Annotated in this window: 50 protein-coding genes and 2 tRNA genes (2 of these 52 only partly in view); 26 read left to right on the top strand and 26 right to left on the bottom strand. The window is 30.6% G+C overall.

The features are described from left to right. Together L0U72_RS05395 and glmS are read left to right on the top strand one after the other, a co-directional pair. Positions 1-503: the 3' end of a DUF4270 family protein gene (locus L0U72_RS05395; RefSeq protein WP_233898604.1), read on the top strand. 1,069 nt of this gene lie to the left of the window's left edge; 503 of the gene's 1,572 nt are visible here — the last part of the coding sequence; its start codon lies beyond the left edge, outside the window; it ends in the stop codon at positions 501-503. 33 nt (positions 504-536) lie between these two features. After that, entirely contained in the window at positions 537-2,393 is a 1,857-nt protein-coding gene (gene glmS, locus L0U72_RS05400) for a glutamine--fructose-6-phosphate transaminase (isomerizing) (protein ID WP_193700220.1), read from the top strand. A 63-nt stretch (positions 2,394-2,456) separates the two neighbouring features. On the opposite strand, the gene L0U72_RS05405 is transcribed toward glmS, so the two are convergent. From L0U72_RS05405 to gdhA, 3 genes are all read right to left on the bottom strand, one after another. Continuing rightward, a complete protein-coding gene (locus L0U72_RS05405; protein WP_233898605.1) occupies positions 2,457-3,443 on the bottom strand; it encodes an endonuclease/exonuclease/phosphatase family protein in 987 nt (328 codons plus the stop codon). Between the two features lie 172 nt (positions 3,444-3,615). Beyond that, on the bottom strand, positions 3,616-4,152 hold the full coding sequence (locus L0U72_RS05410) for an XAC2610-related protein (protein WP_233898606.1): 537 nt from the start codon (positions 4,150-4,152) through the stop codon (positions 3,616-3,618). A gap of 144 nt (positions 4,153-4,296) precedes the next feature. Then, positions 4,297-5,640 carry an NADP-specific glutamate dehydrogenase gene (gene gdhA, locus L0U72_RS05415; RefSeq protein WP_193706407.1) on the bottom strand — a complete coding sequence of 448 codons (1,344 nt, stop codon included), beginning with the start codon at positions 5,638-5,640 and terminating at the stop codon, positions 4,297-4,299. Positions 5,641-5,926: 286 nt separating this feature from the next. Between gdhA and pheS the strand changes: the two genes are divergently transcribed. The 4 genes from pheS to L0U72_RS05435 all read left to right on the top strand — a co-directional run bounded on the left by pheS (position 5,927) and on the right by L0U72_RS05435 (position 10,084). Next, entirely contained in the window at positions 5,927-6,946 is a 1,020-nt protein-coding gene (pheS, locus tag L0U72_RS05420; RefSeq protein WP_233883017.1) for a phenylalanine--tRNA ligase subunit alpha, read from the top strand. A gap of 82 nt (positions 6,947-7,028) precedes the next feature. Further along, on the top strand, positions 7,029-7,424 hold the full coding sequence (locus L0U72_RS05425; protein WP_193700221.1) for a hypothetical protein: 396 nt from the start codon (positions 7,029-7,031) through the stop codon (positions 7,422-7,424). 84 nt (positions 7,425-7,508) lie between these two features. After that, positions 7,509-8,627, top strand: a complete 1,119-nt coding sequence (locus L0U72_RS05430) for an SDR family oxidoreductase (protein WP_233898607.1) — start codon at positions 7,509-7,511, stop codon at positions 8,625-8,627. Between the two features lie 89 nt (positions 8,628-8,716). Further along, positions 8,717-10,084, top strand: a complete 1,368-nt coding sequence (locus tag L0U72_RS05435) for an alanine/glycine:cation symporter family protein (RefSeq protein ID WP_233883021.1) — start codon at positions 8,717-8,719, stop codon at positions 10,082-10,084. A 356-nt stretch (positions 10,085-10,440) separates the two neighbouring features. Here L0U72_RS05435 and L0U72_RS05440 read toward each other — a convergent pair whose 3' ends face one another. After that, entirely contained in the window at positions 10,441-10,785 is a 345-nt protein-coding gene (locus L0U72_RS05440) for a HopJ type III effector protein (protein ID WP_233898608.1), read from the bottom strand. A gap of 134 nt (positions 10,786-10,919) precedes the next feature. Here L0U72_RS05440 and aspS point away from each other — a divergent pair, with 134 nt between their 5' ends. Further along, positions 10,920-12,674 (top strand): aspartate--tRNA ligase, encoded by a 1,755-nt coding sequence (gene aspS, locus L0U72_RS05445; RefSeq protein ID WP_101954865.1) that lies wholly within the window; start codon positions 10,920-10,922, stop codon positions 12,672-12,674. A gap of 95 nt (positions 12,675-12,769) precedes the next feature. On the opposite strand, the gene L0U72_RS05450 is transcribed toward aspS, so the two are convergent. Next, complete coding sequence (locus L0U72_RS05450) at positions 12,770-13,534, bottom strand: hypothetical protein (protein WP_233898609.1); 765 nt, start codon at positions 13,532-13,534, stop codon at positions 12,770-12,772. A gap of 109 nt (positions 13,535-13,643) precedes the next feature. On the opposite strand from L0U72_RS05450, the gene L0U72_RS05455 reads away from it, so the two are divergent. Continuing rightward, positions 13,644-14,528, top strand: coding sequence for an SAM-dependent methyltransferase (locus L0U72_RS05455; protein ID WP_233898610.1), 885 nt, complete (start codon positions 13,644-13,646; stop codon positions 14,526-14,528). A gap of 21 nt (positions 14,529-14,549) precedes the next feature. Here the strand turns inward: L0U72_RS05455 and L0U72_RS05460 are convergent, their stop codons facing one another. The 8 genes from L0U72_RS05460 to L0U72_RS05495 all read right to left on the bottom strand — a co-directional run bounded on the left by L0U72_RS05460 (position 14,550) and on the right by L0U72_RS05495 (position 23,012). Continuing rightward, a complete protein-coding gene (locus L0U72_RS05460; RefSeq protein WP_233897511.1) occupies positions 14,550-15,494 on the bottom strand; it encodes a 2OG-Fe dioxygenase family protein in 945 nt (314 codons plus the stop codon). Position 15,495: 1 nt separating this feature from the next. Next, positions 15,496-17,400, bottom strand: coding sequence for an AAA family ATPase (locus L0U72_RS05465; protein WP_233898611.1), 1,905 nt, complete (start codon positions 17,398-17,400; stop codon positions 15,496-15,498). Positions 17,401-17,413: 13 nt separating this feature from the next. Beyond that, positions 17,414-18,223: an ABC transporter ATP-binding protein gene (locus tag L0U72_RS05470; RefSeq protein WP_233898612.1), complete on the bottom strand. Its 810-nt coding sequence runs from the start codon at positions 18,221-18,223 to the stop codon at positions 17,414-17,416. 2 nt (positions 18,224-18,225) lie between these two features. Next, complete coding sequence (locus L0U72_RS05475) at positions 18,226-19,188, bottom strand: ABC transporter permease (protein WP_233898613.1); 963 nt, start codon at positions 19,186-19,188, stop codon at positions 18,226-18,228. Next, on the bottom strand, positions 19,188-20,735 hold the full coding sequence (locus L0U72_RS05480) for a phosphate ABC transporter substrate-binding/OmpA family protein (RefSeq protein WP_233898614.1): 1,548 nt from the start codon (positions 20,733-20,735) through the stop codon (positions 19,188-19,190). The genes L0U72_RS05475 and L0U72_RS05480 overlap by 1 nt, the downstream gene beginning before the upstream one ends. A 37-nt stretch (positions 20,736-20,772) precedes the next feature. Further along, a complete protein-coding gene (locus L0U72_RS05485; protein ID WP_233898615.1) occupies positions 20,773-21,777 on the bottom strand; it encodes a PspA/IM30 family protein in 1,005 nt (334 codons plus the stop codon). Continuing rightward, complete coding sequence (locus L0U72_RS05490; protein WP_233898616.1) at positions 21,777-22,445, bottom strand: hypothetical protein; 669 nt, start codon at positions 22,443-22,445, stop codon at positions 21,777-21,779. The genes L0U72_RS05485 and L0U72_RS05490 overlap by 1 nt, the downstream gene beginning before the upstream one ends. Before the next feature lie 63 nt (positions 22,446-22,508). Further along, positions 22,509-23,012 (bottom strand): hypothetical protein, encoded by a 504-nt coding sequence (locus L0U72_RS05495; RefSeq protein WP_145993240.1) that lies wholly within the window; start codon positions 23,010-23,012, stop codon positions 22,509-22,511. Between the two features lie 189 nt (positions 23,013-23,201). On the opposite strand from L0U72_RS05495, the gene L0U72_RS05500 reads away from it, so the two are divergent. From L0U72_RS05500 to L0U72_RS05510, 3 genes are all read left to right on the top strand, one after another. Next, complete coding sequence (locus L0U72_RS05500) at positions 23,202-25,661, top strand: DUF2339 domain-containing protein (protein WP_233898617.1); 2,460 nt, start codon at positions 23,202-23,204, stop codon at positions 25,659-25,661. Then, entirely contained in the window at positions 25,648-26,889 is a 1,242-nt protein-coding gene (locus tag L0U72_RS05505) for a hypothetical protein (RefSeq protein WP_233898618.1), read from the top strand. Before L0U72_RS05500 ends, L0U72_RS05505 begins: the two co-directional genes overlap by 14 nt. A 119-nt stretch (positions 26,890-27,008) precedes the next feature. Beyond that, complete coding sequence (locus tag L0U72_RS05510) at positions 27,009-28,805, top strand: chloride channel protein (protein WP_233883053.1); 1,797 nt, start codon at positions 27,009-27,011, stop codon at positions 28,803-28,805. Between the two features lie 99 nt (positions 28,806-28,904). Here L0U72_RS05510 and L0U72_RS05515 read toward each other — a convergent pair whose 3' ends face one another. Then, positions 28,905-30,398: a YfcC family protein gene (locus tag L0U72_RS05515; protein WP_233898619.1), complete on the bottom strand. Its 1,494-nt coding sequence runs from the start codon at positions 30,396-30,398 to the stop codon at positions 28,905-28,907. Positions 30,399-30,570: 172 nt separating this feature from the next. On the opposite strand from L0U72_RS05515, the gene L0U72_RS05520 reads away from it, so the two are divergent. After that, positions 30,571-31,272: a Bax inhibitor-1/YccA family protein gene (locus tag L0U72_RS05520; RefSeq protein ID WP_233898620.1), complete on the top strand. Its 702-nt coding sequence runs from the start codon at positions 30,571-30,573 to the stop codon at positions 31,270-31,272. Between the two features lie 206 nt (positions 31,273-31,478). On the opposite strand, the gene L0U72_RS05525 is transcribed toward L0U72_RS05520, so the two are convergent. Further along, positions 31,479-32,690, bottom strand: a complete 1,212-nt coding sequence (locus L0U72_RS05525; RefSeq protein WP_233898621.1) for an aminotransferase class V-fold PLP-dependent enzyme — start codon at positions 32,688-32,690, stop codon at positions 31,479-31,481. A 90-nt stretch (positions 32,691-32,780) separates the two neighbouring features. Between L0U72_RS05525 and L0U72_RS05530 the strand changes: the two genes are divergently transcribed. The 4 genes from L0U72_RS05530 (at position 32,781) to L0U72_RS05545 (ending at position 35,197) form a co-directional block, all read left to right on the top strand. After that, complete coding sequence (locus tag L0U72_RS05530; protein ID WP_233898622.1) at positions 32,781-34,118, top strand: serine hydrolase domain-containing protein; 1,338 nt, start codon at positions 32,781-32,783, stop codon at positions 34,116-34,118. Between the two features lie 23 nt (positions 34,119-34,141). After that, positions 34,142-34,486 (top strand): SdpI family protein, encoded by a 345-nt coding sequence (locus tag L0U72_RS05535; protein WP_058886025.1) that lies wholly within the window; start codon positions 34,142-34,144, stop codon positions 34,484-34,486. A gap of 80 nt (positions 34,487-34,566) precedes the next feature. Next, complete coding sequence (locus tag L0U72_RS05540; protein WP_233897523.1) at positions 34,567-34,908, top strand: type II toxin-antitoxin system RelE/ParE family toxin; 342 nt, start codon at positions 34,567-34,569, stop codon at positions 34,906-34,908. After that, a complete protein-coding gene (locus L0U72_RS05545) occupies positions 34,895-35,197 on the top strand; it encodes a helix-turn-helix domain-containing protein (protein ID WP_233898623.1) in 303 nt (100 codons plus the stop codon). The genes L0U72_RS05540 and L0U72_RS05545 overlap by 14 nt, the downstream gene beginning before the upstream one ends. Positions 35,198-35,268: 71 nt before the next feature. Here L0U72_RS05545 and L0U72_RS05550 read toward each other — a convergent pair whose 3' ends face one another. Then, complete coding sequence (locus L0U72_RS05550) at positions 35,269-35,943, bottom strand: SCO family protein (protein WP_233898624.1); 675 nt, start codon at positions 35,941-35,943, stop codon at positions 35,269-35,271. Positions 35,944-36,134: 191 nt separating this feature from the next. Between L0U72_RS05550 and rseP the strand changes: the two genes are divergently transcribed. Next, positions 36,135-37,484, top strand: coding sequence for an RIP metalloprotease RseP (rseP, locus tag L0U72_RS05555; RefSeq protein ID WP_233898625.1), 1,350 nt, complete (start codon positions 36,135-36,137; stop codon positions 37,482-37,484). A 119-nt stretch (positions 37,485-37,603) separates the two neighbouring features. On the opposite strand, the gene L0U72_RS05560 is transcribed toward rseP, so the two are convergent. Genes L0U72_RS05560 through L0U72_RS05570 form a run of 3 tightly spaced genes read right to left on the bottom strand, consistent with a single transcriptional unit; the run spans position 37,604 to position 41,251 of the window. Continuing rightward, positions 37,604-39,412: a GNAT family N-acyltransferase gene (locus L0U72_RS05560; RefSeq protein ID WP_101918395.1), complete on the bottom strand. Its 1,809-nt coding sequence runs from the start codon at positions 39,410-39,412 to the stop codon at positions 37,604-37,606. A gap of 56 nt (positions 39,413-39,468) precedes the next feature. After that, positions 39,469-40,779, bottom strand: a complete 1,311-nt coding sequence (locus tag L0U72_RS05565; RefSeq protein WP_233898626.1) for an aspartate kinase — start codon at positions 40,777-40,779, stop codon at positions 39,469-39,471. After that, the gene (locus tag L0U72_RS05570; RefSeq protein WP_101918397.1) at positions 40,766-41,251 is read right to left on the bottom strand and encodes a GNAT family N-acetyltransferase; all 486 of its coding nucleotides are present in this window, start codon (positions 41,249-41,251) and stop codon (positions 40,766-40,768) included. Before L0U72_RS05570 ends, L0U72_RS05565 begins: the two co-directional genes overlap by 14 nt. 159 nt (positions 41,252-41,410) lie before the next feature. Between L0U72_RS05570 and fbp the strand changes: the two genes are divergently transcribed. Next, on the top strand, positions 41,411-42,445 hold the full coding sequence (gene fbp, locus L0U72_RS05575; RefSeq protein ID WP_233861743.1) for a class 1 fructose-bisphosphatase: 1,035 nt from the start codon (positions 41,411-41,413) through the stop codon (positions 42,443-42,445). Positions 42,446-42,578: 133 nt separating this feature from the next. Next, the gene (locus L0U72_RS05580; protein ID WP_101918399.1) at positions 42,579-43,187 is read left to right on the top strand and encodes a superoxide dismutase; all 609 of its coding nucleotides are present in this window, start codon (positions 42,579-42,581) and stop codon (positions 43,185-43,187) included. 134 nt (positions 43,188-43,321) lie between these two features. Here L0U72_RS05580 and L0U72_RS05585 read toward each other — a convergent pair whose 3' ends face one another. After that, on the bottom strand, positions 43,322-43,777 hold the full coding sequence (locus tag L0U72_RS05585) for a DinB family protein (protein ID WP_101918400.1): 456 nt from the start codon (positions 43,775-43,777) through the stop codon (positions 43,322-43,324). Between the two features lie 52 nt (positions 43,778-43,829). Here L0U72_RS05585 and L0U72_RS05590 point away from each other — a divergent pair, with 52 nt between their 5' ends. Beyond that, entirely contained in the window at positions 43,830-44,177 is a 348-nt protein-coding gene (locus L0U72_RS05590) for an arsenate reductase family protein (RefSeq protein ID WP_193700239.1), read from the top strand. 69 nt (positions 44,178-44,246) lie between these two features. Here the strand turns inward: L0U72_RS05590 and L0U72_RS05595 are convergent. Next, a tRNA-Gln gene (locus L0U72_RS05595) sits at positions 44,247-44,318 on the bottom strand. Between the two features lie 83 nt (positions 44,319-44,401). Further along, positions 44,402-44,473, bottom strand: a tRNA-Gln gene (locus L0U72_RS05600). 208 nt (positions 44,474-44,681) lie between these two features. On the opposite strand from L0U72_RS05600, the gene L0U72_RS05605 reads away from it, so the two are divergent. Next, the gene (locus L0U72_RS05605) at positions 44,682-47,807 is read left to right on the top strand and encodes a DUF2723 domain-containing protein (RefSeq protein WP_233898627.1); all 3,126 of its coding nucleotides are present in this window, start codon (positions 44,682-44,684) and stop codon (positions 47,805-47,807) included. Positions 47,808-47,899: 92 nt separating this feature from the next. Here L0U72_RS05605 and L0U72_RS05610 read toward each other — a convergent pair whose 3' ends face one another. Together L0U72_RS05610 and L0U72_RS05615 are read right to left on the bottom strand one after the other, a co-directional pair. Further along, entirely contained in the window at positions 47,900-48,193 is a 294-nt protein-coding gene (locus tag L0U72_RS05610) for a thioredoxin family protein (RefSeq protein ID WP_101918403.1), read from the bottom strand. A gap of 134 nt (positions 48,194-48,327) precedes the next feature. Further along, entirely contained in the window at positions 48,328-49,551 is a 1,224-nt protein-coding gene (locus tag L0U72_RS05615; protein ID WP_193700241.1) for a metallophosphoesterase, read from the bottom strand. 193 nt (positions 49,552-49,744) lie between these two features. On the opposite strand from L0U72_RS05615, the gene polA reads away from it, so the two are divergent. Further along, positions 49,745-52,597 (top strand): DNA polymerase I, encoded by a 2,853-nt coding sequence (polA, locus tag L0U72_RS05620; RefSeq protein WP_233898628.1) that lies wholly within the window; start codon positions 49,745-49,747, stop codon positions 52,595-52,597. Positions 52,598-52,625: 28 nt separating this feature from the next. Then, on the top strand, positions 52,626-53,015 hold the full coding sequence (locus tag L0U72_RS05625; protein WP_101918406.1) for a hypothetical protein: 390 nt from the start codon (positions 52,626-52,628) through the stop codon (positions 53,013-53,015). Between the two features lie 36 nt (positions 53,016-53,051). On the opposite strand, the gene L0U72_RS05630 is transcribed toward L0U72_RS05625, so the two are convergent. Together L0U72_RS05630 and L0U72_RS05635 are read right to left on the bottom strand one after the other, a co-directional pair. Continuing rightward, positions 53,052-54,704 carry an Ig-like domain-containing protein gene (locus L0U72_RS05630; RefSeq protein ID WP_233898629.1) on the bottom strand — a complete coding sequence of 551 codons (1,653 nt, stop codon included), beginning with the start codon at positions 54,702-54,704 and terminating at the stop codon, positions 53,052-53,054. Between the two features lie 53 nt (positions 54,705-54,757). Continuing rightward, positions 54,758-55,450, bottom strand: coding sequence for a ComF family protein (locus L0U72_RS05635; RefSeq protein WP_233883075.1), 693 nt, complete (start codon positions 55,448-55,450; stop codon positions 54,758-54,760). 53 nt (positions 55,451-55,503) lie between these two features. Between L0U72_RS05635 and L0U72_RS05640 the strand changes: the two genes are divergently transcribed. The 3 genes from L0U72_RS05640 to L0U72_RS05650 form a co-directional block, all read left to right on the top strand. Next, on the top strand, positions 55,504-56,064 hold the full coding sequence (locus L0U72_RS05640; RefSeq protein ID WP_193700244.1) for a class I SAM-dependent methyltransferase: 561 nt from the start codon (positions 55,504-55,506) through the stop codon (positions 56,062-56,064). Positions 56,065-56,224: 160 nt separating this feature from the next. Then, positions 56,225-57,103 (top strand): hypothetical protein, encoded by an 879-nt coding sequence (locus tag L0U72_RS05645; protein ID WP_233883076.1) that lies wholly within the window; start codon positions 56,225-56,227, stop codon positions 57,101-57,103. Positions 57,104-57,165: 62 nt separating this feature from the next. Further along, positions 57,166-57,671, top strand: partial view of a glycine--tRNA ligase gene (locus tag L0U72_RS05650; protein ID WP_233898630.1) — the start only. The gene runs 1,036 nt beyond the window's last position; only the first 506 of its 1,542 coding nucleotides appear in the window; its start codon is at positions 57,166-57,168; its stop codon lies off the right edge, out of view.

Below are 57,671 nucleotides of genomic sequence, written 5' to 3' on the forward strand. Positions count from 1 at the left end.
CAGGTAAAATGGGACAAATAAATACTATTGATGCCTCAAAATTAAACGAATTAAGAGCTAATAATTGGTTAATCAACGATGCTTCTTTAACTTTTTACGTCAATCAAAATATCGATTCAAATATAGAAGAAGTACCAGAACGATTATTTCTCTATCAAGAAAATGCCAGTAAAAAGGCATCACAAATAAGTGATGCTTATAAAGATACCAATAATTTTGGCGGGTTTTTAGAACTATCAGAAGATAAAAAACCTGAAAAATATACCTTCAAAATAACAACGTATATTGCCGAATTATTAAAAGCAACAACGACAGATATTGCTCCTTTATTTTTAAAAGTATATAATAATCCAACCGATAATGCTATCAAAAATAATGCACTCGATATAGTGGTGAAAGATTATAACTGGAATCCTAGAGGCGTTACCTTATTAGATGGAAATAAAACAGTAAACGGTGCAAAAAGAGCCGTTTTAAAAATATCATATTCAAAAGAAAAATAAGACAAAAATTTTAAAGAAAAATAAAAAATCACTATGTGTGGAATAACAGGATATATAGGACATAGAGACGCTTACCCAATTGTTATTAATGGGTTAAAGCGCCTAGAATACAGAGGCTACGATAGTGCAGGAATTATGATGTATGATGGTGAAAACATTCACTTATCAAAAACAAAAGGAAAAGTTGCTGATTTAGAAATCATTACCAATAATGACGAAAAAAGAAAAAAAGGAACTATCGGAATCGGACACACACGTTGGGCTACTCATGGAATCCCTAACGATGTAAATTCACATCCTCATGTTTCGCAATCTGGAGATTTAGTAATTGTTCATAACGGAATTATTGAAAATTACGACACCATAAAAAAAGAACTCATAACAAGAGGATATACTTTTAAAAGTGATACTGATACTGAAGTATTAGTAAATCTTATTGAAGAAGTTAAAAAAACAGAAGGTTGTAAATTAGGAAAAGCAGTTCAATTAGCACTTACAAGTGTTATTGGTGCCTACGCTATTGCTGTTTTTGATAAAAATAAACCAAACGAACTAATTGTAGCACGTTTAGGAAGCCCAATTGCTATTGGTGTTGGGAAAAATAACGAAGAATTTTTTATAGCTTCGGATGCTTCTCCTTTTATCGAATATACCAAAAATGCTATTTATTTAGAAGATGGTGAATTAGCGATTATCAAAAAAGATAAAGGAATCAAAATTCATAAAATTGAAAATGACAAAGAAATTGATGCTACCATTCAAAAACTTCAATTAAGCTTAGAGCAAATTGAAAAAGGTGGTTATGAGCATTTCATGTTAAAAGAAATTTACGAACAACCAAAAGCAATTATCGATACGTATAGAGGACGAATGTTAGCCGATAAAGGCATTATTCGTATGGCAGGTATTGATGATAATTTATCAAAATTTACCAATGCAAGCCGAATAATTATCGTTGCTTGTGGTACTTCTTGGCATGCTGGTTTAGTTGGAGAATATCTTTTTGAAGATATGGCACGTATTCCTGTAGAAGTAGAATATGCTTCTGAATTTAGATACCGAAATCCAATTATTAACGAAAATGATGTGGTAATTGCTATTTCTCAATCAGGAGAAACTGCCGATACTTTAGCAGCTATTAAATTAGCAAAATCAAAAGGTGCTTTCGTTTTTGGAATCTGTAATGTGGTAGGTTCTTCTATTGCTAGAGAAACACACGCAGGTGCTTATACACACGCTGGTCCAGAGATTGGTGTTGCATCAACAAAAGCATTTACGACACAGATAACAGTATTATCATTAATTGCGTTAAAATTAGCACAAGCAAAGGGAACGCTATCAAAACCTGCGATAAATACCTATTTACAAACCTTACAACAAATTCCTGCGCAAATAGAAACCTTATTAAAAGCTGATGCGCAAATTAAAGAAATTGCAAAGGTTTATAAAGATGCTAAAAACTGCTTGTATTTAGGTAGAGGATATAATTTTCCTGTAGCCTTAGAAGGTGCTTTAAAGCTAAAAGAAATTTCATATATTCATGCAGAAGGCTATCCTGCTGCCGAAATGAAACACGGTCCTATTGCATTGATTGATGAAAATATGCCAATTTTTGTAATCGCTACCAACAAAGGACATTATGAAAAAGTGGTAAGCAATATTCAAGAAATAAAATCGAGAAGTGGTAAAATAATCGCCATCGTAACCGAAGGAGATACTACGGTAAAAGAAATTGCAGATCACGTGATTGAAATTCCTGATACTGAAGAAGCTTTTACACCATTATTAACTACGATTCCTTTTCAATTATTATCGTATCATATCGCGGTATTATTAGAAAAAAATGTAGATCAACCAAGAAATTTAGCGAAATCTGTAACTGTTGAATAAACAGTTTTTATTTTGATTATAAAGCAAAAAATCCCGAGAGAATATCTCGGGATTTTTTTTGCTTTATTTTTCTATTTCTATTGATTTTTCTGATGCTATTTTATTTTGGATAAACGTAAGATATACAGGAAAATGATCAGAAAAACCTCCCTGATACCAAGGACCAATATACGTTCGAAATGGACTGTTTTTAAATTTTCCTTTATAAAATCGCATCCATTTTTTATTTAAAATCCCTGCTCTTAAAAAACGGTGCTTACTTTTATGTATATCAAAAAAATCTTTAGAAAAAATAATTTGATCGAATAAATGCCATTTTTTATAGTAAGTTAATGTGCCTTTTCCTTTTTCAAATAAAGGTTTCATCGGATTATATAAATCATCGGTAACTAAAAATTCACGAACACTTCTACTTGTTGGATCATCATTAAAATCACCCATAATAATAAACTTTGGATTTGTTTCTTTTGCCTTTATTTCAGCCAATACTTTGCGTACGTGTTTTGCTGCTGCTATACGATTTTCAGTGGTTTCTTCCTCGCCATCTCTTCTTGAAGGCCAATGATTGACTAAAACGTGTATCAATTCGTTATTTAATTTACCTTTTACAACCAATACATCTCGGGTATAATCGACCTCACCTTCTTTATCTGTTAAATATAACGGGAATTTATCCGAAGAAAGAACCTCAAAAAAAGCAGGATTATAAAGTAATGCCACATCAATACCTCGTTCATCAGGAGAATCGAAATGAACATAGCGATATGCGTACTTTGAAATATTTTTATGATGCGTTAAATCTTTAATTACTTTGGCGTTTTCAACCTCCACCAAGCCAATTAACACAGGAGGAATTGCCGATTGATTGCTTCCTATTTGTTTTATAACATCCGTTATTTGTTTTATTTTCTGTTGATATTTTCTAGCATTCCATTTCCGCCTACTCGATGGTGTAAAATCATCATCGGCTGTTTTTGGATTATCAACAGTATCGAATAAATTTTCAACATTATAAAAAGCAATCGTAATTATATTTTTTCTTCTAGACATAGGCATAGCGTACAAATGAAATAAGTATTCATTGAAATATTTATGAAATTTTACCCGAAAGTACGCAATAAAAACATCTTAGAATTTCATATATATTATTGGTTGATTAATATGCAAATTTCACGGATTCACACAAGTTTTTATTTGGGCATATCTTGTTGGTAGATAAAAATTATCGTTTTACCTCAATTAATTTACTTCCTTCAATTTTAAACAATTTTCTATTATCGACATTTCCATCAGGTTGGGTAAGAATACGTTTATTAGTTTTATCTATTTTTTGAATTCTTAAATAATCCCACTCTTTTTCATGCAAGTATTTTTTAGTAGTAGGATTGTATATATAATATCTTAACCAACTACTACCACCAACACTAATAGGCAAGGAAAAATCTATAAATCCATCTAAATTGTAGTCGTAAAAACGAATTACAATTTCATCTAAAGCTGTTGGATCTTCTATATTTTGAAAACTAGTAAGATGCTTGTCTTTTTCACATATTTCTAGTAATTTTATACCGCCATAATGCCTTTCTAAATTTGAAGAATAAGATAATTTCTCATCCCATGTTATTACAAAATTAAATTGTTTAATTTTAAATGTTTCGTTGTTTTTTATTGATTTATAAATAATAGCTTCCTTTTCAAAATCAGTAAGTTGTGCATTTAACGTTGATGAAAACAATAAAAGCATTAGCAAATATTTCATAGCAGTTTTAATTATAAAAATACGTCATTATTTACCTAGCTAATGGTCGTTTTCAGAAAAAAAAACATAAAAAAACACGCTATATAAATAGCGTGTTTTTAAATATTATAAAAAAGAATATACATCTTCTATGAAAAGAAACGATTATACAACTCCTTGATCTAACATTGCATCGGCAACTTTTACGAAACCAGCAACATTTGCTCCTTTTACGTAATCTACAAAACCATCAGCTTGCGCACCATATTCAACACAAGAAGCGTGAATATCATTCATAATTGCTTTTAATTTTGCATCTACTTCTTCTCTTGTCCAGTTGTAACGTAATGAGTTTTGACTCATTTCTAATCCTGAAGTTGCAACTCCACCTGCATTCGACGCTTTTCCTGGTGCAAATAAGATTTTTGCATTTTGAAAAACTTCAATAGCTTCTGGTGTAGAAGGCATATTTGCTCCTTCTGCAACACAAATTACGCCGTTTGCTACTAATGTTTTTGCTTCTTCACCGTTTAACTCATTTTGAGTTGCACATGGTAAAGCTACATCACATGTAACGCTCCAAGGTCTTTCGCCTTTAAAGAATTTTGCATTAGGATATTTCGTTACATATTCGCTAATTCTAGCTCTACGAACATTTTTAATATCCATAACGAATGCTAATTTCTCAGCATCAATTCCATCAGCATCATAAATATATCCTGAAGAATCTGATAACGTAACTACTTTTGCGCCTAATTCAGTTGCTTTTTCAGTAGCATATTGTGCTACATTTCCTGAACCTGAAACCACAACAGTTTTACCAGCAAAAGAATCTCCTTTTACTTTTAACATGTTTTCAGCAAAATAAACATCACCGTAACCTGTTGCTTCTGGTCTAATTAAAGAACCACCCCAAGAGGCACCTTTACCAGTTAAAACACCAACAAATTCGTTACGTAATTTTTTATATTGACCGAACATAAATCCGATTTCTCTTCCTCCAACACCAATATCTCCCGCAGGAACATCGGTATTTGCTCCAATATGACGGAATAATTCCGACATAAAAGCCTGACAAAAAGCCATTACTTCTCTATCAGATTTTCCTTTTGGATTAAAATCAGAACCTCCTTTTCCTCCACCCATTGGTAAAGTAGTTAACGAGTTTTTGAATACTTGTTCGAATCCTAAGAATTTTAAAATTGATAAATTTACAGACGGATGAAAACGTAAACCACCTTTGTAAGGTCCGATAGCTGAGTTAAACTCTACTCTGTATCCTCTATTTACTTGTGTTTCTCCTTTATCATCAACCCAAGGAACTCTAAACATTAACGTTCTTTCAGGTTCCACCATTCTCTCTAACAATTTCTTTCCCTGATATTTAGGATTGTTTTCAATAAATGGAATAACAGTTTCTGCTACTTCGTGTACAGCTTGTAAAAATTCTGGTTCATTAGCATTACGTTCTTTAACGTAATCCATAAAAGCATTTATTTTAGATTCCATAATCTAGTTGTATTATTTGTTGTTGTAATTTATTTTTAAATAATTCCGCTACGCAAATATAATTAAATTACAATCTGTTAAATTTAAATAACTAAAAAATTAACTAATTTTAGTATTTATTTATCAAAAAAACAGTAAAAAGAGTGTACAGGAAATTATCACTTACAAAAAGCGATTTATACTATTAAGTTTTGTTATTTTTTTGATGCTGTATTTTATACTGATAGTTATTGCATAAATTTGATATAAAAATATTAAATTTGCATTCAAATTTTGGACAGATACAATGTTAGATAAGGTAAAAGAATTGATTGGTGATGTAAAGGCTTTTCAAGCAACTTCAAAAGAAGAAGTTGAGACTTTCAGAATAAAATATTTAGGAAGTAAAGGTTTATTGAAAGATTTATTTCTTGAGTTTAAAAATGTTGATGCAGCAATGCGTAAAGATTTTGGACAGGCATTAAACAACTTAAAAAAATCTGCAGAAGATAAAGTAACGGAATTAAATGATACTTTAGAAAGTGCTGTTGAGCATGGAAATTTTTATGGTGATTTAACGCGTCCATCAGAACCGATTAATTTAGGTTCTCGTCATCCGATATCATTGGTAAAAAATCAGATTATTGAAGTTTTTAATAGAATTGGATTTACCGTTTCTGAAGGACCAGAAATTGAAGATGATTGGCATAATTTCACGGCGCTAAACTTACCAGAATACCATCCAGCACGTGATATGCAGGATACTTTTTTTATCGACAAAAATCCTGATACTTTATTAAGAACACATACTTCATCGGTACAGGTTCGTTATATGGAAAATAATACGCCACCTATCAGAACTATTTCGCCTGGGCGTGTTTTTAGAAATGAAGATATTTCATCAAGAGCGCACTGTATTTTTCATCAAGTAGAAGGTTTGTATATTGATACAGATGTTTCTTTTGCCGATTTAAAACAAACGCTTTTATACTTTACCAAAGAGATGTTTGGAAAGTCAAAAATTAGGCTAAGACCTTCTTATTTTCCGTTTACAGAGCCAAGTGCTGAGGTAGATATTTACTGGGGATTAGAAACAGAAACCGATTATAGAATTACTAAAGGAACAGGTTGGTTAGAAATTATGGGCTGCGGAATGGTAGATCCTAATGTATTGAAAAATGCCAATATTGACCCTACAAAATATTCAGGATACGCTTTCGGAATGGGAATTGAACGTATCGCCATGTTATTATATCAAATCCCTGATATTAGAATGTTTTACGAAAATGATAAACGTTTTTTAGAGCAGTTTAAATCAGTGATATAAATACTATTAAAAATAATACAAAAGTTGAAAAGTTAAGAATCCGTTCTACTTTTCAACTTTTTACATTTAACACACATACAAAATGAGAAAAGATATAAAAATACCAGGAGTCGTGGATGTAGAAATTGCCATCACTTTAGAAAAAAATCCGCAAGATAATTTAGAGGAATGGAGCGTTTATATTATCAACAAAAAAGACGTTGATTTAGAAATGGTCGTTATTGTTTCACAAGGATTTTCTGAAACTAAAAAAACATCTTTATTCCGAAGAAAAATTGACCTTTTAAAAGCGAAATCATTTTCTAAATTTGAAATAATGCAACCAGAATTATTTGCTTTAGACAATCAATTTCAAGTTACTTTTTTCGAAAATAATATTTTACACGACAAAACATTTATCTTCCAAGAAGGAACAATTCAAAAAGGTTTTTTTAGACATATCGACCTTTTAAATAAAGAAGGTGTTGTTTGTAAATAATTATTTTCAAAAAACAATTACGCCATTTTTTCTTCCTAAAATAAATATATATCGTTCTTTAAAAACGATTAATTATATCTTGAAATGCAACAAAATCAAATAAATATTATTCTCACAGGCAGTACAGGAACATTAGGATCTCAAGTTTTATATGAACTCTTACAACAAGAAAATATCAAACATATATTTCTTCCTGTAAGAGAAAAAAATGGAAAATCGGCATTAGAAAGAATTCAAAAAATAATAAATAGTGATGCTTCACCTTCTTTTATTACTGAAAATAAAAAGTTAATCACTCAAAAAATTAAAGCTTTAGAGATGGTTTCGTTTTTTAAACCTGAAACTTTTTTATCTAAAGATGAAACCAATTTTTTTATTCATTCCGCAGGAAGTGTCAATTTAACCACCGATAAATCACAACGAGATGTTGTTTTTACTGGCGTTTATCAATTTACAAAAGAGGTATTTAATACCTTTTCTTCCTTTATTACAAAATTTACGTATATAAGTACGGCGTTTAGTATCGGTAATATTGGCGGATTAATTGATAATGATTATCACACTACAAAGAAACCGAAATACCGTAATTTTTACGAAGAAGCAAAACACACTACCGAGAAATTTTTGTTGAAAAAAGGAAAAGAAAATAATGTCGCTATCCAAATATTAAGACCGAGCGTTTTAGGAGGAAATATTTTTAAAAATTCGCCTTATTTTATTTCAAATTACATGGTTTATTATCTTTTGGGGAAATTTTTTTATAAAAGCCCTTTAGCCGATAATCCTATCAGAATTGCCACCAACTTTAAAACAGGATTGAATATTATTCCTGTCGATTATGTAGCAAAAATAATAGCTAATGTCTATCGAAAAGAAATAGTTCAACTTAATATTGTGCATTCTAAAAGCACCAATATTGTTACAGGAATAGAACGAATTTTAAAAACAGTAGATTTCAATAATTTCACTTTTTTAAATACCTCAACAACAGAAGTATCCGTAGAAAATAAAAATAGATTAGAGCAAGTTTATTATAAAACTATTGGATTGCACTTAAATAAATATCTGATTTCTGAACCTTACGAATACGATACAAGCTTGTTAGCATCAATCTTACCGATACCAAAATATAATACCGAAGATTATTTAGAAAATACGATTAGCTATGCTAAATCAAAAAATTTTAAAGGAGAAGATTGGTAAGTTTTTAAACCTATTTTAAATTATTAAAAAAGCTCTAAAAAGCTATTTTAAATAATTCATATTATTCATTTCACTAAAAAACAATCGTTATGTTTACAGAAATTCAACATATAGTCGCCACATTTTCAGCATGGATTTGGGGAATCCCCTTATTAATATTGTTAATCGGTGGCGGATTATGCTTATTTATATATTCAGGCTTAGTTCCGTTTAAATATATGGGACACGCCATTGCCATTTTAAGAGGAAAGTACGACAAGCAGAATTCTCCTGGCGATTTATCACATTACGAAGCCCTATCATCGGCTATTGCGGCAACCGTTGGAATGGGAAATATCAGTGGAGTAGCCATTGCAATTTCCATGGGAGGACCAGGCGCCATTTTTTGGATGTGGATTAGTGCTTTTGTAGGAATGGCAACCAAGTTTTTCACCTGTAGTTTGGCAATCATGTACCGAGGAAAAGACGAAGAAGGAAACACAAAAGGCGGACCGATGTACGTAATTACAGAAGGTTTAGGAAAAAAATGGAAGCCTTTAGCTATCTTTTTTGCAACCGCAGGTTTAGCAGGAACATTGCCCGCTTTTCAAGCAAATCAATTAACACAAACCATTATTGATGTTTTTGATGTAAACGAATCGAATGAATTTGTGGCAAAATTATTAATAGGAATTGTCATTGCATTTATTGTATCTAGTGTAATTTTTGGAGGAATTAAACGTATCGGAAAAGTAGCGGGAAAATTAGTTCCTATTATGGTGGTGGTTTATTTAGTTACTGTTTTATCCATTCTACTTTTAAAAATCGAAGAGATTCCGAATATTTTTTCATTAATACTTTCAGATGCTTTTTCAGGAGAATCTGTTTTAGGAGGTGCTTTAGGAGCGTTGATAATAACAGGAGTAAAACGAGCAGCATTTTCTAACGAAGCAGGTTTAGGAACGGCACCAATGATGCACGGAACCGCCAAAACAGACGAACCAATTAGAGAAGGATTAGTAGCCATGTTAGGACCTGCGATTGACACTTTATTAGTTTGTACGTTAACAGCCTTGGCAATTTTATCATCAGGAATATGGAAAGGGTTTGATGGTAACGGTATTTCAATGACATTAGTCGCCTTTGATTCGGTATTACCATATCATTTAGGAAGCATCATTTTAACCATTTGCGTCTTAATTTTCGCCTTCTCGACCCTATTTACTTATTCATTTTACGGTTATAGCTGTTTAAGTTATTTAACCAATTCAAAAACGGGTAAATATTACAATCATTTTTACATTTTTGTCATAGTAGTTGCCTCGGTTATAAAGTTAGATTTTGTAATTAATTTAATGGATAGCGCTTATGCTTTAATGGCGATACCAACGGTAATTTCAACGCTTTTATTAGCGCCAAAAGTTAAAAAAGCAGCTAGTATTTATTTTGATAAATTAAAATCAGGTGCTTTTGATTAAGTGTATTTTCTTGATTATTTTTTAAAATTTCACCCAAAAATACCAATCATAATTTATATATGATTGGTGTTTTTTTTGAAGCTATTTCCCGCTTTCCGCACTCGCTTTTTTTTGAAGAAAAATCAAAAAAAGAGCTCAAACAATTGCTTCAATCGGGGCTAGGAATTTGTGCTATTTTTGATTATTTGTATTTTATAATTAAGAGATTGTTTAAATTTCATCTAAAAAAATATCAGAAGAAACAAGAAATCGCATCGGTCAACCTGAATTTATTTCAGGTTCGCATCCTGATTTGCCTTAATTCTCCTGTTGATGCGATGCTGAAATAAATTCAGCATGACGTTTATCTTTAAAATTTAAACAAGCTCTAAAGTTTCAGTCTCAAAAACCAATCCTTCAAAACTTGTATTCATAAAATTTCTAATATTCTGATGATCCGTTGCTGTTGGGTTTTCTAAAACATCATTAAAATAATACGCACCAAAACAAGCCAAGGTTTCTTCTTTGCTTAATTGCTGTTTTATCGCAAAAGAAAACACTTTACACGAACCTAAATTTTGAGTACTCGCATTTTCTAAATCTCCATTTTTAAATGCTGATGGTGTAAAATTGTAGTTTTCTTCAATAACGTTCATCGTATCTGAAAATTGAATGTTTTTAGGCGTATTTTTTAACGTATTTTTAAATTCTTGTAATGTCATAAGTATCGATTTTAATTATCATATTGATAAAAAAGAACTACAAAAAAACAGTATCTGAGCTTAAAAAACTAAATAATAGTAATTTTTTACATACTAACAATTATCGTTAGATTTGCATATCTAAAATTCTAGAAATGTACAGAACGCATACTTGTGGCGAATTAACAGCCTCGCATATTAATACTGAAGTAACCCTTTCTGGTTGGGTACAAAAATCACGTGATAAAGGTTTTATGATTTGGGTCGATTTACGAGATCGTTACGGAATTACGCAATTAATTTTTGACGAAGAACGTACTTCTAAAGATTTAATCGAACAGGCAAAAACCTTAGGACGTGAATTTGTAATTCAAGTTACAGGTACTGTTATTGAAAGAGAATCTAAAAATAAAAACATCGCTACTGGTGAAATTGAAGTGTTGGTTACTAAATTAGAAATTTTAAACCAAGCAAAAACGCCACCTTTTACTATTGAAGATAAAACAGATGGTGGTGAAGATATCAGAATGAAATATCGTTATTTAGATATTCGTCGTAATCCTGTAAAAGATAGTTTGATTTTCAGATCAAAAGTATCTATGGAAGTTCGTAAATATTTATCTGACCAAGAATTTATAGAAGTTGAAACGCCTTATTTAATCAAGTCAACTCCTGAAGGAGCGCGTGATTTCTTAGTGCCTTCAAGAATGAACGCAGGGCAATTTTATGCCTTACCACAATCGCCTCAAACCTTCAAACAACTATTAATGGTTGGTGGAATGGATAAATACTTTCAAATTGTAAAGTGTTTTAGAGATGAAGATTTACGTGCCGACCGTCAGCCAGAATTTACACAAATTGACTGTGAAATGGCTTTTGTTGAGCAAGAAGATATTTTAAATATTTTTGAAGGATTAACACGTCATTTATTAAAGGAAATCAACAATGTTGAAGTTGATAAATTTCCAAGAATGTTGTACGATGACGCAATGCGTTTATACGGAAATGATAAACCTGATATCCGTTTTGGGATGGAATTTGGCGAATTAAACGAAGTAACACAACATAAAGATTTTGGCGTTTTTAATAGTGCTGAATTAGTGGTTGGTTTCGCTGTTCCTGGAGGAAATAAATTCACAAGAAAAGAAATAGACAATATCATTAAATGGGTAAAACGTCCTCAAGTTGGCGCTTTAGGAATGATTTATGCTCGTGTAAACGAAGATGGAACATTCAAATCTTCTGTCGATAAATTCTATGATCAAGAAGATTTAGCGAAATGGGCAGAAATTACAGGTGCAAAAGCTGGTGATTTAGTGTGTGTTTTATCTGGAGATACAAATAAAGTAAGAGCTCAATTATCGGCTTTAAGAATGGAATTAGCAGAACGCTTAGGTTTAAGAGACCCTAAAGTATTTGCTCCGTTATGGGTTATTGATTTCCCATTATTAGAATTAGACGAAGAAACTGGGCATTATCATGCAATGCACCACCCGTTTACATCGCCAAAACCAGGACAATTAGAGTTATTAGATACAGATCCTGGAGCAGTTAAAGCAAATGCTTATGATTTAGTGTTAAACGGAAATGAAATCGGTGGAGGTTCTATCAGAATTCATGACAAGGAAACACAAGCTATCATGTTTAAACATTTAGGATTTACTGAAGAAGAAGCAAAAGAGCAGTTTGGTTTCTTAATGGATGCTTTTGAATATGGCGCACCACCACACGGAGGTTTGGCTTTCGGATTAGATAGATTGGTTGCTATTTTAGGCGGACAAGAAACGATTCGTGATTTTATCGCTTTCCCTAAAAATAACTCAGGGCGCGATGTAATGATTGATGCTCCTGCTGCTTTAAATGATGCACAATTATCAGAATTAAGCATTAAATTAGATTTGAAAGAATAAGATTTAATACTCTTTTTTAAATATATTAAAAATCCCGTACTAATTTTAGTACGGGATTTTTTGTTGGATTTTAGATACTCTTCTTTTTTAAAGAACTATTTTAAAACAACCGCCTTTTCGATAAGGACATCAAAAACATAGCCTGCTCCGAAATCTTTATTCAAAATAACAGTTCCTTTTAGCGTAATAATATCGCCAATTTTTACGATTTCATTGCTGGTAACGGTAATATCATATTGCCCGTTCCCTGTTGTTCCGTCTTGTAAATGGATGAAATTAACGCCCATAATCCCATTATTTACCTTTACAGCTTTCCCTTTAATAATAACCTCTTTATTCTGATACGCTTTTGGATTTTCAAAAAGTTGTGCAATTCGTATTCCATTAGTTGCTTTTTCTATATTAATTTTTGATTTTCCTGTAGTAGCATTTTTCTTAATCGTTTTATTCTTGATATTATTATTGATTTTCTTTTTTTCATCTCGAATACCTTGTGCAAAAATAACACGATCAAAAGTTCGCTTTAAGGTTTTACTTTCAAAATTTCTCATTTCCATTCCACCATCATAATAATAAGTAGCGCCTATTTTTACTTGTTTTCCAGGAACGGCAATCCAATATTGTTTTCCTTCTTCTTTCTCTTTTTCTGAAACTTTCAAGTAAACATAACCTCCAGCATCTATTTTTTCAAGTACAACCACTTGATGTGTATTTGAAGACATTACTTTTTCTTCTGTATTTTTTTCTACAACAACTTTTTCTGTTATAGATTTTGGCGTTATAGCTGTTGTATTTTCTGAGTTTTTACACCCTATTAAAACACTTGTTATTACTAAAAAAATTACGGTAAAATACTTCATTATTGTTGTTTTATTTTAAAGATAAAATTACAGTTTTTCGCTAAAATTAAGCTGATTTTACTAAGAGATTTTTCATTACTTTTATCTTACAGAAAAACCTACAAAATAAATGAACGACAAATTACACCATCAAATTATAGATAATTACGATACTTTAAAATATGCCTTATTAAAAGCACAAACTTTTGATGAATCTCATTTTGGTTTCCCTGAAATTTATTATAAAATAATGGAAACCGATGCGCAAAGAGTCAACGCATTTAAAAAAGCTTTTGAGCTAAATAACAATTTTAAAGATGCCGTAGTTTGTGAAATTGGCGTTGGTACTTTACCGCTAACAAAATTATATATGCCACACGTTAAAAAGGCGTATTTAATTGAAAACAATCCTGATTTAATTCCTTTTATCAACAAAGAAATTGAAAAATATGATTGGAAAGACAAAGTAGAAGTTATTTATGCCAATGCACTTACCGTCAATTTACCCGAAAAAGTTGACCATGTTATTGGTGAATTAATGAGTATTTATTGTGCTAATGAATTTCAAGTACAAATTTTTCAACATATGCGTCAGTTTTTAAAATCGGATGGTAAATTATTCCCGAATAGAATTGTGAATTTCGCAAGGTTATGCGAGGCTGAAATAGATGATAATATACAACATTATCCTGTAATGTTTACAAGACATCAACCGATGTTTTTATCACAACAATTTTTAGCAAATGAAATTGAATTATTAAAAGAAAAAAAAGAAGGTGTAAATTTAAGTTTTTCAGTTCCTGCTTTATTTTCAGGTACAATTAATGCCTTATATTTAGAATCGTATGTAGAAGTTACACCTGGTGCTAATTTTACAGGTACAGATAGTTTAATGCCTCCTACTGTTTTAAAAACCACCAATACTTTAGATGTTAAAGCAGGTGATTTAATACATATCGATTTTAGTTTTAAATACGGCGATTCTCTTGATAAAATTAGCTGTATACTTTCTTAATTTTTCAGTAAAAAATATTTATTAAGATACGATTTCAATATCAAAACCAATAATATCTCTAACGCCTTTTTCAGCTAAATTTATGGGCTGAATAGGCGTTACATAATGCCATAAATCAGTTCCAAATTCTTTTTCTTCACCAGTATCTGCTTGAAATGCAAATTCTCCAGCTTCTAAAATCGTATTAAAAATCAGTTGTTTTTTTTCTGAAATAGCTTCAAAAATTTGAGTTTCTCCGCCTAAAATATTCGTTCTATTGATAACCAAAGCAGACACAATATATTTTGCTCCATCTTCATGAACACCTTCTGGAGAGTTTTCTCCTTTTATCTGAACATCAGAAATTGTGCGCATAAAATGACTCGTAACTTTTATCTTTTGAGTAGTTGGATGAATTTCACTTATAAAAAGAAATACTTGTTTTAAAAGGCTTTTAAATAATTCATTTTCTACGGATGCTTTTGATGCTTGTTTAAAAATACGTTTCCAAACTCTAAAATCGGATACATCTTGTTTAAATGATTTTGCTTCAATACGTTTTACTTCTAAATTATCACTTTGTTTCTCTAATGATTTCTTTGATGATTTTTCTACGGATTTCTCAACTGTAAAAGAAGAAATATTTCGTTGTCTTGTAATTTTAGAAAGGATTAAAAATTCTTTCTTTTGATTTTTTGATAACTTATCAATCCAAGGATTTAAAACACTTTTTGATAACTTCCCTTCAAAATAATCTTGATGTATTTTTTCTAAAGAAATTCTATCTTCTATAAAAATTGACTTTAAAAATGCAATTTGATTATTTTTAACCAAATACACATCATCCATTAAATCAGTATCAAAAAAAGGTTTAAAAGATGCTATAAAATCGGCTTTATTGATGGCTAAATCAGTTAACGAACCAATACGAATTGGCGCTTTTATAGTTCGTTTTAATCTTGCAGATATATCTTTTTCTGTAATCATTTTATACTGTTTCTTCAGCTTCTTGAAACATCAAATATTTTTCCACTGTTTTATTTACTGGCGGTATATCTTGTTCAACAATGGTGATTAATAATTCTTTTGTTATGGGAGCAATTGCAATAATTCTGTTAGCTTGATATTCAATTATTTTTTCAAAAAGATTTCTTGCTACACGAGCATTTCCAAAGTTTTTATCCTTTTTTTCGTAGAGTTTTTCAAAAATAAATAAGAGTTTTTCTTTGGCATCAGCAGCTAAAACAAAATCGTTCTTTTTGCAAAAAAGCTCAAAAATAGCAACCAATTCTGTCGGTTTATAATGATCAAAAGTAAAATACCTATTAAAACGCGATTGTAACCCTGGGTTTGAATTGATAAAACTTTTCATTTCATCAGGATATCCAGCTACAATAACCACCAATTCTTTTCTGTGGTCTTCCATTTTTTTCAGCAATACTTCAATTGCTTCATTTCCAAAATCTTTTTTAGCATCTTTTGCCAACGCATATGCTTCATCAATAAATAAAACACCATTTAACGAAGCGGTTACAATTTCTTCAACTTTTAAAGCCGTTTGCCCAACATAACCCGCAACCATTCCACTTCTGTCGGTTTCTATTAAATGCCCTTTTTCTAAATAGCCTAAATGTTTGTATATTTTAGAAATTAAACGTGCTACCGTAGTTTTTCCTGTTCCTGGAGGTCCCATAAATACAGAATGCAACGAATTATTTACACTCTTTAATCCTTCGGATTCTCGTAATTTTTGAACTTTTAAAAAATTCGATAATTCAGCAATTGCGCCTTTAATATTATCTAAACCTACCAATTGATTCAATTCCTCTAAAACTTCTTCTAAAGTCTCATTTTCATCAACCTCAACCTCTTTTACTCCTTGTAATTTTTCCTTCGGATGCTGTAATTTATTGTTTATCTTTTTAAGAATTTCTTGTTCTTCTTCAGATACTGTTCCATCTGCTTTTACAATTAAAGAAGCAATTCGATATAAAAAAGCAGTTGAATTTGAAAAATGTGGATTCTTTAATCGCTTTAAAATTAACGGTAACAAAAACTCATTTTTATAGGTATCTCCTAAATCAAAAAGAGTGGCTTCTTTTATAATTTCGATATTTTTATCAAAACTATCCGAAGCAACAAATTCATTTATTCGGGCGATACTTAAACTACTGATAATATCCTTTCCTTGTAATTTTTCAAACAAAAAAGCCAATAAAAACTTAATCCTTAGCGTTGCGACCTTATTTTCTTCACTTGTTAAATTACAAACCTTATTAAATACTTTAATAATATCTTGTAAAATAATGTGTTCGGCGGTAAATTTTACGGCATCATCGGTTTTAGTTACAATATCATTAATTACTGTTGAAAACCGTTTATTATTATTTAAATCGTCTGCTAAATTTTGAATTTTATCACCTTCATTTTTTAAAATTTCTAAAAAAGAAGCATCAATATCAAAATTAGTAGCACTACTTTTTTTTTGATTCACAAAGCGTTTAAATTTATCAGTAAAAGAAGCTAAATTTTTCTTTTCTTCATTTACTGATAAACCTAAATCACTCACCAAATTTCTTATTGATGATAAATGCTCTTCATCAAAAGAAAGAAATTCGTCATTTTTTAAAGAACTAATTCCTAATAAATACCTGTTGATTTTGGTGTGAATATATTTTGAAGTAATTACAAAATCGAAATCATTGCTATCTTTCTTTGACGAATAAAGCAATAATAAATCTTCATCTTTAATTTTCAGTTTTGAAAAATCCGCAGAAATAGAAATTATTTTTAAAGGATTTACTAATTTCCCTTTAAAGAAATAAGGCGTATCTTTTGAAGATAACTTCTTAAAAAAAAGGTCGATTATTTTATACGATTTTGTATTATTCATAGACTATTGATTATTAATTTTCTGAATCTATTGCCATCATTGCATCTTCTACTTGATGTACTAAATGATCAAAATGAGGCAATCTTTTAGTTTCTCTATTTCGTTGAAAAGGCAAATCGACATTAATATGTTTTACAAAATTTGATGGTGCGTGTTTCATGATATAAATATCATCGGCTAAATACACGGCTTCCTGAATATCATGTGTTACAAACAAAATAGTTGGGCTAAATTTTTCCCAAATATTGATTAATAAATCTTGCATTTGCAACCTCGTTTTAACATCTAAAGCTCCAAAAGGCTCATCCATCAATAAAATTTCTGGATTCGACATTAAACTACGTGCAATTGCGATTCGTTGTAATTGCCCTCCTGATAAATTAGGATATTGCGCATACTTTTTTTCGTGTCCGTCTAAACCTACTAATTGAATCATTTCCATAGCACGCTCATCACGTTCTTTTTTAGAAATCCCTTCAAATTTTAATGCCAAACCAACATTATCTAAAACAGTCATCCAAGGTAAAGAAGAGTATTGCTGAAAAACCATACTCACCCTATTTTGTTTGCTAACAGGTTGCCCTTTTACCAAAACACTTCCTGATGTTGGTTGTTGTAAACCTGCGATATATCTTAATAAAGTAGATTTTCCACAGCCCGACATTCCTAAGATAACGGCAAATTGCCCTTGCATTGGTTTGTCTTCAATTAGCAAATCTAAATTTTGAATAATTTTAGTTTGTCCGTTATTATACGACTGCTCAATATTACGTAATTCGATAAGATTAGCTGCCTGTGCGTTATCTGTAAATAGTAAGCTCATTGTTAACGTTTGTTTTTATTAATATGTTTGTAAGGAAACAATAGTTTATCTATAATTACAAATAATCGGTCTTGTATTACTCCGATAATAACAATGATTATTAATATTGCAAACGCCTTATCTATTCTACTTTGTCTTTTTGCTGTCCAAATTAATTCACCAATTCCACCGCCTTTATTTAGCATTTCTACGATGGTAATATAGGTCCATGAAATTGCGGTTAAAACTCGAATATCATCAATTAATTTTGAAAACACATACGGCATATAAACTGATTTTATCGTTTGCCACGGTGTTGCTCCTAAAGTAAAAACAGTGTTTAAATATACTTTTTGAACCTCATCAATTCGTTGAACTACAACAGGAATTAAATAAACGATAATACCAAAAGCTAAAAAACTGACTTTCATTTGGCTTCCTAAACCTAGCCACATAATAAAAATCCCTGTTACAGCTGTTAGCGGAATAAAACGATATGAATCAATTATTTTACTAAACAAACCTCTAAAAAGCGGAATTAATCCTAAAAGAAAACCAACAGGAATTGCAATAATAATTGCTAATAAATATCCTAAAAGATTTAATTTAATCGATAAAAAAGTATTTCCAATAACATCATCATCTTTATTTAATTCAGGAAAAGCTTTGATTACTTTTATTGGCGAAGGTAAAATAGGATATACTTTGTTTTTAACTAAACCGTACTGTGTTAGTTTTTCAATACTTTTTGTTTCTAAAAGTGTATAATTAGCTACTAAAAGTGAATCGCTTTCGTAGTATTTTCTATTTTCTTCGGATAAAGAAGTAGGTGAGATCGTGTCGTTTTGGGTGATGATTGTTTTAGATAAAACTTCCGCTAATAAAAACCAAAACAAAATAAGAATTACGCTTCCCAAAATGGTTAGCGTAATTTTTTCTTTCGATGTGAGTTCTCCTCGTAACTCGAATAATTTTTTATAATTCATTAGTCTACAACTAATTCAAAATCGGTTCTTCTATTTTTTGCTTGACAGCTTTTATTCTGATTTCTCTCGCAACCAGCAATTGGTTTATCAGGACCATTTCCAAGGATAATAAACCTGTTTTTAGGCATATTATGTTGATCGATTAAATAATTAGCAACCGACTGAGCTCTTCGTCTAGAAAGTAACACATTAGAACTTCTTTTTCCAACATTATCAGTATTTCCTTCAATACGGATGCGTGTATTTGCAAAAGCTTTTGCTATTGGCGTAAATTGTACGTCTATTAATTGCTTTGCATTATCGCTTAAAATAAACTGTCCAGTTCTAAAACTAATACTTACTTTTTTTGATGATAAAGATGCTTTTTTAGTTAATTTATCATTGGCTACAGAAAATTGTTTTTCTTTTTCTGAAACATGATTTGCACCAGTTAAAGAAGTTGTTTTTGTTACTAAATCTTTTGTAGAAAGTAATCTCCAACTTTTTGCACCTGAAGTATTGTATCCTAAATTTTGATACTTTACTTTCATTTTATTGTACAAGTTTTCACCAGTTACACCGTTGTAATTATTATTTAATCCGAAGAAATTTTGATTATCTCCATGCGTAGCTAAACGTACATTATTAATGGCATCATAACAAAAATCTTCTGGTTGCGATAAACCTTCGGCTAAAATTTTAGCAGCTTTCTTTTTATTAGCATCCGAATTATTTAATTCAGAAGCTCCAATCATCCAACCTTCGTATAATTCTCTTAATTGTTCTTTATTATTTTCGATAAAATCTTTTTTAGCGACAAAAACATCAGCAATAATATGTGTTGCATTTTTAGTACTTTCTAAAACGCTAGCTCCTGCAACTTTTTTAATACAATCTGCATCATCAGGACTCCAAACAACGGCAGCATCAACAGTTCCACTTTTAAAAGCATCGGCAGCATCAATAGCACTTGGTACTTCTATTATTTTAACATCTTTTACACTGATATCTCCAGCTTCTAATAACCAAATTAAAAACGAGTGTGATGGTGTCATTGGGGCTACTGCTATTTTCTTACCTCTTAAATCGCTTACTTTATTAATTCCACGACGTGCAACAATAGCATCTCCTCCACGACTCCAATCTGCTTGAAAAACAACTTGTGGTTGATATTGTGATAATCCTGCTACTTCGGTAGGAAAAGCATCAATAGTTGCCCACATTAAATCGATATCGCCATTTTTAAATGCATCACGAGAAGCATCAAAATCATCAATTACTTTAAAATTTACTTTAAATCCGTAATCTTTATAAAATCGAGAATTGGTATTTGCTTTAAAACCTTCATTAAAATATTGTCCACCTGCATAACCTCCCCAAGTAACAACTCCGATATTTAAGACATCTTGATATCCTTCTTTGGTTTCTGAACTATCATTAGCAGTTACTTCATTTATTTTATCTTTAATTTTTGGATCTCTTAATTTATTTAGTAAGAAATAAACACCGCCAATAATTACTGCAACGATTAATATTTTGGATAATGGAGTTAATTTTTGTCCTGCCATAATTTTTATTTTAATATTATTTTTTAATTATAAATATTTAAAAGTTGAATAAATCTGAATATTGATTGTTATGATTTTTAGTTTGCTTGAAAGTTGGTGCATCTAAATCGACACTATGGCTATCGTTTACTAATAAATCTTTTTGATTTCCAAGGATTAAAGAAACACCTTCTTTTTCCCATTTATCTAATAATTCTAAACCTTCTTCTTCAAAAATTCCGTTTTGTAAATCGATAGAATCCATAAAACCGTTTGACATTTCCATAAAACGTTCCATTTCACCAATTTTCATGCTCACATCATCAGCAATTGCTTCTAAAGCTCTATCGAACATTTCTTTTTTATCGTTGTTACCTGAAATAATATTCATTGCCGATTTCATAGCGGAATGACTCGCACGTATTGCTTTACGTTCTTGTTCTTTGACCAGTACTTGGTCTTCAATATCTTCGACTAAAATTTCAGAATTTTCATACATTTTTGTTAATACTCTGTATAAAATTTCCATTTTTCTGTACAACTCATCTAGCTTTAAATTAGATTCTCTTAATCTCCCTGCTTTACGAGATTTCAGAATCATAATTCCTTTTTTATCTTTCTCTTTTGCCGCACTTGCAAGCTTTAAATTGTTATTGATATTCTTTTTATTTTCATTCATTATTTGCTGTAGCCTTCTCATTTGACCTTTTAACACAGCAATTTGTTTGTTCATTTTCTTTAAGTTATCTTTTAAATCATCAATATAACTTTTTAAAATTCCTATCGGATCAATTAAAATAAACAAACCTGTAATCCATCGCATAAACGATTTGTACATATAAAAAATAAGGTTACGCATCTTAGGATCTAAAATCATATAAATTAAAGCTCCTAAACCTGCTAAAAGTAATCCTAAATGTAAGGTGTTTTCAACAATATTAATAAGATAAGGCAGTGCTTTGTATAAAAAATACATACTTCCACCTGCTAATAGTGCTGTAAAAAACATTCCTGTTTTTCCTTCTGGTTTTTCCCAAAAAGATTTGGGTGCAAAATTTTCCATTATTTTATATATTGTTTTATTTTTTGTGCATCTTGTTCAAACTGAGTTCTTAAATGTAAATACGACATTTTAAAATCATTTTGAGTTTTAGTAATTTTCTGATTACTATCATCCACTAAACGTTTCAATTCTGAAATTTGATTTTGATGCTTTGTAATTTCGTTTGTTAGTTGCTTTATCTTTTCTGATTTTTCATTGATAACCGCTTCAAACTGGGTAATTTCTTTTTCTTTATTTCCTACTTTAGCTACTAACTGACCTTCAAAAGCTTTGATAAAAGTACTATTTTCAGTATCTAAAATGCCTATATAATGTTTTATAGTTTCTAATAAAGTATCTAAAGTTGCGCCCATTGTAGAAGCCGCCGCATAAGTTGAACGATATTTTGTAGCCTCATCCATTGGAATTTTATCTAAGGCTTTTAAGGCTTTTTTAAATTCTAAATAATCAAATCCTTCTAAGTTATTATTTTCAATTGCTACTAATAATTTTTCTACAATTGCATTGTCAATACTACCAGTAGCATTGAAATTTATGGGAGCTGATTTATTTACAATATTTACTTTTTCTGATGATGTTTTTGGTATATCTGTTGAAACTACCTCCTTTTTCTTCTCTTCTTTACTTTCATCTTCAGTAAAAAATAGCGATTTTAAATTTTTTAACATAGTTACTCTAGTTTTAACAAATTTAAAAAAATTAACCAACTATAAAGCTTTTATGTCAGTTGATTACTTTACCAACTTATTCCACCCTAATTTTAAAACGACTAATAAAACTAAAAATATGGCTATAAGCTGAGTAAAACTACCTATAAAGAAAACACCTATAATTGCTTTTTGAATAAAATAGGTAATTAAAAAGGTGATAAATAAGATAATAAACAACCCTGATAACTTATCAAAACCAGGAATTTCTTTTAAAGGAAGTGTTTTTTTGATAATTAAAAACAATAATACCATGGCTATTATCGGTAAATAATAGGTAACCAATTGAAGTTGCATTAAATTTTTACGCAAAAAGAAAAAGTTATAAACAACTAAAATAATACTTAAAAGACCAGGTATCGCTATAGCGTATATTAAAGCGCTATACACATATAAAATTGGCGATTTAGGACGAATCATATTTGAAAATAAAAGCCCTATTAATACTATTACAAACAACAATATATAGTAATTAAGAATATTACTAGAGTTGGTGGTAAGTATGTTTATAAGATCGTATACTGTCATGTTTTTTCTTCTTTTATAGCTGACTCACAAATTTATAAGAATAATAGTATTGATTCAGTTTTTATCTAAAAAATATCAGAAAACAAATAATAATAGCTTTTACAGACCTATTTTTTTCCTTTTGATGACATCAAAAATCGATATAATTATAAAGGTTTACATTTGAACTAAAATTCAAAACGATATTTTATGGAAGGACTCTTATTTATAATCGTCTTACTCTGTTTATATTTTATCAATAAAAATATAAACACAAAATTTGAACAGCTCAATAAAACAATTACTGATTTACAAAAAAAAGTTTTTTCAAAAGATACCGTTACAGCTCATAAAAATGTAGCATCCGAAGAAGAAAAAACTGTAATTCCTAAAGTAACTAAAATAGTAAATCCAATAATTCCTACTCCTAAAAAAGAGGAAGTTATAATACCTTCTGTTACTAATTCTTTAAAAACAAAACCTGTTTTAGAGGATAAAAAAATAATAGAAAAACCAATTAAAGAGAAAATAAAATCAATTCCTAAAAAATCATTTTTTGAAAGATTTAAAGAGAAAAATCCTGATTTAGAAAAGTTCATTGGTGAAAACTTAATCAATAAACTTGGAATCTTAATTTTAGTATTAGGAATTAGTTTTTTCGTGAAATATGCCATCGATAAAGATTGGATAAACGAACCTGCAAGAGTTGGAATTGGCGTTTTATGTGGTTCATTAATTATGGCAATTGCTCATAAATTAAAGAAAAATTACACCTCTTTTAGTTCTGTTTTAGTTGCCGGAGCTATTAGTATTTTTTACTTTACTATTTATATTGCTTTTCATGAATATCAGTTATTTAGTCAAACTGTGGCTTTTGCTATTATGACGGTAATAACCATTTTTAGTACGCTTGTTGCGGTTTCTTATAACCGACAAGAACTAGCTGTTTTATCATTAATTGGTGGGTTTTCAGCACCATTTATGGTAAGTACGGGCGAAGGTAATTACGTAGTTTTATTTACTTACATTGCTATTTTAAACATCGGAATATTAGGGATTTCTTATTTTAAAAAATGGCGAATTTCAACAATATTATCTTTTATATTTACAACAATATTATTCGGAAGTTGGTGTACTTTAAAAATAGGTAGCAATACATTTTCACACACAGGAGCTTTAATTTTTGCAACCTTATTCTATTTTATATTTAGTATTACAATTGTTTTAAATAACCTTAGAAATAAAGGTGTTTTTTCTACGATAGAATATTTTATTTTAGTAGCAAATACCTTTGTGTTTTTCGGATTAGGAATGTTAATTTTAAATGATTTAGAGTCAAATTTAACAGGATTATTCACTTTATTATTGGCACTTTATAACATTGCTTATGCTACTGTTTTATATAAAAAATTCGGATTAGATAAAAACGCTATTTATCTATTAATCGGACTTGCTTTAACTTTTGTTACCTTAACAATTCCAATTCAATTTGAAGGTAATATTATTACACTTTTCTGGGCTTCGGAAGCTGTTTTATTGTTTTGGCTATCTCAAAAATCAAAAATAGATACCTTTAAAATTGGAGCTTTTATAATTCAAGTTTTAACACTTATCAGTTTATTTTTAGATTGGGAAAAATACAGCTTTACAAAAGATTTAAACGTCATTTTAAATCCGTTATTTATTGCAGGTTTAGTAGTTAGTTGTTCGCTATTTTTAACGTATTGGTTATTAAAAAAAGAGAAAGAAGTCGTTATAAAACACTTTTCTATAAATATTAATTCTTATCGAAATATCCTTTTAATAATTACAATTTTAATAACCTATTTTACGGGTATTTTAGAAGTAAATTATCAAGCTTATCAATTTTTAAAGAACACTTTTTCTGCATTCTCTTTTCCTGTAACATATCATTTTATATTTATTACGATCGTATTATATATCGCATCAATATTAAAAAACAAAAATATTTCAAAAGGAATTTTAATTGTAGGTATTATTTCAACAGTACTTTATATTATTAATTTTTACAAATTACCAGCAAACGAATTAATTGAAAACTTCGTAGAAAACACTGATACAAACTATGCTTTTTACTTTCATTATATCATTTTAAGTTGTTTAATTTATTTTGGATATCAACTATATAGTACATCCGATTTATTATTTAAGATAAAACCAAAACAACGTAAGTGGTTGCCTTGGATATTTACTTTTGCTATTGTATATATTTTAAGTAATGAAATAATGATACATGGTTTACATCTTTCAAATTCTGTTGATACAGTAGCTTTATCTGAAAAATTCCCTGAATCAGAAAATGATTTTTACGCTAAAAGTAATTTTGTACACAGCCAAATATCAGCGACAAAAACACAAATTATTAAAATAGGATATCCAATACTTTGGGGAGTTTTTTCTTTTATTTTTTTAATTATTGGGATAAAAAAACAATGGAAAAATTTACGAGTAATCGCACTTTCGTTACTTGGATTCACTATTTTGAAACTTTTTATCTACGATATTAAAAATGTTTCGGAAACAGGGAAAATTATTGCTTTTATATTATTAGGAGTTTTAATATTGATAATTTCTTTTGTGTATCAAAAATTAAAAAAATTGGTTGTTGATAAAACTACCGAAAATAAAAATACAGATGATGAAATATAGTTTATTAATTACCTTATTCGTTTCTCTTACTACTTTTGCTCAAAATTATACAGGTAGTATTCATCCGATAAATGAAAACGGTTTGCATAAAATAATGCTACCTCTAAAAGTTAGAGCTGTTAGCAACGAAAATTACAATTTTTTAAGAATTAAAGATTCATTAAATAATGATGTTCCGTATGTTTTAATTTATAATAATGATAAAAAATTCTCAACTTTTGAGCAACTTAAAATAGCATCGAAACAAGTTATTAAAGATTCTGTTACTTCAATTATAATAGAAAATAAATCGGCAGAAAAATTAGCTGAGATTACGCTTAAAATAGCCAATACAAAAATCAGAAAAAGCTACAATATCTACGGAAGTGACAATGGTTCTGAATGGTTTGGGCTGATTTCTAATCGTATTTTACCGTATAAAAGCACACCTAAAAAAACAGCTTCAGGAAAAATATTTTTAGAGCAAACTATTAATTTTCCTTTAAATACCTATCCTTTTTTACGCATTAATTTTGATGATAAAAACTCCTTACCCATAAATATTTTGGAAGCTGGAGTTTATAAAAGTGAAATTTTTACTCAAAATGCTATTCAGATAAATCAATACAAACAAAAAGCTATTTCTACCGAAAAAAAGAAAAAGGTTACACAACTTAAATTTACGGCTGAAAATTCACATAAAATAAATAGTATTTCTTTTAAAATTGATTCCGATTTTTTTCTAAGAAATGCTAAAATACTTGTAAAAAGAGAACGAAAAATTAAAAAACGTGTAGAAACTTATACAGAAACTATCGCTTCTTTTCAGTTAAATTCTAAAAATAAAAACTCATTTACGTTTAACAATTTGAATGAAAAAGAGTTTATTATCGAAATTGAAAACAAAGATAATCCTGCTTTAGCAATAGAAAATATTCAATTCTTTCAGAAGCCAATCTATTTAATTGCTAATTTGAAGAAAGCAACTAATTACAAAATAATAATTGATTCTACATTAACAAAACCGTCCTACGATTTAGGAAATTTCATTTCATCGACAACAAAAAACATAGCAGAAACAAGTATTACATCATTTTCTAAAAACAAAAGTAAAACCGTATTTCCTAAAAACACCCCTTTTTGGCAAACCACTATTTTTATGTGGATTTGTATTGTATTAAGTGGTGGTTTTATTATTTATTTTGCTTTTTCTTTAATAAAAGATATTGGTAATCAAGAAAATAATTAACTTTTTAAGACTTTACCTTTAAAATAACAACTTAAAAACAATTAAAACTCTACGTTAATAAAACACGTTATTGTTGATGATTTCAAGTACTTTTGCTGTAGCTATTTGCCTCTTACAAAATGAAATTCCCGAAATTTAAAAAAGCGTTTACCAAATTTTTAATTTGGCGCACCAAGAATATTTCTCAACGTCAATTTATTTATATTTTAACCATTCTTATTGGTTTTTTATCAGGTATTGGCGCTATTGTTTTAAAAAACTTAACACATTTTTTTCAACATTTATTAGAAGGAAATTTAGTGCGGTATTACCACCATGCGTTTTACTTTGTTTTTCCTATTATCGGTCTTGGAATTGTGTATTTAACCATTAAATATATTATCAGAAATAAGGTTAGCCACGGTATTCCATCTACACTTTTTGCAATTTCTAAACGCAAAGGAATTATGAAACGATATCAAATGATTGGTTCCGTTTTAACAGCCCCAATTACCGTTGGTTTTGGAGGTTCGGTAGGGCTTGAAGGACCAACCGTAGCAACAGCTGCGGCTATTAGTTCTAATATTTCTCGATGGCTTCATTTAAATCAAACAACCCGAACTTTATTAATTGGCTGTGCAGCAGCAGGTGCAATGTCTGCTATTTTTAAAGCACCAATTGCCGCCATTATTTTTGCCATTGAAGTTTTCAGTTTAGACTTAACAATCGCTTCGATGTTGCCTTTATTGTTAGCCTCTATTTCGGCAATTATAACCTCTTATTTCTTTTTAGGATCAGATGTATTACTTCCTTTTAAAATCGAAGATATTTTCACTATAAATGACGTTCCTTTTTTTATTTTCTTAGGAATTGTAACAGGCGTAACTTCCATTTATTTCACTGAAGTTTATGACCGTATTCATAATTTTTTTGATAAAATAGATTCTCCAATAAAAAGGTTTTTAATTGGAGGAATTGGGCTTGGAATTTTACTTTATTTTATTCCGCCATTATACGGAGAAGGTTTTGATACCATCAATAATTTAATCAACGGAAACCCAGAAAAGGCATTGCAAAACAATTTTATAAACCTAGACTTAACAAATGTTTGGATCGTTATATTATTGCTTTTAGGCTTAGTATTTTTTAAAGTTATTGCCAGCGCATTAACTTTTGGTGCAGGAGGTGTTGGTGGTATTTTTGCGCCCTCCTTATTTATGGGAAGTATTGTAGGAAATGTGGTTGCTAAAACAATTAATAGCAGCGGTTTTTTTAACAATGCTGTTTCTGAAAGTAATTTTACATTGGTCGGAATGACGGGTTTAATGGCAGGTGTTTTACACGCTCCGCTTACCGCTATTTTTTTAATTGCTGAAGTAACAGGCGGTTACGAACTCTTTATTCCATTAATGATAACAGCAGCAATTTCTTATTCAATTACCAAATATGTACATCCGCATTCTGTGTACGCAATGGAATTAGGCAGAAAAGGGGAATTAATTACTCATAATAAAGACCACGCCGTTTTAACGCTAATGGATATGGATACTGTTATTGAAAAAAACTTTGTTACCCTGCATCCTGAAATGAGTTTAGGTGCTATTGTTCATAAAGCTGTTGTAAAATCTAACCGAAATATTTTCCCTGTAATTAGCGAAGAAAACAATAAATTATTAGGCATTATTTTAGTAGATGATATAAGACCAATTATGTTTGATCAAACGCTTTACGATGCTGTTTTTGCCAGAGAATTAATGCACAACCCTCCAGCAGTTATTAACATCGAAAAAGATAAAATGACTGATATTATGCAAAAATTTCAAAAAAGTGGCGCTTGGAATTTACCTGTTATAAAAGAAGATAAATATTATGGTTTTATCTCGAAATCAAAATTATTAACCGTTTATCGAAATAAATTAATTGAAGTAACGGCTTAAAAAAATAACCAAGGTAATTTCAACAATATTTCCCTAAATATAATTCAGTTTTATTGCTGATAAAATTACCTTGGCAACTCTTTGTTTCTATTTCATCCTTTATAAATATACCTGAATTGTTAAAGAAATCATGGTGAAAATTGTTAAAATAACAACCAAAGGAAGTGCAAATTTCAGCCATCTATCATAACCAACTTTTACAATTGCCAAAGAAGCTAAAATTAATCCTGTTGGATTGATAAACGAAAATAAACCCATTCCGTATAAATAAGTATTGACAATAATTTCACGTCCAATACCAACCGTATCGGCTAGTGGCGACATTATCGGCATGGTTAAAACCGCCATTCCTGACGAACTTGGAATAAAAAATGATAAGCCCGAATAAATAAACAATAACACGTTTGCAAAAATTCCTTTTGGCATTCCTGTAGTAAATTCACTAGCATTTTGTAAAATAGTATCGCTAATTAATCCTTGTTCCATCAATATTGAAACCCCTCGTGCGATTCCAATAATAAACGCAACACCCAACAAATCATTTGCGCCTTTTATAAAGGTTGTTACAAAATTTTCCTCCTTCATTTTGGCTAAAAAACCAATAAGAATTGCCCCTACTAAAAAGACCACAGTCATTTCTTCAAACCACCATTCTAAACGAGAAACTCCGTAAATCATTACCACAAAACAAAGCGTAAAAACAGTTAATATAATACGCAATCTTCCTGTTAAAACATGGGTATCAGAAGTACTACTTCCAAAGATATTTTCAATCATTTCTTTTTGATCGTAAATAATTGATTTTGTAGGATCTTTTTGAACTTTATTGGCATAACGTAAAATATAAATAACACAAATAACAATTCCACAAACCAGCATTAATAACCTTCCTGTAAAACCTGTTGTCCAGTTAATTCCTGCCGCATCCGAAGCAATAATAACACTAAACGGGTTTACTGTTGAACACATAGTTCCAATAGACGAACCTATATAAACACAGGCTAAAGCAACAATAGCATCGTATCTTGCCGCTAAAAATATAGGAATCAAAATAGGGTAAAAAGCAATGGTTTCTTCTGCCAATCCGAAGGTAGTTCCACCCGCGGCTATTAAACTTGTTACCACAAAAATCAACCAATATTCTTTCCCTTTTAATTTTTTTGCCAGCCATGCAATTCCCGCATCAAAAGCACCCGTAAAATTCATAATTCCGATAACACCTCCTAAAATTAACACAAACAAAATAATGTCTGACGATTGGGTAATTCCTCTTATTGGCGATTTAAAAAAAGCCAAAACTCCTTGAGGTTGCGCAGGTAATTCAGTGTAAGTTCCTGGCACACTAATCGGTTTAGAAATATCGCCTTTTGTAAATTTTTCTAAAGGAATTTTAATCCCTAATTCCGCTAATGATTCTTGGGTTGCAGGAAGTGTTTTTTGCTCTTCTAAATGTGAATATGTAAACGAATTACTACTTTTTTGATACTGCAAAGTATCAAATTTACCCGCAGGAATAAACCAAGTTAAAAGTGCCACCAAACCAGCTATTAATAACAAAATAGTATGTGGTGTCGGAAATTTAATATTTTTCAAAATGTAAAATTTTTTTTTTGATAAAAGTAAAACAAATTCAAGACACAGACAGCCCTTGATTAAATAAATAATTATAGAACAAAAACTATAAAAAAGGTTTTTTCAAAAAGTAAAACAAAAATTAAATTTCGCTTAAAAAACATACCTTTACATTTTATCTTAAAAAATTTTCATGGAAAACTCATTTAACAACAAAATTCGCGTAGGGCAATTATCAGCAACAGACCGCGTTTCTTTTTACAAAAAAACATACGCACACGTTGGTTTAGGCGTATTATTATTTATCTTTTTTGAATATTTATTATTGCAAAACGCCAGCATTGTCGAATTTGCATTATCAATGACACAAGGCTACAAGTGGCTGTTATTGCTCGGTGGTTTTATGCTAATAACCAATTATGCCGAAAGCACCGCCTTAAAAACAACCGACAAAAACTTACAATATTTAGCCTATTCTGGCTATGTATTTGCCGAAGCATTTATCTTTATTCCGTTAATTTACATGGCAATTTCATACACCAATAATTTTGAAATTATCAAGCAAGCAGGTATTGTAACCCTAGGATTATTTGCAGGAATTTCATCAATTGTATTTATCACCAAAAAAGATTTTTCCTTTATAAAAGCAGGTTTAAGCATTGGTTTTTTCATTGCCATTGCCTTATTAATTGCAGGAACATTGTTTGGTTTTAACCTTGGTTTATGGTTTTCTGTAGGAATGTGCGTACTAGCTGCGGAGTCTATTTTATACCAAACCTCAAACCTTGTTCACAAATTTTCTACTGATGATTATATCCCTGCCGCCATCGGATTATTTGCTTCTTTAATGCTATTATTTTGGTATGTTTTACAAATTTTTATGTCAAGAGATTAAAAATTATTTGAAGCTATTTCCCGCTTTCCGCACTCGCTTTTTTTTGAAGAAAAATCAAAAAAAGAGCTCAAACAATTGCTTCAATCGGGGCTAGGAATTTCTGCTTCATTTTATATCTAGATAATATATAATAAAAAACACCTCACAGAATTTAAAAATCTGTGAGGTGTTTTAATATATAAAACTCAATTATTAAAAAAAAGAAATTAACTCAACATCATTTTGGCTCTTTTTACAGAAGCTACTAAAACGTCGATTTCTTGTTTTGTATTATAAAAAGCAAACGATGCTCGAACCGTTCCAGGGATTCCGTAAAAATTCATAATCGGTTGCGCACAATGATGCCCAGTACGAACGGCAACGCCTAATTTATCTAAAATCGATCCTACATCATACGGATGAATTCCTTCTAAATTAAAAGAAATTACAGCAACTTTATCGCTTGTTCCGTAAATTTTTAAGCCTTCAATTTTTTCTAATTCTTGTGTTCCGTAGGCTAATAATTCGTTTTCTTGTTTGGCGATATTATCAAAACCTATTGAATTTAGATAATCTATTGCCGCTCCAAAAGCAATTACACCGCAAATATTTGGCGTTCCCGCTTCAAATTTATGAGGCAATCCTGCGTAGGTTGTTTTTTCAAAAGTTACAGTTTCAATCATTTCGCCACCTCCTTGATAAGGCGGTAATAATTTTAACAATTCCTCTTTTCCGTACAATACACCAACCCCTGTAGGTCCACACATTTTATGTGCCGATGCTACATAAAAATCAGCATCTAACCCTTGTACATCTGGTTTTATATGCGGTACTGCTTGCGCTCCATCAATTAAAACATAGGCACCGAATTTATGTGCCGCATGAATAATTTCTTTAATCGGATTGATAATTCCTAAGGCATTTGAAACATGATTACAAAACACCAATTTCGTGTTTGCATTTAATAATTCATGATATATATCCATGCGTAAAGAACCATCTTCATTCATCGGAATTACCTTTAAAATAGCCCCCGTTTTTTCACAAAGCATCTGCCAAGGAACAATATTTGAATGATGCTCTAAAGACGATACAATTACTTCATCTCCTGCTTTTAAAATAGCCGAAAAACCCGAAGCAACCACATTAATACTATGCGTTGTTCCTGCGGTTAAAATAATTTCATACGAATGTTTAGCGTTAAAATGTTGTTGTACTTTTAAACGCGCTTCTTCATATTTATCGGTAGCTTCTTGGCTTAACGTATGCACGCCTCGATGAATATTTGCATTGTAATTTGAATAATAATCAACAATGGCATCAATAACAATTTGTGGCGTTTGAGAAGTTGCTCCGTTATCAAAATATACTAATTTTTTTCCGTGAACTTCTCGGTTAAGAATCGGGAAATCAGCTCTAATTTTATCTACAATAAACATAAAAAATAATATTTGTAACAAAGGTAGCAGTTGTATTTCAATTACAAACATCAATCAATTAAATTCTTACATTTGTTAAAACTGTTTTTTATGAAAAATTTAAAGAAAATCGTGTTATTCATCACTTTTTTTAGTGTTTTAACACTTAGCATTCTTGTTTATTTAAATTATCCGAAGTTAAACATACTAGCAGGATATTCGGCTAAAAACACCGCTTCCTCCATTTTTTTGGCGGGTAGAAGTTTAGAATTTACCGATAAAAACGACAATAATTTTTCGCCAATAAATTTAACTTCGGATGAAATAAATATCGAGGAAAAATCGGCAACAGGTTCCGTTTTTGGTTTATTAACCAGAAAAGCCATTTATCGTGAAGGTTTAGGCGCTGTTTTAATTAATGATGATTATGATATCACTAAAAAAACACCCATTCCAAAACGTAGTAAACCCGATAATACTACGCCTTTTCCGTACGGAAATGCCAATCAGAAAGACAGCATTTTTAAGAATATCAACTATAAAAAAATAGCTAAGATTATTGACACTCTTTTTGATGCAAAAAACAAAACACGATCGATTTTAGTAATTTATAAAGATCAAATTATTGCCGAAAAATATGCCGATGGTTTTGATAAGAACTCCAAACAATTAGGTTGGTCGATGACTAAAAGCATTGTCAGTACGATTGTTGGAATTATGCAATGTCAAGGCAAAATAAATATAAATGCTGCTAATTTATTTGAAGAATGGCAAAACGATGAACGCAAAAATATTACGCTTCATAATTTATTACAGATGAATTCAGGCTTGGCTTGGAAAGAAGATTACAACAGCATTTGCGATGCTACAAAAATGCTTTTTCTAGAAAATGACATGACTAAAACACCATTAAAAAAGCCTTTAACATCAAAACCAAACGAAAATTGGAATTATTCATCAGGAACAACCAATTTAATTTCGGGGCTTATCCGCAGTAAATTTAGCACACATCAAGCATATTTAGAGTATTGGTACAGCGCTTTAATTGATAAAATCGGCATGAATTCAATGCTTATCGAAACTGATGCAAATGGTAGCTTTGTAGGTTCATCTTACGGCTGGGCAACCACTAGAGATTGGGCAAAACTCGGGCTTTTATACTTACATAATGGTCAGTGGAATGGCAAACATCTTTTTGATAAAGATTGGGTAGAGTACGCCACTACGCCTACCCCAACTTCCGATAAGCAATACGGTGCGCAAATTTGGTTAAATGCAGGCGGGAAATATGCTGATGTTCCTAAAAATATGTATTCTTTTAATGGGTATAAAGGACAGAATGTGTTTATTTTGCCCACTGAAAATTTGGTCATCGTTCGTACAGGATTAACCAAAAATGCCGATATGAATCTATTTTTAAAAGAAATAATAGCTTCAATTAAAAAATAACTAAAATAAATTAAAAAATAAATATGAACCCTTATTATTACGTACTTTCAATAAACGGATTTTTATTCTTATTCAGTATTATCTTTTATTTTTTCCCACCTAAAAAGATAAATTTAATCTACGGATACCGAACCAATAAAACCATCAAAAATGATACAATTTGGCAATTTGCCAATAGCTTTTTTACCAAACAATTTTTAATATATTCGAGTATTTCATTGGTGGCTTCGTTGATTTTTGTTTCTTTAAATAAAACCATCAGCTGGCAACCTATGGCGATTATGTTATTGTCGTTAGCGGTATCGGTAATTAAAACAGAGCAAGAAATTAGCAAAAATTTTGACGATGAAGGAAATAAATTAAAGTAGCTTATAAAAATAACTGTTTTTATCTTTGGATAAAGTTATCTATTTAGCTAACTTTGTGTTAAGTCAAAAGATTATTATAATTGAGTAATTTTAACAGAGAAATAGTATTTTATGAAAGTCACTTTATAGATTTTTACAAGAAACAATCACTTATTGTTAGAAAAAAAATTGACTGGACACTTTTAATATTAAAACAGACAAAAATTGTTCCCGAAAAATTCTTTAAACACCTAACCAATACCAATGGAATTTGGGAAGTGAGAGTTTCAGCAGGAAATGGAATATTTAGAATTTTCTGTTTTTTTGATAATGGAAATCTAATTGTTTTATTAAGTGGTTTTCAGAAAAAAACACAAAAAACACCCAAAAAAGAAATCAAAAGAGCAGAAAGACTTAAAGACCAATATTATGACAACAAATAAAAAAATAACCTCATTTGACGACCACTTAAACCAACAATATGGAAATGTTGGAACAGGAACTAGAGAAGTATTTGAAGAAGAATTTGAAACTTTTAAAATTGGCGTTTTAATACAAGAAGCTAGAAAAAAACAACACCTTACCCAGCAACAACTAGCGGAAAAAGTAGGAACAACAAAAAGTTATATTTCTAGAATAGAAAATAATGCTAGTGATATTAGGCTTTCAACATTAATGAGAATAATTCGAGAAGGATTAGGTGGAAGCTTAAAATTATCACTAGATATTTAAAATAAATAATGCTGTTTTTAAACGTCCTTTCTAATAAATAAAAAAGGACGTTTAAATTAGCTAAACTCACATTACTTATACTCCTCTTTTAACAAGATAACATCATCTATAATTTTTTGCATATTTTCTTCTTTTGTGCCGTCATACATGCCTCGAATTTGTCCTTTTTTATCGATTAAAATAAAGTTTTCGGTATGTACAAAATCTTGGTCACCGCCATCGCCTTCATCTAAAACAGCAAAATAATGCTTACGAGCTAAGTTATAAATATGCTTTTTATCGCCAGTAGTTACATTCCATTTTCCATCGATAACACCTTTTGCATCGGCATATTTTCGTAATTGCGGAACGCTATCCATTACAGGCGTTACCGAATGCGATAAAAACATAATGTCATCATCATCTTTAAAATTTTCTTGTAATTCACTCATATTATACGCCATCAAAAGACAAATTGTTTGGCATCGGGTAAAAAAGAAATCGGCGATATAAATTTTATCTTTATAATTGGCATTGGTAATTATTTCGCCATTCTGATTGATGAGTTTAAAAGCGCCAATCTTATGATTTTTTGATTTTGAACGCACTGATGTATCTACCAATCGAGGGTTGATATCCGCAGGATTGTAAACAGGCAATCTATCCTCTACTTTTACTAAATGATAAAAAATAGGAACGCCTATCAAAGAAAAAACAAGTAAAAAAAGCAGGGTACTTTTTGATTTTTTAAAGAATTTTAAGTCCATTGTAATTGAATTTTCAATCAAATTCAAATTGAATTCGACTGATTTTAAACAAAAATACGACTAAAAACAAGGTTTTTATAGCTTCTACATCAAAATTTTGTTAAAACAAAACTGCATCGATACCACAAACTTTTACAACCGTATTGAAAAACGTACATTTGTCCAATTTTTAAATTTAGATACACACCTTTATGGAAATTTTAATAAAAGCAGTACAATTTATTTTGAGTTTATCACTCTTAATTGTTTTACATGAATTAGGGCATTTTATTCCTGCCAAAATATTTAAAACCAAAGTTGAAAAATTCTATTTATTTTTTGATTATAAGTTTTCTATCTTCAAAAAGAAAATAGGCGATACTGTTTATGGAATCGGGTGGATTCCGCTAGGAGGTTACGTAAAAATAGCGGGAATGATTGACGAAAGTATGGATACCGAGCAAATGAGCAAACCTGCACAACCTTGGGAATTTCGCTCTAAACCAGCATGGCAACGTTTAATTATTATGTTAGGTGGAGTTACGGTAAACTTTATTTTAGGGATTGTAATTTACATTTGTTTGATGTATGCTTATGGTGAAAAATTTTTACCAAACGAAAATCTTAAAGATGGTGTTTGGGTACAAAGTCAATTAGGAAAAGATTTAGGTTTACAAACTGGTGATAAAATCCTGACTATTGATGGAGAAACTATTCAAAAATTTAAAGACCTTCCACTAGAATTTATCAACGGAAATAACTACACGATTAACAGAAATGGAACTATTCTTGAGAAAGAAATTCCTACCGATTTTATTTCAAAATTAATGGACAGGGATAAAAATGCAGGAAGTTTTATCAATATCCGATTGCCACTGATAATTGCTCAAATCGCCAAAGATTCACCAAATATTAATAGCGGTTTACAACCTAAAGATATTGTTATCGCAATAAACGGCGTTACAATAAGGTATTTTGATGAAGCTCAAATCGAATTAGAAAAAAATAAAGGACAAGCAATTGATATCATCGTAAAAAGAGGTACTGAAAATGTAACGATTCCTGTGAAAATTAGCGAAAAAGGAAAGCTAGGCGTAAGTTTAGGACAAGTATCCGTTAAAGATTTAGAGAAATTAGGCTATTATCAATTGGCAGAAAAAAACTATTCGATTGGCGAAGCAATTCCTGCAGGAACTGTAAAAGCATGGACAACCGTTACCAGTTATGTAAAGCAATTGAAGAAGATTTTTAATCCAAGTACAGGAGCTTACAAAGGTTTGGGTGGTTTTATTTCAATCGGAAGTATTTTTCCTGCCGAATTTAGCTGGGAAGTTTTTTGGAATATCACCGCTTTCTTATCAATTATGTTAGGAGTTATGAACTTATTGCCAATTCCAGCTTTGGATGGAGGTCATGTCGTGTTCACTTTATGGGAAATGATTACGGGTAAAAAACCTGGAGATAAATTCTTAGAATACGCACAACTAGTTGGTTTTGTTTTACTGATAACATTACTATTATTTGCCAACGGTAATGATATTTTTAGGACATTTTTCAAATAAAATTACAAATAATAAACAAGATCATAGAGAAGAGCATAGAAAGAGAATATCACAAAAAAGCATCGTAAAATTTACGATGCTTTTTTTTTATGAATTTTAGAGAATCTTATTTAAACAAACTACTTATTTAAGTTTTCGGAAGCACGTTTTTCTAATTCAGCCTGAAATTCTTCCATTACTGGTTTTACGGTACTTTCAGGAATTTCATCAACTTTGATGTATAATAAACCATCAATGGCATTATTAAATTTTGGATCAACATTAAAAGCGACTAAACGTGCATTTTGCTTTACATATTTTTTGATAAGTACAGGCATACGTAAGGCTCCTGGTTCAATTTCGTCAATAATTTTATCAAATTTTTGCATATCGGCTTTTGTGGCATCGAATACAAAATCTTTATCGGCATCTTTTAGTTTGACTTTAAATTCTTTCTTTGGATAAATATATTGTGCTACATACGGATCATAATAATGAGATTTCATAAATTCAATCATTAACGACTTGGAAAATGCCGAAAATTGATTGCTAATACTCACACCTCCCATTAAATATTTATATTCAGGATATCGTAATGTTACGTGTACAATTCCTTTCCAAAGCAAGAATAATGGCATTGGTTTTTGCTGATAATTTTTAGCAACAAAAGCTCTTCCAAGTTCCATAGTACTTTGCATCATGGTATATAATTCTGGCTCAATTCGGAACAAGGTGTGTATATAAAATCCGTTGATTCCGTATTTTTTATAAATATCTTTTCCCAATCCCATTCTGTATGCACCGACTAATTCATTTGCTACGGTATCCCAAAGAAATAAATGGTGATAATATTTATCAAATTTATCTAAATCGATGGTTTTATTAGTTCCTTCGCCTACTTCTCTGAAGGTAATTTCTCGTAATCTCCCAATTTCGTGTAACACATTTGGAATTTCTTTAGCGGTTGCGAAAAAGACTTCATAATTTTTACTTTCTAGCAATCGGCTTCCTTTTTCTCGTAAAGAATTTACTTCTTTTAGGAATAAATCGGGAGTTCTTTGTGCTGTTATTTTTTTAACTTTCTTCGGAATTTTTAAATTTTGCGAGGATAGTATTTTTTGTGATGCTTTTTCGAAAGGATTGGCAAGCATGTATGTTTTTTTCCTGATAAATTCATAGAAAGTAGGAATATCTTTAAATTCCTCTTGATCTTTTACGGAAATTGGTTTTCCGATACGAACTTTTATGATTCTATTTTTTTGCGAAATTACTTCTGAGGGAAGTTTTGCGGTTCTTAATGTTCCACTAACTTTGGATAATAAGTAAAATAAGCGACTATTTTTGGCATGAAAATAAATAGGAATTACGGGTACTTTTGCTTTTTTGATTAAGCGTACGGCGCCTTCTTCCCATGGTTTATCGACCATTAATTTACCATCACGATAGGTAGAAACTTCTCCTGCGGGAAAAATCCCTAATGGTTTTCCTTCTTTTAGATGTAATAGTGCATTTTTAATTCCTGCAATGCTCGACTTTGCGTCCTTTCTATTTTCAAAAGGATTTACAGGCATGATATACGGTTTTAATGGCTCAATTCTATGTAATAAAAAGTTAGCAATAATTTTATAATCGGCTCTTTTTTCGATGAGTAATTTTAATAATAAAACACCATCGATTCCGCCTAGCGGATGATTCGAAATGGTAATAAAAGCGCCATCTTTAGGGATTCTTTTTAAGTCATCTTCAGGGATTTCAAATTCAATTTTGCAATCTGCTAAAACGCCGTTTAAAAATTCTAAATCAGTTTTATTTTTATTATTATCATAAATTTTATTAATAGCAGAAATGCGTAAAATTTTCATCAAGAGCCACCCTGTAAAAGTTCCGATGACTCCTAATTTATCTACTCCAATAACTTTCGCAATTTCTTTTGATGTAACTATTCCCATTAATTCAAATTTGACATAAATGCAAATATAACTGAATTTTGTTAGCTTTACGTTTTTTATTGTATTACCAACTGGGCTGTTTCGGTGTTTATTTGTCGAATAATTGCGGTTCCTTTTTCACGTATTTTTTGAAGTGCTTTTTCATCAAAATGACGAATTGTATATAGGGTTACATCTTTATAAACTTTAATGATAAAGGTTGATTTTAAGTCTTGATAAAAGCTATCAAATGTATTGTATTTATCTTCGATACACACTGAAAAACTGATTGCGGAGTTTTGAATTAGGTTTACTTTTAATTGATATTCGTCTAATTTTTCAAAAACATGGCTAATATTACTTTCGACCATAAAGGAGAAATCTTTGGCTGAAATTGACACCAAAATTTGATTTTTCTTTACAATAAAACACGGTATTTCAGGATTAATTTTGGTTCCTTTTCCCACGCAAGTTCCTTTGTTTGATATATCTTCAAAAGAACGTACAAAAAGAGGAATATTTTTTTGTTCTAAAGGTTGAATTGTTTTTGGATGAATTACAGATGCGCCATAAAAAGCCATTTCAATAGCTTCGGTATATGAAATTTCGTGTAATAATGTTGTTTTTGAAAACACTCTTGGATCGGCATTTAAAACGCCTGCGACATCTTTCCAAATCGTTACGCTTTGGGCGTTTAAACAGTATGCAAATACGCCTGCGGTATAATCAGAACCTTCTCTTCCTAACGTTGTTGTTGCCGTAAAGTTTTGATTACCTTCCACTATATCTGACGCTGTTTTAAGTGATGTACTTCCTAAAAAACCTTGGGTAATATAGATAGTATTTTCACTGATATTTTTATTTATTTTTTGAGTAATATTTTGAGAAGTTAATTCCCAATTAATTTTTGCGTCTCTAAAATTGGCATCTGTTTTGATACATTCTAGAACATCTATCCATTGATTTTTAATATCAATTTCTGATAAATAGGCACTTACAATATGGGTGGATAATAATTCACCAAAACCGACGATTTGGTCATATACATAATTGTAATTTTTCGAATTATTTTGAATCATAAAACCACTTAATTCGGCGAATAAAAAATCGACTTTATTAAAAATTTCATGATTTTCTTCAAATAAATTAGTTATTATTTCATGATGAAAATCTTCCACAAAAGAAATTGCTTCTTTTAAATTATCTTCTGAATTTTCTTGTTGATAAAAATAAGCGTTGATAATTTCTTCAAAAGCATTGGTCATTTTTCCCATCGCCGAAATAACGACTAAAACATTGTTAAGTCCTTGACTTCTTAAAACTCTTGCTACATTTTTTACACCATCGGCATCTTTTACCGATGCGCCTCCAAACTTAAATATTCTCATTACAAAATTGTGTTAAACTTTCGGTATCCATTTGGCAAACTCGCCATTGTTCATAAACTGTTGCGCCTGTATTTTTATAAAATTCGATCGCATTTATATTCCAATCTAGTACTTCCCAAGAAACTCTTTTAAAGTCATTTTCTTGTGCATATTTCATCACGGAACCGTATAATTTTTTACCTGCTCCGATGCCTCTTTTATCTTGTGTAACCATTAAATCTTCCAAATGAATTGATTTTCCTTTCCAAGTTGAATATCGCTGATAAAAAAGTGCCATTCCGATAATTGTTCCATCAAGTTCTTGAGCCACAAAGGTTTTAAACTTCGGATTTTCAGAAAATCCATCAGCAATTAAAATTTCCAAATTAATTGCTACCGCATCAGGTTCTTTTTCAAAAACAGCTAATTCAACAATTAAATTCAAGATGGATTGTGCATCTTTTTTTACGCCTTCTCTAATTATAAAACTCATTACTTCTATTTTAAGCAAAGATAATTCTTAATATATCTTGCTAAAAAACAAATAGAAAATTAAAACACATCATTTGTATTTGTTAAAAATTTTAAAATAAAAAATTATTGTAAAACCGTAAAAAAGTTGGCATCTTTGTAAAGAACACAAAAATTTGACATGAACAACAAGCACATGACTCTAGGAGAGTTTATTATTGGATATCAAAAAGATTTTAAATACTCTTCTGGGGAATTATCTCGTTTAATCAACTCGATTCGCTTGGCGGCAAAAGTGGTTAATCACGAAATTAGAAAAGCTGGTTTAGTAGATATTACAGGCGCTTCTGGCGATGTAAATATACAAGGAGAAACGCAACAAAAATTAGATATTTTAGCTAATAATCTTTTTAAACAAACACTTATCAACCGTGAAATCGTTTGTGGTATTGCCAGTGAAGAAGAAGATGATTTTGTAATTGTAGAAGGGCAAGAAAAAACAAACGAAAACAAATATGTTTTATTGATGGATCCTTTAGACGGTTCTTCAAATATTGATGTAAATATATCGGTAGGAACTATTTTTTCTATTTACAGACGAATTTCTCCTGTAGGAACGCCTGTAACCAAAGAAGATTTTTTACAAAAAGGAAGCGAACAAGTAGCCGCTGGTTATGTAGCTTACGGAACTTCTACGATGTTAGTTTTCACCACAGGAAATGGTGTAAATGGTTTTACGTTAAATCCTGCAATTGGAACCTTTTATTTATCGCATCCAAACATGCAATTTCCAGAAATTGGTAGAATTTATTCGGTAAGTGAAGGCTATTTTACGTATTTTCAAGAAGGAATGAAACGCTTTTTAGTGCATTGTAAAGACCTCAATCAAGCTGATAACCGCCCGTATACAGCGCGTTATGTTGGCTCGTTAGTAACCGATTTTCATCGAAATATGATAAAAGGAGGAATTTATATTTATCCTTCAACAACCATTACGCCTAACGGAAAATTACGTTTATTATACGAAGGAAATCCAATCGCTTTTATCTGTGAACAAGCAGGTGGAAAAGCTACCGACGGATTTACAAGAATTATGGATATAAAACCATCAGAATTACATCAACGTGTGCCTTTTTTCTGCGGAAGCAAGCAAATGGTCGAAAAAGCAGAAGAATTTATGAGTGAATTTTCTGCGGATGCAAAACCAATCTATTAAAAAATAATAAACTATAATTTTTATTTATAGTAAAATCAATTTAGAATAAGGGAAACAGTTGTTTCCCTTATTTTTTTGGGTTAAATTTACATCAGTAAAAATAAATAATTAACTCATTAAAAAACGTACAATTATGGCTTTTGATTTACCAAAATTAGGATATGCTTACGATGCATTAGAACCAAATATTGATGCACGAACTATGGAAATTCACCATAGCAAACACCATAACGGATATACTACTAAATTAAACGGCGCAATTGCTGGAACTGATTTAGAAGGGAAATCTATTGAAGATATTTTAACAAATTTAGATTTAACTAATGCTGGAGTTCGTAATAACGGTGGTGGTTTTTACAATCACTCTTTATTCTGGACGGTATTAAATCCTGAAGATAGAGGGAATTTATCTGGAGAATTAAAAAAAGCTATTGAAGCTGAATTTGGTTCAAAAGAAGCTTTTATCGAAGCTTTTTCTAAAGCAGCAGCAACACAATTTGGTTCAGGTTGGGCTTGGTTATGTGTTCAAAAAGGCGGAAAATTAGAAATTTGTGCTACGCCAAATCAAGATAATCCATTAATGCCTGGAGTTGCTTGTGGAGGAACGCCTATTTTAGGATTAGACGTTTGGGAACACGCTTATTACTTAAATTACCAAAACCGTCGTCCTGATTATATTGATGCTTTCTTTAAAGTAATCAACTGGAATGAAGTAGAAAGAAGATTTGCGGAAGCTAAATAATTAGCCTTTATTTTGATAAAATAAGCAAGTAATTTTTTACAGATAACTTCTTATGAATCATCATAAATATGTAACATAGAAAATCCCGAAATTTTAAATAATTTCGGGATTTTTATGTTTTTAAAAAAGATAAATTAAACTAATTTAACCAACGCCATAATAACACCTAAATGGATTCCTTCATGTAAATTATTAAAAGAAATCGCAGTTTCGATAGTATCTAAGGTAAACCCTAAACTTGTTTCATAGGCGGTATATTCTTTGAAAATACCCGCTTCAAAATCTTCTTGTAAGGTATCTGGCAAGCCGATAAATAATTCTTTTACTTCTTCTAACTCTTCTTCTGAAAATGTTTGTGTAGGAAAAGTTCCTTTTCTATAATTTTCAATCAATTCATCAGCGACTAAACAATTTAACCCTGATAATTTATAGTGTAATAATTGTTGTGTTACCACTAAATGAGCAACATTCCAAGCAATATTATTACTAAATCCTTCTGGGATTTTATGTAATTGTTCTATGGATAAATTTTCAATTTTCTTTAAAACTACTGCTCTCGATTTTCTTAAAATTTCAAATTGCGTATTCATTTTTCTACTTATTTTAGCGTCGTTCAAAGATAATTATTAAACCATCGAAACCATGAAGAAAGTATATTTTTTACAAACCTGTGATACTTGCAAACGCATTTTAAAAGAAGTAAATCTTGAGGGATTTGAAAAACAGGAAATAAAAACAAATAAGATTACTGTAAATCAACTAGAAGAAATGCGAAAATTAACCGATAGTTATGAAAGCTTATTTAATAAACGAGCGAGATTATACAAAGAAAAAGACTTGAAAAATAAAGAAATTAGTGAAAATGAATATCGTGATTTTATTTTAGAGGAATATACTTTTTTAAAGCGTCCTGTTTTTATTTTGGAGGATAAAATATTTATCGGAAATAGCAAAAAAGTTGTTGAAACTTTAAAAGAGGCTGTAAATTAATGTTGTAAATAATTCACAAATATAATAAACCAAAAAAGTTTCATAATCTTACCGATTATGAAACTTTTGTTGGCCCACCAGGACTCGAACCCGGAATGTCTGCACCAAAAGCAGATGTGTTACCAATTACACCATGGGCCATTTAATAAGTTTGCAAATATAAAAATAATTTTTATACTTTAGTAATTTTCTGGACCTAACTTACGTTGTTAAAAAACACTTAGTTGGCCCACCAGGACTCGAACCCGGAATGTCTGCACCAAAAGCAGATGTGTTACCAATTACACCATGGGCCAATTACTTATTGCGGGTGCAAATATAACACATTTTTTAATTTGAACAAATTTTTTTTATTATTTTTCATTTAACATAATTTTATAGCACTGAGTAAGAAGCCATATCTGTTAAAATTATATTTTTGTTTTTGTTGAAAAATGAAGAGTTATTAATACTTTCGTAGTTTAGTATAAATCAAGAATCATCAGAACAATTATCGCACCAACTATGACCGAATTTAATTATAAAAAATGGAACACAATTTTAGGTTGGTTTTCATTTGCCGTGGCACTGATTACCTATACCTTAACCCTAGAGCCAACGGTTAGTTCGTGGGATTGTGGCGAATATATTTCTACGGCGGTAAATTTAGAAGTTGGGCATCCGCCAGGCGCTCCTTTGTTTCAGATGTTAGGAGCTTTTTTCGCCATGTTTAGTAATGATCCTAGTCAATGGGCTAAAATGGTTAATTTTATGTCGGGATTGGCAAGTGCATTTACCATTTTATTCCTGTTTTGGACAATTACCAATTTAGCTAAAAAAATAGCACTCAAAAATGGAAAATTCAGTAAAAATGAAGCCATCGCCGTTTTAGGAAGTGGACTCGTTGGCGCTTTAGCCTACACTTTTTCGGATAGTTTTTGGTTTAGTGCCGTGGAAGGCGAAGTATATGCGATGTCCTCATTTTTAATGGCATTATTATTCTGGTTAGGACTCCGCTGGGAAGATGAAATAAATACTCCAAGAGGACATAAATGGCTAGTAATCATAAGTTTTGTTGTTGGATTATCGTTTGGAGTGCATATTTTATCGCTCTTAGTGATTCCATCAATTGTGATGTTATATTTCTTCAAAACCTATCAAAATGTCACCCTAAAAACAACCGCCGTTGCTACTTTAATTTCGATACTTGTACTTGCTTTTGTTTTTAAATTCTTATTTCCATTTACCCTTAAATTCTTTAGTATTTCTGAATTGTTTTTTATCAATCAAATAGGATTGCCTTATAATTCAGGAACTATTCTTGCTGGAATTGTTTTAATCGGCTTGTTTTTCTTCGGATTAAATTACACCCGTAAAAAGAATTTAGTAATGGCAAATACCTTAGTATTGTCGATACTTTTTATGATGATTGGTTTTTCATCTTGGTTAATGTTACCAATTCGTGCCAATGCCGATACGATTATTAATGAAAATAATCCATCGAGTGCACAGGAGTTATTAGCCTATTACAACCGTGAACAATATGGCGATGCCAATGTTTTTTATGATAATTATTATTCGGTTTCTTATGATAGAACACAAGATGCCGAGCAACCTTTTAAGGATGATAAACCAAAATATGAAAAGATAAACGGAAAATATGTTATTGTCAATAAATACAAAAATATAATCCCTAATTATTCAAGTAAACACAAAGGATTTATCCCAAGAATGGTAAACCCTGCTTCCGAGCAACATTACAAACGAATTGCAGGAATCCCAGCACGAAGCAAAAGACGACCAACGTTTTTAGAAAACATAAAATTCATGATTGATTATCAATTTGGATATATGTACGGGCGTTATTTTATGTGGAATTTCGTGGGAAGACAAAACGATGCCCAAGGACATTTAGACGTTGAAAATGGAAACTGGTTAAGCGGTATCGATTTTATTGATGAAATTCGCTTAGGTTCACAACAAAATTTACCTGATGATATCAAAAATAATAAAGGACGTAATAAATATTTTTTCCTGCCTTTGATTTTAGGACTAATCGGCTTAATATATCAATCAAAAAAAGATAAAAAGAATTTATATACCCTTGCTTTATTTTTCGCTTTTACAGGTTTTGCTATTATTTTTTACACCAATCCAAGACCTTTTGAACCTCGTGAACGTGATTATGCCGTAGTTGGTTCATTTTATGTATTTGCCATTTGGATAGGTTTTGGCGTACTTGCGTTGTATGATTATCTAAAAAATTACGCCAACAAAAGAACTGTTGCTATTGGAGTCTCTACGATTTCATTATTGGCTGTTCCCGTATTGATGGGCGTTCAAAATTGGGACGACCATGATAGATCTGACCGTTATATCGCGCAATTAAACGCACAAACTTATCTGGAGAGTTGCGATCCAAATGCGATAATTTTTACTATCGGAGATAATGATACATTTCCACTTTGGTATATGCAACAAGTCGAAGGCGTGCGTCGGGATATTAAAATTATAAATACAAGCCTTTTTCAAACCGATTGGTATATCGACCAAATGAAAAAGAAAACCTACGATGCCGAGCCAATTCCATCACAATTAACACACGATCAATATAAATATGGAACGCTCGATATTGCCTATCATATTCCACATCCACGATTTAAAGATTCTATCATGTCGCTTAAAAACTTTATGCGATGGATGCAAAGTAGCGATAATCAAACCTATTATATTGATGAAGAAAATGATGTTAAAGAAAAATTTTATCCCACAAACAGAATTCGAATTCCTGTTAATAAAGAAAATGTTTTAAAAACAGGGTTGGTCGCTCAAAAAGATGCCGATAAAATTCTTGATTACATCGATATTACTGTTGATAAGCAAGGTTTGACTAAAAATCGAATTTTAATGCTCGATATTTTGAATAATTTTCAGTGGAAACGTCCAATTTATTTTACAGGTGGTGCCAATGCCGATGAAGAATATATTTGGTTAAAAGATTATTTACAATTAGACGGAATGTCGTATAAATTTGTGCCGATTAAAACATCAAACAAAGGGAAATCAATGTTTGCAATGGGACGCATCGACCCTGAAAAAATGTATCAAAATATTCAAAAATGGGATTGGAAAACCATCAATAATGGAAAAATTTATTTAGATGAACAAAGCAAACGCAATGCCATTTCGATGCGTAATAATTTAATGCGTTTATCTGAAGCATATTTAGCCCAAAAAGATACGGTAAAAGCCAACGAAATATTAAATTTATCTTTGGAAAAATTACCAATTACACAATTTGAACATTATAGTATTTCGTTAGGATATCCTGAATTATATTATCGCATAGGCAACCTAGAAAAAGCACGTGAAACTGCCGAAATACTTATTGATGTTTTTCAACAAAAATTAAAATATTACAGTACTTTCAAGGATAGTAATATCGATTTAATTCTAGATACTTTAGAAACGAATTTATACTTGTATCAGAATGTAATTCAGCAAATTACAAAACATGAACAAGATATCGAATATGGTAAAAAAGCTTTTGAAGGATATCTAAATCACGCTCGTTTATTCAAACATTTAATGGCAGATGAACAAGAATCATTTCCTCAAAAATCAGCAAATGATGACACAGAAAAACAGTAACTAAATTAATATTCTAATCTTATAAAAAAAGGCGTTATATTTTATAAATAATGCCTTTTTACTTTTTTATTAAAAAACAAAATCGCAAAAAGTTAAAAATATTTTTGTACCAAACCGATAAGCGTATTCGCATCTTGCTCGCCAGTTTGTCGCCATTGTATTTCGTTATTTTTATAGATGATAAAAGTCGGATTGCTTTTAATACGCAAAGCATTGGTAAGCGTTTGATTTTGATGCGTATCAATTTTGATAACCTTTGCCTTATCGCCTAAAGCTGCCGCAACATCTCGAAGTATTTCTAAGCGAGGTTCTAAGTCATTTAAGCCTGCATAAAAATCAATTAAAACAGGTTTATCAATATTTATTAGTTCTCCAAATTTAGCCATATTTCATAGTTTTAAGTTTTTTTCTTAGATTCTATTATTATTTTTAATTTTTTAGTTCACTTATTGATAAGTCCTTGAAATTTACCATTTTATTTTCAAACTGTTGTCAAATTTGACCTAAAAAACACAAAATATTAAACTTTTTTTAACTCGATTACAGTAATTTCTGGCCAAATCCCTACTCTTCCTGGAAAAGCATGATAGCCAAACCCTCTATTTACATTTATATAGCGTCCAAATTCTTGATACAAACCAGCCCATTGTTTATAGACATATTGTGATGGACTCCATTTTATCCAACCTGGAATTTCAATGCCAAATTGCAATCCGTGGGTGTGTCCGCTCAAGGTTAATTGATAATTAAAAGCATCTTTTTTAACCTTACTTTCCCAATGACTTGGGTCGTGTGTCATTAAAATTTTAAAATCTTCTTGCTGAATTTTTGCAGATGCTTTTTCTAAATCGCCCGCTTTATTAAAGCCTCTCCCCCAGTTTTCAACGCCGACCAAGGCTATTTTTTGTCCGTCTTTTTCGATATAGCGATGCTCATTTAAGAGTAAATCAAAGCCTATTTTAGGATGTAATTCTTTTATCGCCTTAAAATTTGCTATTTTATCTTCGGAATTTTTCCAGCTAGAATAATCACCATAATCATGATTTCCTAAGACCGAATATTTCCCAACAGGCGCTTCTAATTTTTGAAATATGTCAATCCAATCATCCATTTCATGGGCAAAATTATTGACCAAATCACCTGTAAATAAAATTATATCGGATTTTTGCTGATTTACCAAATCAACTGCATACCTTATTTTTTCTTTATTGGTAAAACTTCCCGAATGAATATCCGTAATTTGAGTAATCGTAAAACCATCAAAAGCTTCGGGTAAATCTTTAAAATTCAGCTCATAGTTAAGCACTTTATAATTATATTTCCCTTTGAAAATTCCATATAATAATCCCGATAATGGAATCGAAGCCATTGCCAAGGCTAATTTTGCGATAAAAGTTCTTCGCCCTGCCAAATCTTTGGTTTGAGAAGATGAAAAATATGAAATTCCCTTTTGAATCCATCGAAAAAAATCTTCGCCCAACAATACCAATAACATACATAACTTCGGAAGTAATACCACTAAAAGAATGCCCAAAGCAACCTGAAATTGTAAGGTTTGTCCCGAACTTCTATCCGAAGAAAGTACCACATAAAAAAAATGAGCATAGGCTAAAAAACCAATACACAACCAACCATAGCGAATAAACTTGTTTTTAGTGATTGTTTTTATCGCCTGAAAAGCATACGCTTCAAAAATAATAACAACCAATACTATAATCAAAATTGAAACCAACCATCGAGACATATTAAATATATTTTAAAGTAACACAAAGATAGCTTGATTATTGAAAATCAATTAAAAATCAACTAAAAATCAATTTTTAACGTCTTGTTAAAGTTTCGTAGCTTTACTCCCGAAATTACGCTCACTATTTTAAAGCGATTTTCTTTCAAAAAAGACATATTTTAATACACTTCAACAGGCTTAAAAAAAACTCATGGCAAATCAAAAAAGACTTTTTTTACTCGATGCTTTCGCTTTAATTTTTAGAGGATATTACGCATTTATAAAAAATCCACGGATTAACTCGAAAAATATGGATGTTTCCGCCGTTTTAGGCTTTACCAATTCGATGTTAGATGTTATCAAACGAGAACGCCCCGACCATTTAGCCGTGTGTTTTGACCGTGGCGGTTCGGTCGCTAGAACAACCGCTTTCCCCGACTATAAAGCCAATAGACAAGAAACTCCTGAGGCCATTAAAATTGCCATTCCGTATATCGAAAAAATGCTAGAGGCGATGAATATTCCTGTAATTGTAAAAACAGGATATGAAGCCGATGACATTATAGGAACGCTCGCAAAAAAAGCTGAAACAGCAGGTTATCAAGTTTTTATGGTAACCCCTGATAAAGATTTTGCACAATTAGTTTCTGAAAATATTTTTATATACCGTCCTCGTTTTGGAGGCGGATACGAAACTTGGGGAATTGCCGAAGTTCAAGAAAAATTTGGCGTAGAACGTCCTGAACAAGTGATCGATTATTTAGCCATGATGGGCGATGCTGTCGATAATATTCCTGGATTACCTGGCGTAGGAGATAAAACCGCTAAGAAATTTTTAGCCCAATATGGCTCTATGGAAAATCTGCTAGCAAATACCGCAGATTTAAAAGGAAAAATGAAAGAAAAAATAATCGAAAATGCAAAACTTGGTCTTTTATCCAAAGAACTTGCCACGATTATGTTAGACGTTCCTGTCGAATTTCATGAAGAAAATTTTGAAATGTGTCAGCCAAATATTCAAGCAACTGCCGATATCTTTAATGATTTAGAATTTCGACGTTTAGCAGACACCTTTGTTCGAATATTTACCGCCGCTGTTCCTGTAAAAGCAGGTGAAAAAGCATCCGAAGAAAATATAGCGAATAAACAAGAAACAAAAAATATTCCTGTTACAAATACAACAGGACAATTCGACTTATTCGCCACTCCTGGAACAGGAACAACCAACCAAGAAACTACCATTTCAGGCTTCAAAACCATTGAAAATACACCGCATTTTTATCAACATATAAATTCTCCACTAGCAAGAAAATTATTAGTATCTAAATTAATGCAACAAAAATCGGTATGTTTTGATACCGAAACCACAGGTTTAAAAGCCTTGGAAGTTGAAGTAATCGGAATTTCATTTTCTTGGGAAAAAGGAAAAGGATATTATGTCTCTTTTCCAGAAAATCAAGAGGAAACAACCGCTATTTTAGAAGAATTTAAACCGTTTTTTCAAGCATCAACCATTGAAAAAATTGGACATAATTTAAAATATGACCTCAAAGTTTTATCAAATTATAAAATTACCGTTAAAGGAAAATTATTCGATACCATGATTGCGCATTATTTAATTAATCCTGATATGCGTCATGGAATGGATATTTTAGCCGAAACCTATTTAAACTATAAACCTGTTCCAATTATAGAATTAATTGGGAAAAAAGGGAAAAATCAACTGTCGATGCGAACTGTTGAAATCGAAAAACAAACCGAATACGCTGTTGAAGATGCCGATATTACCTTGCAATTAAAAGAGCATTTTACAAAAGAGCTAGAAAGCGGAAATGTAACCAAGCTATTTAATGATATTGAAACGCCTTTAGTCTCGGTTTTAACAGCCATGGAAATTGAAGGAATCAACTTAAATGTACCATTTTTAAAAGAACTTTCTGTTGATTTAAGCAACGATATTGAACGTTTAGAAAAAAATATTTACCAGCAAGCTGGCGAAGAATTTAATATCGGTTCTCCAAAACAACTAGGAATTGTTTTATTTGAAAATATGAAATTGGTCGAAAAACCGAAAAAAACAAAAACAGGACAATATTCAACCGCCGAAGATGTGCTTTCCTTTTTAGCAAAAGACCATCAAATTATTCGAGATATTCAAGAATATCGCCAATATAAAAAATTAAAAAGTACCTATGTTGATGCTTTGCCCAACGAAATAAATTCAAAAACAGGACGTATTCACACCTCGTATGCACAAGCCGTTGCATCCACAGGAAGATTAAGTTCTAACAATCCGAACTTGCAAAATATTCCGATTCGTACCAAAAGAGGACAAGAAATTCGAAAAGCTTTTATCCCAAGAGATGAAAATTATGTGTTATTAGCCGCCGATTATTCTCAAATTGAATTGCGAATAATCGCCTCATTAAGCCAAGAAGAAACCATGATGGAAGCCTTTAAAAATGGCGAAGATATTCATGCTTCTACCGCATCAAAAGTTTTTAATGTTCCTTTAAATGAAGTAACTCGGGAACAACGTAGTAATGCAAAAACCGTTAATTTTGGTATTGTATATGGAGTGTCTGCCTTCGGATTGAGCAATCAAACCGATTTATCTCGAAAAGAAGCCAAAGAATTAATTGATACCTATTATGAAACCTATCCGAAGTTGAAAAATTACATGGCAAAACAAGTCGATTTTGCACGTGATAATGGCTATGTAGAAACGGTTTTAAACCGTCGTAGGTATTTAAAAGATATCAATTCTAGAAACGGAATTGTGCGTTCAGGAGCGGAAAGAAATGCTGTAAATGCCCCAATTCAAGGAAGTGCCGCCGATATTATCAAACTCGCAATGATTACTATTTATAAGCGATTTGAGAAAGAAAATTTTAAATCGAAAATGCTTTTGCAAGTACATGATGAACTGGTTTTTGACGCTCATAAAGACGAATTAGAAATTATCAAACCAATTATTAAACAAGAAATGGAAAATTCCTTTAAAATGGAAGTTCCGTTAGATGTTGAAATCGGAATTGGTGAAAATTGGTTGCAAGCACATTAAAAAATATTAAAATATTAAGGAAGCAAAAATGGAAGTAGATTTTATAGAGAATATCAATGGTTTTGATGAAAATGTAGTGCGTTTATACAACTTCAACAAAGCCGAAGCAATTAAATTTAGCGCATTGCTTCAAGAAACAATTATTGAAAAAAGACAAAAATTAAACCTCGCTGAAATTGATTTTATTCAAACCAAAAATTGTAATTTAATCTTCGGTTTATTCAATTCTGATGAAGGAATTTTAACCAAAGATAATCAGACATTTTTTTGCGTACTCACCCTTGAAGGGTTTGAAAATATGTTGAAATTAATAGCGCCATTTTGCCAAAAAGAAACTAGAAGTTATCAGTATTTATATGATATTGATAATCCAACAGAATTATTATTTTGCCCAAGTGCAAGTGCATATAATGAGTAACAAAAAAAACCTCAGATTAATTTCTGAGGTTTTTTGTTATTTAATAATAAATACTTCATTCATTTCCCAATTGGCTCGTAATTTGAAGCTGTTTTTAAAATAAAGTATTGGTTCAGGTTGTTGTTTTAATAAAAAATTTCCTGTATCCCAAATAGTATTTTTATTTTTATCGATAATAGCTCGAACCGTATATTCTTTAGGCGGTAATAACTCAAAAATTACTTTTTTAGATGAAGAGATATACTGTGTTTTTAGCACTTTCTTTTTTTGTAAAAGTTGAATAATTACAGGAAAATTTGTTTGTTTTTTGATATCTAAAATAATACTTCCGTACTCTTGAGCGCTACGTGTTTTAAATTGATATGTTAACGTATCATTGCTAGTTTCATATATATCGGTAAGTCCTTTTGGCAAAACACCAAAAGTATAGCTAGTTTCTGGTGTTTTATCAAAAAAAATCGATAACTTATTGATTGCTTGTTTTTTAATTTTAAAATCAACTAAAATAGTGTCTTTATTTTCTGATGAATTTAATGAAGTTAACGAAAATTTTGAGGCATCAAAAGTTACAATCGGATTATTAGTTTCTAAAAACAAGGTATCTTTTAAATGTAAAACACTTTTTATTTCTGATAAAATAACTAAAGAATCGATTTGTTTTTTACGAAAACGCACTGTTATAGTGTCTTTTAAATTATTTTTAAAGTTATTTTTAAAGTTAGCTTTTAAATTATTTTTATTACTTACAATAAAAGTTAAAGAATCTTGTTGGAGTGGCGTAAACCAATAATTTAAGGTGTCTTTATCTTTTTCGTATGCCGAAAATGCTTTAAAAGAAGCAGGAACTTTTGATAATAATTCGACTTTTAAGGCTTCTTTTTGTCCTTCATATCCGAATTGAATTTTTCCTTTTGAAACTTCTTTTCCTCTTTTAAATTGATAAGATGGCACTTCTTTAAAAAGTGTTATCGGACTTGAAATTAAGGTGTCTTTTGGCAACGAAATCGTGTCTTTATAAAAACCTATTTCATCAGTTTTACTATTAAAAATATAATCGCTTGATGTTTCTTTTAACGCCAATAATAAATAGTTTCCTGCTTGTAAATTGGTGAATTTAAAAGTAGTGGAATCCAACGTACTTGTTACGTAATTTGGCTTTTTTTTGTAGATAATCGAATCGTTATAAATACTATCGAAACGATATAATAAAACGCTACTATTTTTTAATTTTTTAGTAGATAACATTCTTCTTACCGAACCTTTTAACGTTAAAGAATCAATAAAACTTCCTGTAGAAAACACGTATTTAAAACTTTCTAAAGCATTATTTTCGTTATTATCTTGTACCGAATTTCCAAAATTAAACGTGTACGTAGTATTGGTTTTTAGGGTATCTAAAATTTTAATATTGATATATTTACTTGGTGTTCCTTGGGGCGTTATAATAGGTGGATATTTCAATGGAGGAGAAACGACTAATTGCTTGGTTAAATCCTTTAAAACAACGTATTCATTAAATTGAATTTTAATGTTTTTTGCCTTAAAATGAGTCGTTTTATGCGGTGGTTTTGCCGTCATCATAATGGGTGCTTCCTCATCTTTTGGACCTCCTTCAGGTCTTCCTTTTCGAGCACAACTCATCAGGATACTCACAACTAAAACGACTAAAAATAATGTCTTATTTTTCACAAATTGATTCTTTAAATAGAACATCAAAAGTACTAAAATAACACTAACAAAAATTAGTCTTTTTGAACACTCGCCATAGTTGCAATACTGATACGAATATTTTTGGTAACCGATAACGCCTGACAACACGCCACTAAAGTTGCGCCTGTGGTCATTACATCGTCAATTAATAAGATATGTTTATCTTCAAAAAAAGTAGTATCTGTTAGTTTAAACGTGTTTTCGATGTCCAAAAATCGCTCGAAACGACGCTTAGTTGTTTGCGTTTTTGCCGAACTTACTTTTATTAAAATATCAGGTTGATACACAATATTTAAAATAAGTCCTAACCTTTGTCCAAACATTGTCAGCTGATTATAGCCTCTTTTTTTTAATTTTGAAGGATGAATCGGTACAGGAATTATACAATCAACATCCTTAAAAATAGCCGTTTTTTTTAAATGCTCCCCAAACCAATTCGCTATAAAAACACCGATTGCTGGCTGATTTTTATATTTTAACTCCTGAATTATTTTTTGTCCAATTCCTAATTTCTGATAATACATAAAAGAACGTACATTTTCAACCTGAGATTTCCCATAAAAAGGAAGTAATAAACTACTGTTTATAGGAAGATTATCTTCAATAAGTGGCAAATTATGATGACAAAAAACACATAAATACAGTTGTTTTTTCAGTAACATATCAGAACAATTGACACATAATTTTGGATAAAATAAATAGAATATATCTTTTAAATAGTGCATCTTTACCAGCGATATTTGAGTAGGAAATATACAAAAAAAAACATTATATTATTTTGAGTAAAAAATTTAACTTCTTTAAAGAAGCGGTCAAAAATTACAAAACATCAGGCACCGTTGCCCCTAGTTCTAAGTATTTAGCAAAGAAAATGCTTCGGAAAATTAATTTTCAAACAGCAAACGTTCTTATAGAATTAGGCCCAGGAAATGGTGCAATCACCCATAGTATTTTAGAAAAAATTCAACCAAATGCCGTGCTTATCTGCTTCGAAATTAATGATGCTTTTTATCTAGAATTGAAAAAAATAAAACATCCGCAGTTAATCGTGCTAAAAGCATCCGCAGAAAAAATAACAACCGAAATTCAAAAACTCGGCTACAAAAAAGTAAATCATATCATTTCTAGCCTGCCACTTACCATTATTCCTGCTGAAATATCAACCACTATTCTAAAGGAAAGTTTTCAAATATTAGAAAAAAATGGGCTGTTTATTCAATATCAATACAGTTTAAGCTACTATAAAAAATTGAAAGAATTCTTCGGAAACAACATAAAACTAAATTTTGAATCTCGTAATTTTCCACCCGCTTTTATTTACGAATGTTTAAAAAAATAGTACATTAACCAAATTATTATCAAAGTAAGAAAAAAATTATAGCAAAAATATTATCACAAACTTACTTAATTCATAAAAAAAACAATAATAATTCATAAACAAAGACAAAAATAAAAGAATAAAAAACATATAAATACAGCCCTAATCACTCCCCATTATTATGACACTACAACAAAAAAAAAGCGCCCTAATTGTTATACTTCTACTATTAACATTAGGTTTAACACTTTTTTCACTTCAAAAATCAAGTCAATATAGCGATCTTCAAAAAGTATTTCATAATGAAAAAACTGCGTTAGAAAAGGAATTAGACCAAATGATTAAAGATTATACTGATGTTGTTGGTCGAAAAAAACATATCTCCAAAAAATTGCAAACTGAAATTGTAAAAATGAAAAAGTTGCAAGAAGAAATAAAAAACTTAAAAGCAACTAATTATAATGCAATCGCAAAGTACAAACAGAAAATTATCCGCTTACAACAAGAAAATAAAAAATTATTCCTACAAGTAGATTCCCTACACACCGAAAATCAATTATTAATTATCAAAAATAAAAATACCAGCGATATTTTAGCTCAAAAAGAAACCATTAATACCTCTTTATCTGAAAAAAATGACGCACTAAAAGAAAAAGTAGCCCTTGGTAGTATTCTTAAAACAAGTACAATCAACGTAGTGGCAATGAAAGAACGCAATAGCGGGAAATTAACATCCACTTCAAGAGCTAGCAGAACCGATGCTTTTAGAATTAATTTCGATTTATTGAAAAATCTCGTCGCCGAAGCAGGTGAAAAAACCGTGTTTATTCAAATCATAAATCAAAATAACAACGTAATTGCTCCTAAAGGAATTTTAACATTAAATGACGGAAATCAAATCCAATATTCCGATACCATAAAAGTAAATTATACCAATGACACCTTAAGTTTAGTATCGCTAATTTTAGTCAATAGAACCGATATCATCAAAGGAAAATATACCATAAGTGTCTTTGTCGATACCGCATACGCAGGAACAACAACCTTTAATTTACGATAAATAATAAAATTAATTTAAAAATAAAACAACCCTAGTTTAAATACTTATTTTATTTTTGTAAGATGGCAAAACAAGAAGATCAATTTAAAAAAGTAATATCACACGCAAAAGAATATGGTTATGTATTTCAATCTTCTGAAATTTATGACGGATTAAGTGCGGTGTACGACTATGCTCAAAATGGCGTTGAGTTAAAAAAAAATATTAGAGATTATTGGTGGAAAGCAATGGTGCAAATGCACGAAAACATTGTAGGAATTGATGCATCTATTTTGATGCACCCAAACACATGGAAAGCCTCTGGGCATGTCGATGCGTTTACCGATCCGTTAATTGATAATAAAGATTCAAAAAAACGATACAGAGCCGATGTTTTAGTAGAAGATTATTGTGCTAAAATTGAAGCTAAAATTGACAAAGAAGTTGCAAAAGCTCAAAAACGATTTGGAGACTCTTTTAATAAAGATGAATTTTTAGCAACCAATGGACGTGTTTTAGGCTATCAAGAAAAAATTAATACCATTTTATCTCGCTTAGGAAAATCTTTAGAAAAAGAAGATTTAGCCGA

The organism is Tenacibaculum piscium (genome assembly GCF_021390755.1).
Lineage (GTDB): Bacteria > Bacteroidota > Bacteroidia > Flavobacteriales > Flavobacteriaceae > Polaribacter > Polaribacter piscius.

What these genes read in the sequence shown, in the direction of transcription:
- L0U72_RS05610 (WP_101918403.1), bottom strand. Translation starts at nt 48,193, where the DNA reads ATGGCTAAATTTGGAGAACTAATAAATATTGATAAACCTGTTTTAATT.
- L0U72_RS05550 (WP_233898624.1), bottom strand. Translation starts at nt 35,943, where the DNA reads ATGGACTTAAAATTCTTTAAAAAATCAAAAAGTACCCTGCTTTTTTTA.
- L0U72_RS05580 (WP_101918399.1), top strand. Translation starts at nt 42,579, where the DNA reads ATGGCTTTTGATTTACCAAAATTAGGATATGCTTACGATGCATTAGAA.
- L0U72_RS05435 (WP_233883021.1), top strand. Translation starts at nt 8,717, where the DNA reads ATGTTTACAGAAATTCAACATATAGTCGCCACATTTTCAGCATGGATT.
- polA (WP_233898628.1), top strand. Translation starts at nt 49,745, where the DNA reads ATGGCAAATCAAAAAAGACTTTTTTTACTCGATGCTTTCGCTTTAATT.
- aspS (WP_101954865.1), top strand. Translation starts at nt 10,920, where the DNA reads ATGTACAGAACGCATACTTGTGGCGAATTAACAGCCTCGCATATTAAT.
- L0U72_RS05525 (WP_233898621.1), bottom strand. Translation starts at nt 32,690, where the DNA reads ATGTTTATTGTAGATAAAATTAGAGCTGATTTCCCGATTCTTAACCGA.
- L0U72_RS05405 (WP_233898605.1), bottom strand. Translation starts at nt 3,443, where the DNA reads ATGTCTAGAAGAAAAAATATAATTACGATTGCTTTTTATAATGTTGAA.
- L0U72_RS05505 (WP_233898618.1), top strand. Translation starts at nt 25,648, where the DNA reads ATGATGAAATATAGTTTATTAATTACCTTATTCGTTTCTCTTACTACT.
- L0U72_RS05465 (WP_233898611.1), bottom strand. Translation starts at nt 17,400, where the DNA reads ATGAATAATACAAAATCGTATAAAATAATCGACCTTTTTTTTAAGAAG.
- L0U72_RS05605 (WP_233898627.1), top strand. Translation starts at nt 44,682, where the DNA reads ATGACCGAATTTAATTATAAAAAATGGAACACAATTTTAGGTTGGTTT.
- L0U72_RS05520 (WP_233898620.1), top strand. Translation starts at nt 30,571, where the DNA reads ATGGAAAACTCATTTAACAACAAAATTCGCGTAGGGCAATTATCAGCA.
- pheS (WP_233883017.1), top strand. Translation starts at nt 5,927, where the DNA reads ATGTTAGATAAGGTAAAAGAATTGATTGGTGATGTAAAGGCTTTTCAA.
- L0U72_RS05645 (WP_233883076.1), top strand. Translation starts at nt 56,225, where the DNA reads ATGACACTACAACAAAAAAAAAGCGCCCTAATTGTTATACTTCTACTA.
- L0U72_RS05570 (WP_101918397.1), bottom strand. Translation starts at nt 41,251, where the DNA reads ATGAGTTTTATAATTAGAGAAGGCGTAAAAAAAGATGCACAATCCATC.
- L0U72_RS05585 (WP_101918400.1), bottom strand. Translation starts at nt 43,777, where the DNA reads ATGAATACGCAATTTGAAATTTTAAGAAAATCGAGAGCAGTAGTTTTA.
- L0U72_RS05430 (WP_233898607.1), top strand. Translation starts at nt 7,509, where the DNA reads ATGCAACAAAATCAAATAAATATTATTCTCACAGGCAGTACAGGAACA.
- L0U72_RS05635 (WP_233883075.1), bottom strand. Translation starts at nt 55,450, where the DNA reads ATGCACTATTTAAAAGATATATTCTATTTATTTTATCCAAAATTATGT.
- fbp (WP_233861743.1), top strand. Translation starts at nt 41,411, where the DNA reads ATGAACAACAAGCACATGACTCTAGGAGAGTTTATTATTGGATATCAA.
- L0U72_RS05490 (WP_233898616.1), bottom strand. Translation starts at nt 22,445, where the DNA reads ATGTTAAAAAATTTAAAATCGCTATTTTTTACTGAAGATGAAAGTAAA.
- L0U72_RS05455 (WP_233898610.1), top strand. Translation starts at nt 13,644, where the DNA reads ATGAACGACAAATTACACCATCAAATTATAGATAATTACGATACTTTA.
- L0U72_RS05560 (WP_101918395.1), bottom strand. Translation starts at nt 39,412, where the DNA reads ATGGGAATAGTTACATCAAAAGAAATTGCGAAAGTTATTGGAGTAGAT.
- L0U72_RS05460 (WP_233897511.1), bottom strand. Translation starts at nt 15,494, where the DNA reads ATGATTACAGAAAAAGATATATCTGCAAGATTAAAACGAACTATAAAA.
- L0U72_RS05450 (WP_233898609.1), bottom strand. Translation starts at nt 13,534, where the DNA reads ATGAAGTATTTTACCGTAATTTTTTTAGTAATAACAAGTGTTTTAATA.
- L0U72_RS05510 (WP_233883053.1), top strand. Translation starts at nt 27,009, where the DNA reads ATGAAATTCCCGAAATTTAAAAAAGCGTTTACCAAATTTTTAATTTGG.
- L0U72_RS05625 (WP_101918406.1), top strand. Translation starts at nt 52,626, where the DNA reads ATGGAAGTAGATTTTATAGAGAATATCAATGGTTTTGATGAAAATGTA.
- L0U72_RS05495 (WP_145993240.1), bottom strand. Translation starts at nt 23,012, where the DNA reads ATGACAGTATACGATCTTATAAACATACTTACCACCAACTCTAGTAAT.
- L0U72_RS05480 (WP_233898614.1), bottom strand. Translation starts at nt 20,735, where the DNA reads ATGGCAGGACAAAAATTAACTCCATTATCCAAAATATTAATCGTTGCA.
- L0U72_RS05565 (WP_233898626.1), bottom strand. Translation starts at nt 40,779, where the DNA reads ATGAGAATATTTAAGTTTGGAGGCGCATCGGTAAAAGATGCCGATGGT.
- gdhA (WP_193706407.1), bottom strand. Translation starts at nt 5,640, where the DNA reads ATGGAATCTAAAATAAATGCTTTTATGGATTACGTTAAAGAACGTAAT.
- L0U72_RS05500 (WP_233898617.1), top strand. Translation starts at nt 23,202, where the DNA reads ATGGAAGGACTCTTATTTATAATCGTCTTACTCTGTTTATATTTTATC.
- L0U72_RS05470 (WP_233898612.1), bottom strand. Translation starts at nt 18,223, where the DNA reads ATGAGCTTACTATTTACAGATAACGCACAGGCAGCTAATCTTATCGAA.
- L0U72_RS05475 (WP_233898613.1), bottom strand. Translation starts at nt 19,188, where the DNA reads ATGAATTATAAAAAATTATTCGAGTTACGAGGAGAACTCACATCGAAA.
- L0U72_RS05590 (WP_193700239.1), top strand. Translation starts at nt 43,830, where the DNA reads ATGAAGAAAGTATATTTTTTACAAACCTGTGATACTTGCAAACGCATT.
- rseP (WP_233898625.1), top strand. Translation starts at nt 36,135, where the DNA reads ATGGAAATTTTAATAAAAGCAGTACAATTTATTTTGAGTTTATCACTC.
- glmS (WP_193700220.1), top strand. Translation starts at nt 537, where the DNA reads ATGTGTGGAATAACAGGATATATAGGACATAGAGACGCTTACCCAATT.
- L0U72_RS05530 (WP_233898622.1), top strand. Translation starts at nt 32,781, where the DNA reads ATGAAAAATTTAAAGAAAATCGTGTTATTCATCACTTTTTTTAGTGTT.
- L0U72_RS05425 (WP_193700221.1), top strand. Translation starts at nt 7,029, where the DNA reads ATGAGAAAAGATATAAAAATACCAGGAGTCGTGGATGTAGAAATTGCC.
- L0U72_RS05485 (WP_233898615.1), bottom strand. Translation starts at nt 21,777, where the DNA reads ATGGAAAATTTTGCACCCAAATCTTTTTGGGAAAAACCAGAAGGAAAA.
- L0U72_RS05545 (WP_233898623.1), top strand. Translation starts at nt 34,895, where the DNA reads ATGACAACAAATAAAAAAATAACCTCATTTGACGACCACTTAAACCAA.
- L0U72_RS05535 (WP_058886025.1), top strand. Translation starts at nt 34,142, where the DNA reads ATGAACCCTTATTATTACGTACTTTCAATAAACGGATTTTTATTCTTA.
- L0U72_RS05410 (WP_233898606.1), bottom strand. Translation starts at nt 4,152, where the DNA reads ATGAAATATTTGCTAATGCTTTTATTGTTTTCATCAACGTTAAATGCA.
- L0U72_RS05615 (WP_193700241.1), bottom strand. Translation starts at nt 49,551, where the DNA reads ATGTCTCGATGGTTGGTTTCAATTTTGATTATAGTATTGGTTGTTATT.
- L0U72_RS05440 (WP_233898608.1), bottom strand. Translation starts at nt 10,785, where the DNA reads ATGACATTACAAGAATTTAAAAATACGTTAAAAAATACGCCTAAAAAC.